Origin of the sequence: Marilutibacter maris, assembly GCF_003233695.1 — a bacterium.
GTDB classification, from domain to species: domain Bacteria; phylum Pseudomonadota; class Gammaproteobacteria; order Xanthomonadales; family Xanthomonadaceae; genus Marilutibacter; species Marilutibacter maris.
The window spans coordinates 565,631-622,953 of sequence record NZ_CP029843.1 but is presented as its reverse complement, the minus strand read 5'-3'; the positions used below and the strand labels follow the sequence as shown (position 1 = coordinate 622,953).

Genomic DNA, 57,323 nt, shown 5'->3' with positions numbered 1-57,323 from the left:
GTGCTTGCGGATGCTCTCGGCCAGGTACTGGTAGCTGTCGCGGTCGTTGGCGAACACCCGGCCCAGCGCCGGCATCACCTTGAACGAGTGGAAGTCGTAAAGCGGCTTGAACCAGTCGGCCTTGACCTCGGAGAACTCCAGCACCCGCGCCTGCCCGCCGACCTTGAGCACGCGCTGCATCTCGCGCAGCGCGGCGTCCTTGTCGGTGACGTTGCGCAGGCCGAAGGCGATCGTGACCAGGTCGAAGCTGGCATCCGGGAACGGCAGCTTCTCGGCGTTCATCTGCACGTACTCGAAGCCGGCGACCTTGCCCATGTCGGTCATCCGGTCGCGCCCCACACGCAGCATCTCACCGTTGATGTCGCCCAGCACGATGCTGCCGGTCTCGCCGACGCGGTCGCGCAGCAGCAGGGCGATGTCGCCGGTGCCGCCGGCCAGGTCGAGCACACGGTCGCCGCGGCGGACCTGGGCGGTGGCGACGAAGTAGCGCTTCCAGACCCGATGGATGCCGAAGCTCATCAGGTCGTTCATCAGGTCGTACTTGCCGGCGACCGAGGAAAACACCTCGCCGACCAGCTTCTGCTTGTCGCCGACCGGCACGTCGCGGAAACCGAAGTGAGTGGTGTCGGAGGTTTCGGGCTTGGAAGGCTGCTCGTTCATGCGCGAATTGTCGCCGATCCGGCGGCAAAAGTCCGTTGCGTCGCGCACCCGCAGGAGCGCCGTAAGCCGCGAGGGCCTTCCCATGAAAGCCCCGTCGCGGCTCACGCCGCTCCTACGAAGAGCGTTTGCCCAGCCCATGAGCCCAGCCCCCTGAGTCAGGGGGCGATTCGCGCGCAGCGCGAATGGGGGTCTGGCAGCGCAACGGCGGGGCCCGAGGTTTGCGAAGCAAACCTTGGGAGATATCCGGGCACAGCCGGATATCGTTCCCCCTGAGTCAGGGGGCGATTCGCGCGCAGCGCGAATGGGGGTCTGGCAGCGCAACGGCGGGGCCCGAGGTTTGCGCAGCAAACTTTGGGAGATATCCGGGCGCAGCCGGATATCGTTCCCCCTGAGTCAGGGGGCGATTCGCGCGCAGCGCGAATGGGGGGCTGGCAGCGCAACGGCGGGGCCCGAGGTTTGCGCAGCAAACCTTGGGAGATATCCGGGCGCAGCCGGATATCGTTCCCCCCTGAGTCAGGGGGCGATTCTCGCGCAGCGCGAATGGGGGTGTGGAAGCGCAACGGCGGGGCCCAGGGTTTGCGAGGCAAACCTTGGGGATTCCCGGGCGCAGCCCGGGGATCGCCGGCTCACGCCGCTCCTATGGAATCCGCGCAGCTGGCATCATGGCGCGATGAGCACCCCCGAACTGAATTGGATCGCCGCCCGCTTCGACGAGCTCACCCCGAGCCGGCTGTACGCGCTGCTGCGCCTGCGCAGCGAGGTGTTCGTGGTCGAGCAGGCCTGCGCCTACCTCGACATCGACGGCAAGGACCACCACCCGCAGACCTGGCACCTGCTCGGCGAGGCGCCCGATGGCCGGTTGGCCGCCTATCTGCGGGTGCTGCCGGGCGGTCTCGGCCACGGCGTCGACACCTTCGCCGAAGTCAGCATCGGCCGCGTGGTGACTTCGCCGGACTGGCGCGGGCGCCGGCTCGGCGACCCGCTGATGCGCGAGGGCGTGGCCCTGATCGAGCGGGTCTGGCCCGGCGCGCCGATCCGGCTCGGCGCCCAGGCCCATCTGCAGCACTTCTACGCCCGTCACGGCTTCCAGGTCGCGTCGCCGGAGTACCTGGAGGACGGCATCCCCCACGTGGAGATGCTCCGCGACGGCGCCGCCTGACCCCACCGACGGCCACCGGAACCGGCCGCCCGGACAGCCCATGGAGACAACGATGATCGAAACCCCCGACTACCGCGCCCTGCTCGACACCGCGATCGCCGAGGCCCAGGCCGGCCTGGCCGAGGGCGGCATCCCGATCGGCGCGGCGCTGTACCGCAACGACGGCGTCCTGCTCGGCTGCGGCCACAACCGCCGTGTGCAGGAGGGCGACCCGTCGGTGCACGGCGAGACCGATGCCTTCCGCAAGGCAGGCCGCCAGCGCAATTACCGCGACACCATCATGGTCACCACCCTCGCCCCCTGCTGGTACTGCAGCGGACTGGTGCGGCAGTTCAACATCGGCACCGTGGTGGTCGGCGAGTCGGTCAACTTCGGCGGCGGCATCGACTGGCTGCGCGAGAACGGCACCGAGGTCATCGATCTCGCCGACGAGCGCTGCATCTCGATGCTCGGCGACTGGATCGCCGCCAACCCCGAGGTCTGGAACGAGGACATCGGCGAGGGTGAGGAAGCGCGCCCGTGAGCCACTGGCTCATGCGTTGACGAACGCCCGGCCAGGGATGGCCGGGCAGGAGCTGGACGGAGCCGGCGACGCTTCGCCATGGATGGCAGCGTCTCTCTTTGCCTGGAAGCAGGCAGCGCCATTCATGCGCTCGCGACGGGCCGGCGCCCGGTGGCTCACGGTCCCAGCATCCGCCGGGTCGAGCGGTACTCGCGCAGGCGGCGGCGGCGCAGGTGGCGACACCAGGCAAAGGTCGCCAGCCACCATCCGACCGCGTAGACCAGCAGGTGGGTCGAGGCGGTACGCCAGTCGCCATCGCCGAACAGCCAGGACCCCGCCAGGGCGACCAGCGCATACGCCAGCAACACGACGGCGGCCCGGCGCGCCAACCACAGGTCGCGCAGGTCGGTGCGCAGTTGCGCCAGCCGCAGTCGCGCATAGACCTGCGGCGGCTCGCTGGCATCGCCGCGGTGCCGGCCGGGCGCGCGCAGGACGACGCTCCAGACCACCGGCAGGAACACCATGAAGAACGGCATCAACAGCCAGTGGTTGGGTCCGGCGGTGCGCGACATCAACGCATGGCCGAACACCGCCACCGCGGCGCAGGTCAGCACCACTTCCAGCCCGCGCAGCAGGCGATGGCGTCGACGGTGGCGGCGGACCTGATCGCTCATCCGGCGCGACGGCGGCTGAGCGATCTCGCCCTGCCATGCGCCTTTCAGTTCGTCATCGAAGTTCATCTGCATCCTCCTGCCGGGACAGGGTCTTGAGTCGTTCACGCGCGCGATGGACGCGGACGCCGACGTTGTCGCTGCTGATGCCGAGCATGTCGGCGATCTCCTGATAGTCGAAGCCTTCCAGCTGCAGCATCAGCGGCTGCCTGAGGTTGACCGGCAGCGTCGCCAGCGCCTCGAACAGCCACTGGGTCCGGGCCCGCTCGGCCTCGCCCGCCGATGTCTGCGACAGCGAGTCGTGGACGTCGGCATCGAAGGCCACCAGCGCCGGCGTGCGCACCGATGAGCGCACGTGGCTGGCGCCGAGGTTGTGCGCGATCCGCAGCACGAACGGCAGCAGGCGATCGGGATCGCGCAGCTTCGGCAGCGCTTCCCATACCGCCAGCAACACCTCCTGCATCAGTTCCTCGCGCAACGCTGGATTGCGCTCATAGCCGCACACCGCGCGCCACAGCTGCGGATGGAAGGCTTCGACACTGGGCCACAGGGAATGCATGCAGGCGGGACGCGATCCGGTACTCATCGCCGTCAGTCGACGGCCGCGGCCAGTTTCTTACACCCTGCGAAAGGAATTCATCGCGCGTAAGAAATCCGCCGGCCCGGGCCACTGAGGGGACATCGACATCCCCAACGGAGCCCTGCCGACCATGCGTATCCCCTTCCTGCCCTGGCCGCGACCGGCCTCCGCGGCCCTCGCCCTCAGCGCGATCCTGGCGCTTGCGGCCACCACCGGCACCGCCCGCGCCGCCACGCTTGCGCTGGACAACGTCCGCATCGTCGATGTCGAGCGCGCGCGCAGCACGCCGCCGCGATGCCTGCGTATCGAGAACGGAAGCATCGTCCGCATCGCCCGGCCGGCAAGCCGCGCCTGCCGGCGCGACGCGCGGACCGTCGACATGCAGGAGCGCTACCTGATGCCGGGCCTGATCGACATGCACGCCCACCTGAGCCTGGGTCCGCTGCAGATGCGACGCGAGCGCGGCCAGCTGACCATGGTCGCCGATCCCGACGATGCCATCGCCGACCACAACGCGCGCCGGCTGGTCGCATTCGGGGTCACCACCATCCGCAACCCGGGCGGCGATCTGGCCGCCGCCGCGCGCTACCGCGAAGCGTTGGATGGCGGCCGGCTGACCGGTCCGGAGAGCTTCGACGCCGGCCCGGTGATCAACAACGCCGCGGTCCGCGGACTGGCCACCGCCGCGTCCGATCCCGACGAGGTCCGGCAGGTGGTCGCCGACCAGGTCGAAGCCGGCGCCGACTGGATCAAGCTCTATACCGGGCTGGACCGCGAACAGCTGCGCGCCGGCATCGAGGCCGCGCACGCGCACGGACGTCCGGCCGTCGCGCACCTGGATGCGATCGCCTGGCCGGACGCGCTGGAGATGGGCCTGGACGCCATCGTCCACCTGATGCCGACCAGCCCCGACCTGCTCGATCCGCAGGCGCGACGCGCCTGGCAGGCCGATGCCCGCGCCGGCACCTTCGCGTTCTTCGAGTGGTGGGAGCACTTCGACCCCGATGGCGCCGAAGCCGATCGCATGGTGGCCGCGTTCGAGCGTCACCGTCCGGTGTTCGACGCCACCCTCGTCGCCTTTCATGCCGCCTTCGTGCAGGACCTGGACAACGACTACAAGGACGACGCCCGCCGGCATTCGCACCCGGCGCTGCAGGCGAGCTGGAACGACTGGTTCACCTTCGCGATCGGCTGGAAACCGGAAGACTTCGTCCGCGCCCGCGCGATCTGGCCGAAGGTCCAGCGCATGGCGGTTCGCCTGTACGCCACCGATGCGCGCCTGACCCTGGGCACGGACATGAGCAATCCATGGATCGCGCCGGGCATCAGCCTGCATCGCGAGATGCAGTTGCTGGCCGAGGCCGGCGTCCCGGCAGCGACGGTCCTGCGCGCCGCCACCGTCAATGCCGCCGACGCCCTGGGCGCGGAACGGCGCCTGGGCCGGATCGCGCCCGGCCACGAGGCCGACCTGCTGGTGCTGGACGCCGATCCGCTCCAGGACATCCGCAACACCCGTGCCATCCATGCCGTCGTGCTCGACGGCCGACTGCTCGACACCGCCGCGCTCGATGCGCTCAAAGGAGAATGACATGTCCCATCCCCACCGCTCTTCTTCCCGCCCGCTCCGTCGCATCGCCGCGGGACTGGCCCTGACCCTGTCGTTGGCATTGCCATCGGTCGCCGCCGCGGAACCCGGCGACTGGGAATCGCCCGAATCCATCGTGCACGCGCTCTACGAGGTGATCTCCGCCGAGGCCGGTGCGCAGCGCGACTGGGACCGCTATCGCGCCCTGTTCCTGGACGGCGCCCGCATGTCGATCGCGGTGAAGTCCGATGCGATGACCGGCATCATGAGCACCGACACCGAGGCCCTGGTCGCCCAGACCGAGAGCGCCTATGCCAACACCGGCTTCCACGAGATCCCGCTGGTGACCCGGGTCGAGCGGCATGACCTGATGGCCTCGGTGACCAGCAGCTTCGAGATCCGCCTGCGCCTGGACGACGACGCCCCGCTGATGCGCGGGATCAACCACTTCCAGTTGCTCAACGACGGCGAGCGCTGGTGGATCGTGTCCAATGTCGGCGTGATTGAGACCGACGCATCGCCGCTGCCACCGGAGCTGCTGCCGGTCACCGGCCAGGGGGCGGTCCGATGAACGCCGCACCGGAACCGCTGTCGACCCCTCCCGCATCGCCCAGCCATCGCCGCACGCGCTGGCTCTACCTGGGCGCCGCGGTCTGCGTCACCGCCTGGCTGGCGCTGGGCACCGGCCTCGCGATCGGCGTCGGGCGGACCGCGTTGATCGTGCTGACGACCGCGGCCGCGCTGACCACCGAGGGCATGATCTGGCTGACCGCCCTGGTCCTCGGGGTCAACGTCTACAGCGCGCGCCGCCAGCTGTGGCAGAAGCTGCGGCAGCGCCTGCGCTGATCCGCGCTTGCCGGCCGGCGGCGGAAACGCAGAAGGCCCGCATCGCTGCGGGCCTTCTGCGTGGCGCGGTGGCGCCGTCGGGCTCAGTAATCGACGCTGGCGTCGGCCGAGCACTCGCTGGTGCCGGCATTGCAGACCCGGTAGCTGAAGCTGCCGGAGCTGTTGCGGCGCACCTTGACCGCGTCGGTGTAGCTGCCGCCGTTGTCGATCGCCGAGGCGATCCGGCTGCCATCGCGGTAGACGTCGACGGTGACGTCGCCGGCGCTCCACTGCAGGCCGATCTGCAGCTTGCCCTTGCTGATGCCGTAGTTGTACGCGCTCAGCGAGGCCGGCGGGTCGGTCGGGTCGGGGCCTGGACCGCCGCCGAGCAGGGCCTCGGTCGCGGCGAAGGTCTGCACCAGGCCGTAACCGTAGTCGTTGTCGCGACCGGCCGGGCCGAGGTCGAGCGCGGTCGAGGTCATCGCGTCGCGGACCTGCTGATTGCTCGCCGACGGGTTGGCGCTCCAGATGATCGCGGCCGAACCGGCCACGTGCGGGGTCGCCATCGAAGTGCCGTCGAGATAGGCATAGCCGCTGGTATTGGCCTCCGACACCGAACTGACCGCCGCGGTCTGGCCGAGCGAGGCGGCGACCAGGGCCTGGCCGTCCTCCTGGCTCATGCTCAGCGCCGGCACCGTCGAGGTCATCGTGCCCAGGGTGCCGGAGAAGCCACCCGGCTCGTTGTTGTAGACCACCGCGGCGACGCCGCCGCCGGCCTGCACCGCGCTGACCTTGTCGGCGAAGCTGATGTCGCCGCGCTCGCACATCACCACCTTGCCCGACCAGCTGCCGGCGCTGGTGCACAGGCCGCCGTCGACCATCGCGCCGTTGGCGGTGGACTGCACGCTGCCCTCCATCGCCGAGACGATGTAGCCGGTGCCGGCGACGGTCATCGAACCGGTCCGGTACGGATAGGTGCTGAGCACGGCGACGCCGGGCGCGGCGATCTCGACCTGGCTGGTGCTCTGCGAGAAATCGGCATGCACGTTGTTGATGTCGACCGCGGCCACCGACATCACGCTGTCGTAGGAAGCCGGGTAGCTGTGGCGGGTATTGCCGTCGTTGCCGGCCGCGGCAACGCTGAGGATGCCCTGGCTGTCGAGGTTGGCGAATGCCGTCTCCTCGGTGTTGCTGGCGAAGTCGCCGCCCAGGCTCATGTTGATGACCCTGGCGCCGGCGCTGGCGCAGCGGTTGGCGGCGTCGACCAGGGTCGAGGCATAGCTCCAGCCGCAGGCCGCGCCATCGAACACCTTGACGATGTGCAGCGACACCGCGCCCGGGCTGACACCGACCACGCCGACGTTGTTGTCGACCGCGGCGATGGTGCCGGCGACATGGGTGCCGTGGCCGCAGCTGTCGTTGTTCCAGCCGCTGGGATAGCCGGTCATCGGGATGCCGGCGAAGTCCTCATGATTGGCGTTGATGCCCGAGTCGATCACGCAGACCTTGATTCCGCTGCCATCGGCGCCGGCCGCCCAGGTCTGCGGGGCCTGCACGCTGTTGATGCCGTAGGGCGTGCTCTGCGCGGCCGGATAGCGCGGCGCATCCTGTTCGACGTACTCGATGTTCGGATTGTTGCGCAGCCCGGCCAGCGCCTGCTGCGGCACCGTGACCGCGATCACGCGCTGCGGCGCCAGTTCCAGGTGGATGCGGCCGCCGGCCGCCCGCAATGCCGATTGCACCTGCGCCGAGGCGCCGGGCTTGAACTTGATCATGACCCGGTTCGGGTCGGGATCGGCAGCCGAGGCGCTGCCGGAAGCGACAAGCATGACTGCCGCGGCCAGCGCCACGGCAAGCGAGTTCTGCGTCATTGGACACCCCCGAAGATGATTGACGGCTTCGCGCACGCCCCCTGTCCGAGCACGAGGCCCCAACCTAGCAGCGGAACGGCCTGAACGCGACTGTGCATCGCAGCATCAGGCTGCGCGGCGACCCCGATCGTCCCGGACACTCGCACGCGACGCCACCAGCGGGAGCGGACGGCCTCACCGGAGGAACAACGCGCCCGCGGCCGGCTCACGGCCACCGCGGCTACAGCCTGCGGAACATCACATGGACATCCACCGGCCCCAGACGCCGGTGCCTGAACGCCCCCGGCAGGGTGCCGACGATGTCGAAGCCCAGCTTGCGGTACAGCGCCACCGCCGGCGCATTGGTGCCGACGACATAGTTGAACTGCATCGCCACGAAGCCCGCCGCGCGCGCCTGGGCCAGGCTGTGCAGCACCAGCGCGCGGCCGATGCCGCGCCCCTGCGCCTGCGGATCCACCGCATAGGTCGCGCTGGCCACGTGCGCGCCCGGTCCCGGGTAGTTGGCGCCCAGCTTGTAGATGCCGACGGTGCCGTCGGCGGTCTCCGCCACGTAGGGCGTCTGGGCGGCGAACCAATGCGCGCGGAAGGTCTCCGGGTCGAAGTCGTCCGGGAACGGCAGCGCATCGCCGCCGGCGATGACCGCGCGGAAGATCGCCCACATCGCATCGAAGTCCGACGCGGTCGCCTTTCGGATATCCATGCGCGAAGTATGGACGTCCGGCGCAACCTTCGTCCCGCGACGCGCATCTCGTGACTGGAGTCCGCCACCCCCGACCTCCGGCACCTCCCGCGAACCGCGCGTCCCGATAGAGTCCAGCGCCTGCTTCGACCGCCCCCCACCCCAGGAGATTCCCGATCGTGCGCCGCATCCTGACCGCCGCCTTGCTGTCCACCGGACTGTTCCATGCCACCGCCGCGATGGCCGACTGCCCCACCGGCGCCTATCGCCCCGCCTCCGGCAACGATGCCGTGGTCGTCTATTCGATCGACAGCCTGCCGCCGCCGGCGCAGCGCTATCTGTTCCTTGACGGCCGCCGCGGCAGCACGGTCGAGGACGACGGCCCGGTGCGCTGCACCGCCGACGGCCTGAGCGTGCGCGGCGCCGACGGTCGCTCCACGCTATGGCCGCGCATGGCCCTGCGCGAGACCGCCACCACTTTCGGCAGCCTGGGTTCGCGGCTGGCCGGCAACCTGATCGAACCCGAGGACGGCGCCGCCGACATGCCGCTGGTGGTGATGGTGCACGGCTCCGAGCGCTATTCCTCCACCCACAGCTCCTACGCCTACATGATGGCCGCGCAGGGCACCCGCACCTTCGCCTACGACAAGCGCGGCACCGGCGAATCGGAAGGCGAGTACACCCAGAACTTCGAGCTGCTGGCCGAGGACGCCGCCGCCGCGCTCGATCACGCCCGCGCAATGGCCGCCGGCCGCTTCGGTCGCGCCGGCTACTTCGGCGGCAGCCAGGGCGGCTGGGTCGCGCCGCTGGCGGCGACGCATTCGGACGCGGACTTCGTCGCGATCGGCTTCGGCCTGGTGGTCTCGCCGATCGACGAGGACCGCGAGCAGATGATTTCCGAAGCGCGTGCGGCCGGCTACGACGCACGCACCATGGCGCAGATCGATCGACTCTCGCAGGCGACCGCGCGGCTGCTGGACTCGCATTTCAGCGACGGCTTCGAGGCACTGGAGGCGTTGCGCCGCGAACTGGCCGACGCGCCGTGGGCGGCGACCATCGAGGGCGAGCACAGCGGCGCGATGCTGCGCACTTCCGACGCCGACCTGCGCCGGCTCGGCCGCGCCCGCTTCGACAATCTCGAACTGATCTGGGACTACGACGCCCAGGCCGTGCTCGAGCGGCTCGATGCGCCGCTGCTGTGGGTGCTGGCCGAACAGGACCGCGAGGCGCCGATCGAGAAGACCCGCGGCGCGTTGCAGGCGCTGGCCGCCGCCGGCAAGCCGGTCGACGTCTACCTGTTCCCGGACACCGACCACGGCATGTTCGAGTTCCGCACCCTGCCCGACGGCGAGCGCCAGGGCACCCGCATCACCGACGGCTACCTGCGCCTGCTCGGCGACTGGATCAAGGGCGACGCCAGCGGACGCTACGGCCGCGGCACCCGCCTGTTCGGCGACGGCCGCTGAGGTTCACCGGGTCGATGCCCGTCCCGGCCGTGGACCTCGCGTCCGCGGCAGGGACGGTCGCTAATCGCTGAGCCAGACCCGCAGCAAGCGCTGCCGCGAATGGCTCCAGAAGTACAGCGACGCGGCGCTGTCGGGCCTGAAGTACAGCAGCGAAGGCTCGGCCAGCTTCAGCTTCGGACGCTCTTCGACCGGTCCGAAGTCGCAATCCTCGATGCCGTCGAAACAGCCGTAGGCGATCACGCCAGGGGCCTGGACTTCGATCGCCATCGCCACGCCGACATCGGGCGCATCCCAGCCGATCTCCATCGGCTTCAACCAGCGGAAGCCGCCCGCGCCGTCGGACAGCCGCACCCACAGGGCCTCGGCGCTGCGGGTCCGGCTCTTGAGCAACAGCGCGGTGTCGTCGATACCGTCGCCATTGAAGTCCGCCGTCGCCTGCGTGTAGCGCGAAGGCGAATCGTCGCGCAGCGGATCCTCCAGCTCCGAGGCCACCGGATGGCGCCAGCCCCCGGGCAGCTCGGCGGGCGTGCTGGCACTGGCGAATCCACCGGCGAACCCACCGGCGAACCCCAGGGAAAGCAGAGCGGAAGCGATCAGGGTCATTCCTCAGCCCTCGTCGGCAAGGCAGCACCGGCTGTAGACGGCTATCAACAATCTTCCGCCATGCCACCCTGGCCGGCAAACCATGGCAACCCGTGGTCGAGGGCGACCCGTACCAGATCGTCGACGCAGCGCTCGAAGGTGCTCCAGGTCAGTGCGTTGAAGCGCAGATGATAGGCGCGGCCATCCGCGCTCCTGAGCCGATCGCTGGAAGGTCCGTTGAGGATCAGCGGCCCACGGGCATCGGCTGGACGGGTCGCAAAGGCGACGCGGATCTCGACACTGGCCCTGGCCGGCGCTCCGTAGCTGCCGCCGGCGCGATGGAAGTGGATCAGCTCGAGGCGCTCACCGATGCGGCGACTCCACAGTCGCGCGCTCATCCGCGTGAAGTCATGCGCCGCGATGCGGCTATCGAACTCGGCGCAGACGCGCTCGACCCCGGCCCTGACCACCTGCGCTGTGGGTTTCGAAGCGTCCATGCCCTGCGCCTCCCGGGTTGGCGATGCCGCGTCCGCTGACCGCGCGACTCTACCGGAGCACGCCTCGAACGCCTATGCGTCCGGCCACACCAGCGAGCGGTGCAGGTGGGCGGCGGCCCAGGCGCCGTCGGCGACCGCCAGCGAGATCGAGTGCATCATCAGCGCGGCGTCGCCGCAGGCATGGACGCCACGCAGGGTGGTCTGCTTCGCGTCGTCGGTGTGGATGCGCACGCCGGTCGGGGTTTCCGACAACGTGCAGCCCATGCGCTCGGCCAGCGGCGTCGACGGTGCCGTGCGCGGCGCGGTAAACAACCCGGCGAACGGCAGCCGGTGGCCATCGGCGAGCACCACGTCCGCGTGTCCGTCGATGCGGGCGATCGGTGTGGGTTCGATCGCGACGCCGCGCCCTGCCAGTTCGTGCGCGGTCGCGTCGTCCAGGGCCAGCGCGTCGTTGAGCAGCAGGGTCACCGTGCCCCACTCCGGCAGCAGTTGCGCCTGGTGGATCGACATCGGTCCGGCCGCGATCACCCCGATCCGACCCTGCTCCAACTCGTAGCCGTGGCAGTACGGACAGGCGAAGGCGCTGACGCCCCAGCGCTCGGCCAGGCCGTCGACCGGCGGCAGGGTGTCGGACACGCCGGTCGCGAACAGCAGGCGGCGGCCGCGATGGCAATGGCCGTCGCGGGTCTCGACATGGAAGTCGTCGTGTTCGCCGCCGGCCGCGACCGCCTCGTCCTCATGCCAGCTCAGGGTCGGGTAGGCCTCCAGTTGGTGCCGCGCGGCGGCCGCGATCGCCGCCGGATCGGCACCGTCCTGGCCCAGGAAGCCGTGCGAATGGGAGGCCGCGCGATTGCGCCGGCGCCCGCCGTCGATCACCAGCACCCGCCGCCGCGCCCGCAGCAGTTGCAGCGCCGCGGCCATGCCGGCGTAGCTGCCGCCGATGACGATCACATCGTGTGTGGTCCCGGTATTGCTCATGCCTTCGCTCCTTTCCTGACGGCCGCGTGCCGGCGCGCGAAATCCGCCGCCAGGTCGGCCAGCGACACCGATTCGAAGCGTCGCATCAGCAGCGCCTCGGCCTCGTCGAAGGCGCCGTCCAGCGCCGCGTTGACCGCCTGTTCGACCAGGCATTGCGGGCGTTGCTGGCGGTGGCCGATCGCGAACAGCGCCGGCTCGCCCAGTGCCTCATGCAACTGGCGCAGGTTCACCTTCGACAGGTCGGCGACGATCCGCCAGCCGCCGGCGTGACCGCGCTCGGAAGCGACCAGGCCCGCATCGCGCAGCAGGCCCATGGTGCGGCGGACCACGACCGGATGCGTTCCCAGGCACTGCGCCAGGGCGTCGGAGGTCATCGGTCCGGGGTGCTCGGCCATGTGCAGCAGCGCATGCAGAACGGCGGAGAGGCGGCTGTCGGCTTTCATGTAACAAATGATGTTACATTTAATCGCGACCGTCAACCGAGGCCGCCGCGTGACCCCGTTTTCAGACCCCGATGCCGTCGCCCGCTATGCCGAAGGCCCGATCCGCCAAGTGCCCGGCTTCCTCGCCCTGCAGACCATGGCGACCCTGCTGCTGGCCGAACGCGTGCCCACGGACGGCCGCGTGCTGGTGCTCGGCGCCGGTGGCGGCCTGGAGCTGAAGGCCTTCGCCCAGGCCCAGCCCGGCTGGCGCCTGCTCGGCGTCGACCCGTCCGCGCCGATGCTGAAGCTCGCCGCCGACACCCTCGGCCCACTGGCCGCGCGCGCCGAACTGCTCGAAGGCCTGATCGACGATGCGCCCGACACCGCCTTCGACGGCGCCAGCTGCCTGCTGACCCTGCACTTCCTGCCGCCCGCACAGCGCCTGCATACCCTGCGGCAACTGCGTCGACGACTCAAACCCGGTGCCCCACTGGTGGCCGCCCACCACAGCGTCCCGGCCGACGACGGCGACGACGCGGGTAGCGACACCACCGACGACGGCAGCCGCCAGCGCTGGCTGCGCCGATACGCGGCCTTCGCCACCGCCTCCGGCGTCCCCGCCGCCGATGCCCGGCGCGCGATCGACGCCATCGCCGCCCGCCTGCCCCTGCTCACCCCGCAGCAGGACCGGGCCCTGATCGAACAGGCCGGCTTCGAGCGGGTCGAGCTGTTCTACGCGGGATTCACGTTCCGCGGCTGGGTGGGGGTGGCGGGCTAGCTGGGCGGCGCAGGTGGATATCGACGGCAGCCCCCTGGCGCGCGCCCCGCCTCTCCATACGGACCGGGAACACGCGCGACGCACTCACTTGATGCGTGCACATTTTGCGCACATAATATGCCCACACCCTGTCCGAACGGTGAGCGCAATGGCGGCTGTCATGCAGCAAGACATTACCGAGCTCTTTCGCGAACCCGGGCAGACCTACCTCTCGCCCGCCAGGTTCGCCACGACCCTGGAGCTGGACCTGTCGGTCCTGGCCAATGCGCTGGGCGTGCACCGCAACACGATGCGCCTGCACCCGGAAAGCCCGCGCACGCAGGAACGCATGCGCGACTACAACCGCGTATTCCTGGCCCTGCTCGGCCTCAAGCCCAATGTGCGCGACGCCGCCTTCCACATGAAGAACACGCCGATACGCGTGCTGGGCCAGCGCACCCTTTTCGATGCAGTCAAGGACGGCGACACCGACAAGGCCCTGCGCTACCTGCAGTCGATCTCCGGAGGCCAGAACGGATGAGGCGCATCCGGCTGGATGCCGGCACTCCGCTCTTCCGTGCCCACAACCCGCTCTGGTCCTTCCAGCCCCTCAGCGGTGCCGGCGCCGCGCGCGCCGGCGGTCGCTTCAATCGGGTCGGCACGCCGGCGCTCTACCTCAGCTTCGAGGAAGCCACCTGCGCCGCCGAATACCGCCAGGACAACGACCTGACCGAGCCCTACCTGCTCGTGGCCTACCTGGCCCGCCTTCCCGAGCTGGTCGACCTGCGGCAACTGGATGACGACGGATGGGACCCGCTCTGGAACGACTGGGGCTGCGACTAGCGACAGTTGTTCGTCGACGGAACCGAGCCCCCGAGCTGGGCCCTCGGAGACATCGTCCTGGATGCCGGTGAGCTCGGCCTGATCTTCCCGAGCCTCGCCAATCCGGGAGTCCTCAACCTCGTGCTGTTCACCGACCGGCTGCAACCCGAATGGCTGGAGCCCCACGACCCCAATGGGCTGCTGCCTCGCGACCAGTCCAACTGGTCTCACCGATAGGCGGGCATTCGAACGAACGGGACCTTCAGCGCGATACTCCGCGCCACGCGTGGCGCAACGCCGGTCGTGGCCTTGCGCCCTACGCCTCCTCACGCCCCGCCCCCTCGCGATCGCGCGCATACCGCTTGGCCAGCGGAAACTCGGGCAGCCACGCTTCGCGGCGGATCGTCCACAGTTCGTAGGTCGGGGTGAACTGGTCGGGCGCGTCCAAGCTGCCCAGGTGCACTTCGATCTCGTCGCCGCTGCGCGAGAACACCGATGAGCCGCAGTGCGGGCAGAAGTGGCGGCCGGCGTAGTCGCCGGTCTCGCCCTCGACCACGACCGCGTCCCCGGGGAACACCGCCGAGGCATGGAACAAGGCGCCGTGGTGCTTGCGGCAGTCCATGCAATGACACAGACCGACCCGGTACGGGCGTCCCGACGCCACGATCCTGACCCTGCCGCACAGGCAACCGCCGTTGAACCGCTCCATGTCCGTCTCCTGTGACCCGGGCCGAGCCGGCAGGATATGGCCGGCATCGGCGTCTGTCATCGCGGTGCCGGCATGGCGGCGACGCTGCCGGAGTCGCTCACGGCCCGGTCCCGGCTTTGCAGTACACTCGGCGCGCATGGCCAGTACGCCCGCCCGCTCGCTGCACGCCTGCCGCCGCCCGCCGGCGGCCGCACCGCGTCGCGGCCGCGCCGGGAGCCTGCGATGAACCTGCTGCGCCGGCTCCGCCGCGACCGTCCGCGCTCGCGCATGGCCTGGCTGGCACTGTGGGTGTTGCTGTTGCAACAACTGGCCCTGGTCGCCTACGCCTGCCCGATCGCCGAGACGCCGGCACCGCCGCAGGCGATGGCCGGGTGCGGCGCGATGGAGATGCCCGACCCGGATACGCCGGCGCTGTGCGACCAGCACTGTCTGCGTGGCCATGTCGCCGCACCCGACCTGAAGGCGCCGCAGGTGCCGGCACTGGCGCTGCCGCCGGTGCAGTTCGCGCTGACCGAGGCGATGCTGCCGCCGGTGCGCGCGCAGTCCTATCTCGACGTGCCGGTCTGCCGGTCCGACCCGCCGCCCGCGCAACGCTTCTGTAGCCTGCAGATCTAGACCCCGACCACGACCTGTTACCGCGCCGCCGGCGGCTTCGGCGGCGTGTCCGTCGTTGCCTGTCCGGAGGTCTCATGACCCGTCTCCTTTCCCCGTCGCGCCGCCACGGCGTCCACCGCTGGCCGGTGTCGATGCTGGTCCTTGCATTCGCCCTCGTCCCGGCCGCGTCCATCGCGTCCGGCATCACCTACGAAGACGCCTTGCGCAACGCGGTCGAACGCGCGCCTTCGATCCAGGCGCGGCAATCGCGCATCCAGGCGCGCCAGGCGCGGGCCGCCCGCGCCGCCGCCCTGCCCGATCCAGAACTGAAGCTCGGCATTTCCAACCTGCCGGTCACCGGTGCCAACGCCTTCGATACCGGCGCCGACATGATGACAATGAAGCAGGTCGGACTGATGCAGGCGTTCCCGGCACGGGCCAAGCGTCGGGCCCGCCAGGCCGTGGCCGAACGCCTGCTCGACCAGGCCCGGGCGCTGTCGCTGGCCGAGCGGCTGGAGGTGCGTCGGGCCACCGCCCAGGCCTGGATCGAGCTATGGGCGGCGCAACACGAGGTGGCCGCCCTGCAGGCGCTGCGCGAACCGGCCGATGTCGCCGTGCGCGCGGCGAAGGCGCGGACCGCCGGCGGTAGCGGCATGGTCTCCGACGCGTTGGCCGCGCAGGCCGGCGCGCTGGATCTGGAGAACCGCATCGACGCCGCGCAGGCGCGCCTGGAAGCGGCCCGCGCCGGCCTGGCACGCTGGCTGGACGAGGCCCCTGAGGCATTGCGGGCCGAGGGCAAGCCACCGTCGGCGGACACCTTGCCGGTCGCGCCGGCCGCCCTGCTGGCCTCGATCGACCGTCATGGCGCACTGCTTCCATGGCGCGCGCGCGAGGCGGTCGCCGCAGCCGAGGTCGATGCCGCGATCGCCGGCAAGCGTCCGGACTGGAGCCTCGGCTTCAGTTACGGACAGCGCGAACGCACGCCTGCGGGGCGGCCGCGCAGCGACATGCTGATGGTCGAATTCGCGATCGACCTGCCGCTGTTCACGGGCAACCGCCAGGAGCGCGACATCGCCGCAAGCCGTGCCGAACTGGACGCGGCCGGCGCCGAACGCGACGACGCCCGGCGCCTGCAGGCCGAACGCCTGCAGCGGCACCTGGCCCTGTGGCAGGGCCTCAAGCGTCGGTTGGCGCGTATCGAGGACGCATCGCTGCCGCTGGCCCGCGACCGCTCGCGCACGGCACTGGCCGCCTATGGCGCCGGCGGCGGTCTGCAACCGTGGCTGGATGCACGCCGCGGCGAAGTCGAACTGCTGATCGAGCACGCCCGGCGCCGTGGCGAGCTGGGCCGCGTCTGGGCCGATCTGGCCTACCTGCTTCCTGAGAACCTGCTTCCTGAGAACCAGCTACCTGAAGACCAGCTGCCCGAAATCCAGAACCCCGACAGCCAGCCGCCCGAACAGGAGCCCCTGCCATGAACCGCTCCAAGACCTGGATCACGACCGCCGCATGGATCGCCGCCGTCGCCGCCGGGGTGGCCGGCGGCTACTGGTGGGCGGGCCGCGAGGGCAGCGCCGACATGACGAACGCCGAGCCGGAGGCGGCAGCGGACGAACGCGAGGTGCTGTACTGGTACGACCCGATGGTGCCCGGCCAGCGCTTCGACAAGCCCGGCAAGTCGCCGTTCATGGACATGCAGCTGGTGCCGAAGTACGCCGACGAAGCCACCGGCGCCGCAGTCGACATCGACCCGGGCCTGCGCCAGAACGTGGGCATCCGCACCGAAACGGTCGCGATCGGCCGGCTGGCTACGACCCTGCGCGTGCCCGGCACGCTGGCCTGGGACCTGAACCGGGAATCGGTGGTCAGCGCCGTCGCCGCATCGCTGGTGAGCCGGGTCGAGGTCAAGGCGCCGTACACCCGGGTCGAACGCGGACAACCGCTGGCGACCCTGCTCGCTCCCGCCTGGAGCACCGCGCTGGCCGAGGCGCACGCGCTGCGCCAGGCCGAGTCGGCAGCCGCACGCGAACTGCAGGCGGCCGCGCAACAGCGCCTGCGCGTGCTCGGCGTTCCCGCCGGCGCCAGCGGCGACGGCAGCGTGACGGTCGCAGCGCCGCATGCCGGCGTGGTCAGCGAGGTGCTGGTCCGCGACGGTCAGGCGGTGATGGCGGGGACACCGCTGTTCCGCATCAACGGCACCGCGACGGTGTGGTTGCAGGCGGCGGTACCGCAGGCCGAGGCGTCGCGACTGCGGGCGGGCACGCCGGTCCGGGCCCGCGTCGACGGATTGCCGGAGCGGCGCTTCGACGGCGAGGTCGAGACCCTGTTGCCGCAGGTCGATCCGGCCACCCGCACGCAACAGGCACGCATCGTGCTGCGCAATCCCGACGGCGTGCTGGCCCCGGGCATGTTCGCCGAGGTCGCGATACGTCCCGAGGCGGGCCCGGCCCGGCCGCTGGTGCCGACCGGCGCGCTGATCGCCACCGGCGCAGACAGCCGGGTGATCGTGCAGGACGCCGACGGCCGCTTCCACCCGCTGCGGGTGCGGGTCGGACGCAGCGGCGACGGCCGCAGCGAGATCCTCGAAGGCCTGAAGGGCGGCGAGCGCGTGGTCGTGTCCGGCCAGTTCCTGATCGATTCCGAAGCCAGCCTGTCGGGCCTGCTGGAACGTCTGGACGGCGCCCGCGACGACGAGGCCGGGAACATGCCGGATGAGAGCGTGCCGGACGAGAGCGTGCCGGACGAAGGCATGCCGGACATGCGCATGCCGGGCGAGAGCGAACCGGATGACGGCATGCCCGACGAGAGCGTGCCCGGCGAAGGCATGCCCGCTGGCGATGCGTCCGCCGCGGACACGCCGGCCCTGCACCAGGCCGACGCCAGTGTGCGCGCCATCGCCGAGGGCAGGATCGAACTCAGCCACGGCCCGTTCCCGACCCTGCACATGCCGGGCATGACGATGCGCTTCCCGCTCGCCGACCCTGCCCTTGCCGAGGGCCTGCGGGTCGGCGACAGCGTGCGGGTGTGGGTACGCTCCGACGCGGACGGGCTCACTGTGGAGCGGCTCGAACCCTTGGCCGATTCCGCGACCGGGCAGCAGGAGACACAGCCATGATCGCGCGCCTCATCCACGCCTCCATCGCCAATCGCGTGCTGGTGCTGATGGCCGCCGCGCTGCTGGCCGGCGCCGGTCTGTGGTCGTTGCGGCACACCCCGCTGGACGCGCTGCCGGACCTGTCCGACACCCAGGTCATCGTGCGCACCCAGTGGCCGGGCCAGACCCCGCGCATTGTCGAGGACCAGGTCACTTATCCGCTGACCACGACGATGCTGTCGGTGCCCGGAGTCACCGCGGTGCGCGGTTTCTCGTTCTTCGGCGATTCCTACGTCTACGTCCTGTTCGACGATGACACCGATCTGTACTGGGCGCGTTCGCGGGTGCTGGAATACCTGAGCCAGGTGCGCGACCGGCTGCCGGCCGACGTCAGCCCCGCGCTCGGCCCCGACGCCACCGGCCTGGGCTGGATCTACGAGTACGCGCTGGTCGACCGCAGCGGCCGCCACGACCTCGGGCAGCTGCGCGCCCTGCAGGACTGGTTCCTGCGCTACGAGCTGAAGACCGTGCCCGACGTGGCCGAGGTCGCCAGCGTGGGCGGGATGGTGCCGGCCTGGCAGATCGTGCCCGACCCGCAGGCGCTGGCGGCGCGCGGCCTGACCGTGCAGCGGCTGGTCGATGCGATCGGCGCCGCCAACGGCGCCACCGGCGGCTCGGTGATCGAACAGGGCGAGGCCGAACTGATGGTGCGCAGCGAGGGCTATCTGCGCGCGCGCGAGGATTTCGAGCAGGTGCCGGTGACCAGCGCCGACGGTATCCCGGTGTTGCTGGGCGAGGTGGCGACGGTCACGCGCGGCCCGGCGTTCCGCCGCGGCATCGCCGAACTCGACGGCGAGGGCGAGGTCGCCGGCGGCGTGATCGTGCTGCGCACCGGCAAGGATGCGCTACGCGCGATCGAAGGCGTCAAGCAGCGGCTGCGGGATCTGCAGGCCGGCCTGCCCGAAGGCGTGGAGATCGTGCCGGTCTACGACCGCTCCGAGCTGATCCACGAGGCGGTGCGCAACCTGGCCGGCAAGCTCGGCGAGGAATTCCTGGTGGTGGCGCTGGTGTGCGTGCTGTTCCTGTGGCACCTGCGCTCGGCGCTGGTGGCGGTGGTGACCCTGCCGCTGGGCGTGCTGGCGGCATTCATCGTGATGCGCTGGCAGGGCATCACCGCCAACCTGCTGTCGCTGGGCGGCATCGCGATCGCCATCGGCGCGATGGTCGATGCGGCGGTGGTGATGATCGAGAACGCCCACAAGCACCTGGAAGCCTGGCGTGCGGCGCATGGCGGACGCGAACCCCGCGGAAACGAACGCTGGGGGCTGATGGCGCAGGCCTCGGCCGAGGTCGGTCCGGCGCTGTTCGCCAGCCTGCTGGTGATCACCCTGTCGTTCGTGCCGGTATTCGCGCTGCAGGCGCAGGAAGGCCGGCTGTTCGCGCCGCTGGCCTACACCAAGACCTATGCGATGGCCGCCGCCGCCGGGCTGTCGGTGACCCTGGTGCCGGTGCTGATGGGCTATTTGATCCGCGGTCGCATCCGTCCCGAGCACGCCAACCCGGTCAACCGTGCGCTGATCGCCGGCTACCGGCCGCTGCTGGAGCGGGCGCTGCGCCATCCGCGACTGACCCTGGGCCTGAGCGCCGCCCTGCTGCTGCTCACCGCGATCCCCTACGCGCGCATCGGCAGCGAGTTCATGCCGCCGCTGGACGAAGGCAGCCTGCTGTACATGCCGACCGCACTGCCGGGACTGTCGGCCGGCAAGTCCGGTCAGCTGCTGCAACTGTCCGATCGCATGATCAAGTCCGTGCCCGAGGTCGAGCACGTGTTCGGCAAGGCCGGTCGCGCCGACACCGCCACCGACCCGGCTCCGATCGAGATGTTCGAGACCACGGTGACGTTCAAGCCGCGCGAGCAGTGGCGTCCGGGCATGACCCCGCAGAAGCTGCGCGAAGAACTGGACGCGGCGGTGAAGGTGCCGGGCCTGACCAACCTGTGGGTGCCGCCGATCCGCAACCGCATCGACATGATCAGCACCGGCATCAAGAGCCCGATCGGGATCAAGGTGTCGGGGCCCGACATCCGGGTCATCGAGCGCCTGGGCGGTGAGATCGAGCGCGTCGCCAGGACCGTCCCCGGGGTGAGCTCGGCGCTGGCCGAGCGGGTCGGCGGCGGGCGCTATGTCGATGTGCGTATCCGCCCCGCCGTCGCGGCGCGCTACGGCCTGGACCAGGCCGGGCTGCAGCGGTTGATCGCGACCGTGGTCGGCGGCGAACCGATCGGCGAGACCGTCGACGGACGCGAACGCTATCCGATCGTGCTGCGCTACCCGCGCGGACAGCGCGATTCGCTGGCGGCGCTGGCGCAACTGCCGCTGGTCGCACCGGACGGCGTGCAGCTGACCCTGGGCCAGGTTGCCGAGCTGTCGCTGAGCGCCGGTCCGCCGATGCTAAAGAGCGACAACGGCCGCCTGGTCGGCTACGTCTACGTCGATGTCGACGGCCACGACCTGGGCTCGGTGGTGGAGGCGCTGCAGCGGCGCATCGCCGACACGGTCGCGCTGCCGCCGGGCTATGCCGTCGCCTGGTCCGGCCAGTACGAATACCTGCAGCGCGCGATCGCGCGGCTGCAATGGGTGGTGCCGGCGGCGCTGGCGATCATCTTCGTGCTGATCTGGACGGTGTTCCGGCGCTTCGGCGAGGTCGCGATCATCCTGCTCAGCCTGCCGCTGGCCCTGGTCGGCGGACTGTGGCTGATCTGGCTGCTCGGCCATGCGATGTCGGTGGCGACGATGGTCGGCTTCATCGCCCTGGGCGGGGTCGCCGCCGAGTTCGGCGTGATCATGCTGCTGTACCTGCGCCAGGCCTGGGAGCGACGGCTGGCGGCCGGCGAGCCGGCGACCGTGGCCACCCTGGAGGCGGCGATCCGCGAGGGCGCGGTGCTGCGGGTGCGGCCGAAGGCGATGACCGTCGCGGTGATCCTGGCCGGCCTGTTGCCGCTGTTCGTCGGCAGCGGTGCCGGCTCGGAGGTGATGCAGCGGATCGCCGCGCCGATGATCGGCGGCATGCTGACCGCGCCGCTGCTGTCGATGCTGGTGATCCCGGCCGCCTACCGGCTGCTGCGCGGGCGCGCGCTTGTATCGGAGGCGCCCGCCTCCCCGGACCCGGCTCGGGCGCGGTAAAGCCTGGCGCACGAAGCCCGACCGCCGGGAGTCCGGCCGCGCACCTGCGGTCGGCCCCGGCGTCACCGGTTCGTGACGCCTCCTTCACCTCGCTGTCGGCCCGCCAACGAAGGCGACGCAACCTGTCCTGTCCAACAGGAACGCGCCGTTGGCGATGAATGGCCCCAGCCACCGCCTTCAACCGCCATCGGACGCATGTGTCCGTTCCGTTAACCGGGGCCACTGACAACGCCGGTCATGTTCGTGCCAGGGAGAAGGCAGCTGTTCACACCATTCAAGGAGAGAAATCATGGCCACCAAGGCAGCGCGAACGCGCAAACAGGACAGACCCGCCGCACCGGTGCGGGTTTCGGTACACGACAGCAACGGCTCGCCCTGGAACAAGAAGGCCGAGGTCGAGCTGACCAGCGGCAAGACCCGGATCGCACTCGAGCGGGTCAAGGACACCGCCACCTTCGAGGGCCAGGTCGCGCCCGGCAGCTACCGGTTGCAGGTCAAGGCGACCGGCATGGTCGCGCCCGAGCGCACCATCGCCGTTGCGCCGACCGGCAAGACCGCGAGCGTCTACCTGGGCAAGCGCGGCTGGCCGTTCTACCGCTATGGCGAGAACGTGGTGCCGTTCGAGCCGCGCGAGGATCTGATCGCGGTCGGCTTCGACTCGCGCACCCCCGACCCGAAACGCGGCAGTGAACTGTTCAACGAGGTCGTCAAGAAGCTGGGCCTCAAGCCGGTCGAGCTGAAGACCGAGGAAGAGACCCATCCGTCGATGGCCGCCGGCGGCGCGATCTGGCTGTTCCAGCTGGGCGCGCGCGGCGACCGCGCCAGGACCGAGGCCGGCCTGCGCCGCATGCTCGGCGAGGACGCGCGCATCGGCATGCCGATCGACCTCACCCGGCGCCAGGTCAAGGTGCTGGACCGGCGCTTCGTCGTCCGCTTCCGCGACCACCTGCGCCCGCAGGACATCGAGGCGCTGGTGGAGAAGGCCAAGGCGCGCATCCTGCGCGGCTTCCTGCAGGCCGGCAACGCACGTCTGATCGAGTTCGGCGGCGGCACCTACCAGGAGCACCTCAAGATCATCGAGGCATGGCATGAGCAGGGCCTGCTGGTCTACGGCGAACCCGACCTGATCGCCGAGATCGTCGACGACGCCTTCCCGGCCGACCCGCCGGACGACCCGACCTACGCCAGCCAGGCCAACCTGACCCTGCAGAACGTCGACGACGCCTGGCAGTTTCTCAACGGCATCTCGGCCAACCTCACCCTTGGCAGTCCGGCGGTGTATGTCGCCACGCTCGACCGCGGCATCGACACCGACCATCCCGACATCGGCGGCAACCTGACCGACGGTACCGCGCAGCTGGCGCAGTGCTACGACTTCGAAGGCCTGCGGCCGTGCACCACGCCCGGCTACACCCCCGACACCTCGCACGGCATGGGCGTCTACGGCATCGTCGCGGCGCGGACCGACAACGCCAACGACATCGCCGGCATCGCCCCGAACACGCACCAGATCGGCCTGGAGCGTCCGCTCGCGCTGGGCGGCGTCAACTATGCCGACGCGCTGCTGTGGGCGGCCGGCTTCACCACCGGCAACACCTCGACCGGCTGGCCGGCCGAGCCGATCAACCCGGCGGCCGACATCATCAGTTGCTCGCACGGCGTCAACGGCCTGGCGCTGTCGGGGCTGATGGACGACACCCTGACCTTCCTGTCGGTCTACGGTCGCGGCGGCAAGGGCACGCTGATGATCTACTCCGCCGGCAACAACGCCACCCCGCAGCAGATCACCGGTTACCGGGTATGGGCCGCGCATCCGCGCACCCTGGCGATCAGCAATTCCAACCAGCCCGACGGCATGGGCGTGGAGCGGCTCAACAACACCTCCAACTTCGGTCCCGAGATCGACATCTGCGCCCAGGGCAACGGCGCGCCTTCGCTCAACCACACCGGCGGCGAGCAGACCTTCGGCGGCACCTCGGCGGCGGCGCCCACGGTCGCCGCGGCCGCGGCGCTGATGCTGTCGGTCGAGCCCGACCTGACCTGGGTCGACCTGCGCGACCTGTTGCGCAACACCGCGGTGGTCATCGACGGCGCCAATGCCGACCCGGTCGGACAATGGTCCGGGGGCTTCAGCTGGTGGTACGGCTTCGGCCGCCTGGACGTCAATGCCGCCGTGCAGGGCGCCAACGCCTTCGACCCGGGCACCGTCAACCTGGTCGTCCGCGACAATCTCGCCGACGACGGCAGCCTGGTCCCGACCGGCGGCACCTTCTGGCACAGCCCCGACCTGTGGGTGCGCCAGGACAACCCGGCGACCGATCCGATCGGCGATCCGGCCTACGGCGCCAATCCGCCCAATCAGCCGGCCGATGCAGGCACCGACAACTGGGTGCGCGTGCGCGTGCGCAATGCCGGCAGCGCCAACTCGGCCAACGCCTTCGTCCGCGTCTACCTGACCCACTTCGCCGGCACCCAGTTCGTCTACCCCGGCGACTACATTCCCTCGATCAACTCCGGCGATCCGATTCCCAGCCCGCTGGTGCAGGGCACCTACCTGCTCGGCGAGCAGGCGATCGCCTCGCTGGCGGCCGGCGCCACCACCATCCTCGACTTCCCGTGGCCGGCCGCGCTGGTGCCGCCGGAGTTCGTCGGCGGCACCCGCTGGCACCCCTGCCTACTGGCCGAGGTCTCGCCGCATACCGGGCCGACGCCGTCCGGGAACCTGGTCGTCGACAACACCAACCTGGCCCAGCGCAACGTCACCGTCGACTACTCCGACGACGACGGCGCCGAGCACGAGATGACCGGCATGATCGGCGCCGAGTCCGACGACAGCCGCATCCGCCGCATCGTGGTCGCGCGCGGCAACCTGCCCAAGCGGGCCAGGGTCTGGGTGCGCTTCCTCGACCCCAAGGTCGAGCGCGCGGTGATCCGGGCGCTGGGCGACGCCGCGACGCCGCAGGACGGCCACGAGTCGTGCTGCTGCGCGCCCGCGGACCGGCGACCGCCCGCGTCCGACGTGCGGGTGGAAACCGTCGACGGCCGCAAGCGCTTCCTGCTGGGCTCCGGATCGAGGTTGATCCTCGACGTGCCGATGGTCGGCGGCACGCTCACGCCGGTGGTGCTGGGCGCGCAGTTGCCGAAGGGCACGCTGTCCGGCGCCCGCGAGGTGGCCCTGATCGAGCAGGACACCGGCGGCCGGTCGCTGGGCGCGTTCTCGCTGGAATTGCGCAAGCGCCAGTAAAGCTCTGAACACCTCCCTCTCCCCCGGCCTCGTCGGGGGAGAGCGGAGCGATCGGAGGTTCCATCGTCGCGTCGCCGCCGCGGTCGCCACGCGTGGCCGGAGCGGATCGGCGCCACCCCACAAGGAGCGTGTCATGGGCTACTTCGCCTGCAGGATCGCGGCCACCGCCGCCAACAGGGCGCTGCTGGAAGCGCTCGACCATCAGGGCCGGATCGTATTCGACCACTACCACGAGGCCGACGGCTGGCTGATGCTGGCGCTGAACTCGCGTGAGCTGGAAGTCGCCAAGCAGTACGACCTCGACCCGGAGATCACCGAGGACCTGGAACAGACCGCCGCGCTGCGTCGTGAAGAGCGCGCCAGCGTGCACGACGATAGCGACGACGCGCCAGTCACCGGCTTCGTCGACAGCTATCTGGACGCCGGCGCCGTCGCCGCGCGGATCGCCGCGCTGGCGGCGGAATTCCCGGCCCTGTGCCAGCTCATCACCCTGCCCGAGAGCACCGAGGGCTACGACGGCTCGGTCGCCGCGCTGGCCGGCCCGTCCGCGGTGCAGCTGCTGCGGCTCAGCAACGATCCCTCGGACCGCTCGCGGCCGGCCTTGCTGCTGATCTGCGGCACCCATGCGCGGGAGTGGATCAATCCACTGATCGCGATCGAATTCGCCGAGCAGCTGCTGCGCAACCACGATCCCGCCAGCGTCGATCCGCAGGTGCGGGAGATCACCCGCATCCTGCAGCAGGGCGAAGTGCTGATCGTGCCGGTGATGAATCCCGACGGCCTCAACTTCTCCTTCCACGACGACGCCGGCTGGCGCAAGAACCGGCGCACGAATCCGGGCGCGCCCGCCTGCCCGGGGGTCGACAACAACCGCAACTACGAGGTGTTCTTCGGCGAGGCCGGCGCTTCGTCCTCGGCCTGCTCCAACGCCCACCACGGCGCGTTCGCGTTCTCCGAACCGGAGAACCGCAACCTGAAGTTCATCGCCGAGAACTTCCCCAACATCCTGGTCGCTGTCGACTCGCATTCGCAGGGCGAGAAGATCTTCCGCCCGATCGCCAGCGGCGGCAGCTTCACCGGCAGCCTGCCGGTCGCGCCCGAGGACGAGCTGATCTACCAGCAGCTCGAAACCGCCGCCAACGCGGCGATCCAGGCCGTCAGCGGCAAGACCTACGCGACCGGCACCACCAGCAACCACGCCGGCACCTCGGACGAGTACTTCTTCTTCGCCCATCGCGCCTTCGCCTTCGACTTCGAGTGCGCGCTGGCGTTCCAGCCGCCGATCGACTCGGCCCTGGTCTCGGTCCAGGAAGTGGTGGCGGCGCTGCGGGCGCTGGCGATCAAAGCGGTGGATCTCGACGTGGCGGCGACGATGCCGGCGCGCATCGTCCAGGCCATCGACCGCACCGGCAGCATGGCCGCGTCCGGCTACGACGACGATGCCCGCGCCAACGCCAAGCGCTTCATCGATCTGATGTCGATCGGCGACAGCGTCGGTGTGGTCAGCTTCGCCGATCCTTCGCCGGACCCGAACGCCACGCCCCTGGCCGACCGCGCCCGCGTCGACCTCGCGCTGACACCGCTGTCCACCGCCAGCCTGATCCAGGCGCACGACGAGATCGACGCGCTCGCCTTCGCCGGCTGGACCTCGCTCGGCGCCGGGCTGCAGGCCGCGGCCGACCAGTTGGCCGCCGGCGCGACCGCCCGCGACGCCATCGTGCTGCTGTCGGACGGCTACGAGAACCGCGCGCCCTGGAGCGGCGATGTGCTCGCCACCCTGCGCGACGGCCTGCCGGTCCACACCATCGCCCTGGGCAGCCAGTCGGATATCCCGCTGCTGCAACACATCGCCAGCGAGACCGGCGGCAGCTTCCATCTCAGCCCCGACTCGCTGGAGCTGTACGAGATCTACAACCAGATCCGCGCCGACGCCTCGGACGATGATCTGGTGTTCAACGCCGCGGTATCGACACCGCAGGAAGACGATGACGATGACGGCGACGGCATGAGCCGGGTCCATGCGAGCCTGTCGCACGCCGCCCCTTCCCATCTGAACCTGGCCGGCCAGAACCGGGCCGGCGCCGGCTTCCGGGTCGAACCCGGGGTCAGTCGCCTGCTGCTCAGCCTCGCCAGTCCGACCGGCGCGCGCATCGGCAAGTTCACCCTGATCGACCCGTTCGGTCGGCGCCTGCGTCGCGGCGACTGGGGATACGAGGCCGCATCGCGGCCCGGCCACCTGACCCTGCGGGTGCTGCGGCCGGCGCCCGGACGCTGGCGTGTCGATGTCGGCGGATCGGAGCACTGCGTGCTGGGCGCCTTCGTGCGTTCGCCGTTGCAGGTGAGCTGCGTGCCGCGACTGGTGTGGGAGCGCAAGCGCCGCCTGGCGGTGCTGGACATATCGCTGGAGTCGCGCTTCGCCGGCGACGTGGAACTCGACGGCAGCGCGGTACTGACGCCGATCGCGCCATGGCGCCCGGCCGCGGACCCGGCGTCGCTGGAGTGGCTCGACGTCGCCGGCTCGCGGTTGCGCTCGCATTGCGCACCGCCCGCGCCCCGGCGTTCGCCCTGCCGCTGCGGCGGCGGGATCAGCGGCCACCTGGAGCGGTCGTCGACCTGCGTGAGCCGCGGCGGCTTCCTGGACGGCAAGCCTTCGCGCGCCACCTACACATTGGCTTTCGCGCAACCGCTGGCGGCGGGCAGCTACGTCGCCGAACTCCGCCTCGAGGGCCGTTTCGCCCGCCATGGGCGCTTCGAGCGGGTGCTGCGCACCAGCGTGGTGGTGCCGCCGTACTGATGCGCGCCCGCGCTCCTGGGCATCGCCATACGCAGAACCCGCCTCGCGGCGGGTTCTCCATGACGGCACGCGCTGCGCCGCGCGCTCAGAGGATGTAGCGGCTCAGGTCCGGGTCCTGGACCAGCTCGCCCAGGTGCTGGTCGACGTAGGCGCGGTCGATGGTGACCGCCTGGCCGTCGCGGTCCGGGGCCTCGTAGCTGAGCACGTCGAGCAGGCGCTCGAGCACGGTGTGCAGGCGACGCGCACCGATGTTCTCCTGGCGCTCGTTGACGGTCGCGGCGATGTCGGCGAGACGGTCGACGGCGTCGTCGGTGAAACGCAGCTCGACGCCCTCGGTCTTCATCAGCTCGACGTACTGGATCGTCAGCGCCGCCCTGGGCTCGGTCAGGATGCGGACGAAATCGTCCTTGCTCAGCGCGCCCAGCTCGACCCGGATCGGGAAGCGGCCCTGCAACTCGGGAATCAGGTCGCTGGGCTTGGCCAGGTGGAACGCGCCGGAAGCGATGAACAGGATGTGGTCGGTCTTGACCGGACCGTACTTGGTGCTGACGGTCGAGCCCTCGACCAGCGGCAGCAGGTCGCGCTGCACGCCCTCGCGGCTGACGTCGCCGCCGCTCATGCCGGCCTCGCTGCGCTTGGCGACCTTGTCGATCTCGTCGATGAAGACGATGCCGTGCTGCTCGCAGGCCTCGATCGCCGCCTCGCGCACCTCCTCCTCGTTGACCAGGCGGGCGGCCTCGTCCTCGACCAGCAGCTTGCGCGCGGCCTTGATCGGCAGGGTCTTCTTCTGGGTCCTGGTGCCGGCCATCTGCGAGAACATCTGCCGCAGCTGCTGGCCCATCTCCTCCATGCCCGGCGGCGCCATGATGTCGACGCCGCCGAGATTGACCGAAGCGTCGATCTCGATCTCACGCTCGTCGAGCTCGCCGGCACGCAGCTGTTTGCGCAACTTGGTCCGGGTCGCGTCGTCGGGCGCATTGCCCTGCGCGGACGGCTCGTCCTTCGCGGCATCGGCGATGTTGAAGCCGAACGAGGTCGCGTTGCCGCTTCGGCGCGGCAGCAGCGCATCGAGGATACGGTCCTCGGCGCGGTCCTCGGCCTGGGTACGCACGCGGTGCTTGGCCTGCTCGCGATACAGCTTGACCGCGGTGTCGGCCAGATCGCGGACGATCTGCTCGACGTCCTTGCCGACATAGCCGACCTCGGTGAAGCGGGTCGCCTCGACCTTGACGAAGGGCGCGTTGGCGAGCGTCGCCAGGCGCCGCGCGATCTCGGTCTTGCCGACACCGGTCGGGCCGATCATCAGGATGTTCTTGGGCATGACCTCGTTGCGCAGCGCGTCGTCGAGCTGGGCGCGGCGCCAGCGGTTGCGCAGGGCGATCGCGACGGCGCGCTTGGCCTGGTGCTGGCCGACGATGTGGCGGTCCAGTTCCTGGACGATCTCCCTGGGAGTCATGATGCTGTTCACGCTGGCCTCCCTGCCGCAACGCGTGCGGCTGTCGGAGAGTCCGGCCCGCACATCCTTGTGCGGGCGTTCGCCGGGGCGAGATGCGCTTCAACGCATCTCGCCTGATCCGGCTCACCCTGGACGATCTCGCGCGGAGTCATGGTGGCGTTGTTGTTATCGGTCATATGAACGCTTGAACGCTGTCGTGGGAGCGGCGTGAGCCGCGATGTGACGAAAGGGGAGCAAGGTCGCGCCTCGCGGACCGCCTACAGTTCTTCCACCACCACGTTGCGGTTGGTGTAGATGCAGACGTCGCCGGCGATGTTGATCGCCTCGGTGGCGATGGTGCGGGCGTCGAGCTGGGTGTGCGCGATCAGCGCGCGCGCGGCGGACAACGCGTACATGCCGCCGGAACCGATCGCGATGATGCCGTCCTCCGGCTCGATCACGTCGCCGGTGCCGCTGATGACCAGCGAGGTCTCGCGGTCGGCGACCGCGAGCAGCGCCTCCAACTTGCCGAGGCGGCGCTCGGTGCGCCAGTCCTTGGCCATCTCGACCGCGGCCCGGGTCAGCTGGCCATGCTTCTCCAGCTTGGCCTCGAACAGCTCGAACAGGGTGAACGCGTCGGCGGCGGCACCGGCGAAACCGGCCAGTACCTGGCCGTCGCGGCCGAGCCGGCGCACCTTGCGCGCGTTGGCCTTCATCACCGTATGGCCGAGCGTGACCTGGCCGTCGCCGGCCACCGCGACGCGACCGTCGCGCCGCACCGACACGATGGTGGTGGCGTGGAAGACATTGGGGTTCTGGCTGGGATCCATGGAGCCTCCGGAAGCGATGACTCATGGGTGGGGGCGCGGCCGGCGGGTTCAAGTTCGAGCCGGCGCCGGCCGCTGCCGTGGGCGCGCCGGTTCAGCCCGCGGCCACCTGCGCGTCCGCATCGCCGGGACGCGGCTGCGCGAGCCGTTCGCCGAGGTAATCGATCACCGCGCGCACCCGCGGCGCGCGATCGGCGCCGGCGACCCAGACCATCTGCACGGTCGGCTGCGGCACCCGCCACTGCGGCAACACTTCGACCAGGTCGCCGGCGTCCAGCTCGGCGCCGATGACGAAGTCGGCCAGCAGCGCGATGCCGGCGCCGCCGATCACCGCCTCGCGCAGCGCGTCGGCATTGTTGGTCGCCAGCACCGGCTGCACCCGCACCGGGCGCTTGAGCCGGCCGCGCTGCAGCGTCCACAACGCACCGGACTGCAACGGCGCGAAACTCAGGCAGCGATGGCCGGCGAGGTCCTCAGGCCGTTGCAGCGGCGGCGCCCGGTCGAGATAGCGCGGCGACGCGCACAGCAGGCGGCGGATCGGCGGCAGCCCGCGCGCGACCAGCCGCGAGTCGCTCAGCCGTCCGATCCGTACCGCGACATCGACGCGTTCGGCGACCAGATCGGCGTAGCCGTCGTCGAACACCACGTCGAGCTGGATTCGCGGATGCCGCTCCAGCAGTCCCGCCAGCAGCGGCGCGACCCGGCGCCGCCCATAGGTCGCCGGCAGGTGCAGGCGCACCCGTCCGGCCGGCTCGGCATGCTGCGACGCCAACCCGGCATTGAGCCCGCCCAGGGCGCTCTCGACCGCGCCGTAGTCGGCCAGCAGGGCCTCGCCCAGCGCGGTCAACGACACCTGCCGGGTCGAGCGCAGGAATACCGGCCCACCGACGGTCCGCTCCAGGCTGGCGATGCGCCGGCTCAGCACCGATGGCGTGCAACCGACCTCGGCCGCGGCGCGGGCGAAGCTCAGGTGGCGGGCGACTGCGGCGAAGCCGACGAGTTCGCGCAGCCGGGCGGGCGTCAACATCGGAAATTCGTTCATATTCCGAATGAAACTAATTCACGATGATTCGATTATCGCGCCGACTGCAATCGATGACACTGCCCCCTCTCCCCCATCCGAGACGAGGTGCCTGATGACCGCAATCACCCGACGCGAGCTGCTTGGCGCGAGCCTGGCGGCGGCCGCCACCACCGCCACGCTCGCCACCGGCCTGGGCACCGCGCAGGCGGCATCGCCTCGGCACGCGGGCCGCGGACGGCTGGCCGGCAAGGTCGCGATCATCACCGGCGCGACCTCCGGGATAGGTCGTTCCGCCGCGTTCGCGTTCGCCCGCGAGGGCGCCAGCGTCGGCTTCTGCGGCCGTCGCGAAGCGCTCGGCCGCGAAGTCGAGGCGGCGATACGCGCCGAGGGTGGCAAGGCGATGTTCGTGCGCGCCGATGTCACCGTGCCCGAACAGGTGCGCGACTTCGTCGATGCGGTCGCCGACCACTACGGCGGCCTGCACGTCGCGTTCAACAACGCCGGCATCACCGGCCGCTTCCAGCCATTGCACGAGCTGGACCTGGACACCTGGGACCGGATCAACGCGACCAACACCCGCGGCGTGTTCGTATCGATGAAGCATCAGATCCCGCACATGCTGCGCAGCGGCGGCGGCAGCATCATCCTGACCTCGTCGCTGCACGAGCGCAGCACCCGTCCCGGCGCCGGCGCCTACGCGACCAGCAAGCGCGCACTGATGGGCCTGGCCCAGGCGGCGGCGCTGGACTACGGCGCCCGCGGCATCCGCGCCAACGTGATCGCGCCGGGCATCATCGACACGCCGCTGTTCCGCGGCGCCACCGGTGCGTCGCCTGAGATGGTCGAGCAGTCGCGGCAGAAGGTCGACGCGTTCAAGCGGATCGGCACGCCGGAGGAGATCGCCGACGTGGCGCTGTGGCTGGCCAGCGACGAGAGCCGCTACATGACCGGTTCCTCGGTGCTCGCCGACGGCGGCGTACTGGCCGGACTGTAGCCGCGCTCAGCCCTTGCGCTTGGCCCGCGGATGGGCGCCGTCGTAGACCCGGGCCAGGTGCTGGTAGTCGAGGTGGGTGTAGATCTGGGTGGTGGCGATATCGGCGTGTCCGAGCAGTTCCTGCACTCCGCGCAGATCGCCGGACGACTCCAGGATGTGGCTGGCGAAGGAGTGCCGCAGCAGGTGCGGGTGGACGCGCTTGAACAGCCCCTGCCGCTGGGCCAGTTTTTGCAGGCGCAGCTGCACCGCGCGCGGGGTGATCGGGCCGTTGCGACCGGGGAACACCGGCGCGTCGTTGCCGGCGCCGGTCGAGGCGCGCCACTCGGCCAGGGCCGCGCGTGCATGCGAGCCCAGCGGCACGCTGCGCTGCTTGTTGCCCTTGCCGGTCACGTGCACCAGCGCATCGGCCAGATCGAGGTCGCGCCAACGCAGCGCGCACAGTTCCGACAGGCGCAGGCCCGAGGAGTAGAACAGTTCCAGCAGGGCGCGGTCGCGCAGACCCAGCGGCACGTCGGTCGGCACCTCGACCAGGGCCTTGGCCTCGTCCGGATCGAGCACCTGCGGCAGCTTGCGCGGCGCCTTCGGTGCGCGGATCGCGGCGGCGGGACTGGCGGCGATGCGGCCCTGCTTGAGCAGCCAGGCATAGAAGCTGCGGCAGGCCGACAGCCGCCGCTGCAGGCTCTTGGGCGACAGCCCGCGACGGTGCTCGGAGGCAACGAAACCGCGCAGTTGCTCGGCATGCAGATCGAGGACCTGCAACGACTGGGCGTCGGCCCAGTTGCGCAGCGCGTCGAGATCGCGGCGGTAGGCATCCAGCGTGTGCGCGGACATCTGCCGTTCCACCTGCAAGTGGGCCAGGAATTCTTCGATCATGCGCGTTCCCATCCACGTCCAGCGTAGCGCGGAAGCCGACACCGCGCACGGGTCCGGCGGGCGTGGCGTGAGCCGCGATCCCCGCGCCTTCCCAGGAACACCCCATCGCGGCTCACGCCGCTCCTACAGGATGAAGGCATGTGGCCAGCCCCCTGAGTCAGGGGGCGATTCGCGCGTAGCGCGAATGGGGGTATGGAAGCGCAACGGCGGGGCCCGAGGTTTGCGAAGCAAACCTTGGGAGATATCCGGGCGCTGCCGGATATCGTTCCCCCCTGAGTCAGGGGGCGATTCGCGCGCAGCGCGAATGGGGGTGTGGAAGCGCAACGGCGGGGCCCAAGGTTTGCGCAGCAAACTTTGGGGATTCCCGGGCGCAGCCCGGGGATCACAGCTTACGCAGCTCCTACGGGGATACAGGCCTTGCCGATGCTGCGTAGGAGCGGCGTGAGCCGCGACCGGCAGCCGATCGACGGGATCGGCGGTCCACTAGCGATCGAAGCGCTGCAGGGCGGTGGTCAGCGCCTCGCCCATCATCCGCAGGAACAGGGTGCCCATGCCGGGATAGAAACGGTTGGGGTCGCGGCTGCCGACCGCGACCAGGCCGACGCCCGGCAGCGGCAGCAAGGCGCTGGACTGCACTTCGTCGACCCGCGCGCCGTACAGCAATGCGCTCTTTTCCGGTTGCAGGCGCCCGCAGATCGGCTCGCCATCGGCCAGGCAGTCGCGGAACGGGGCCAGCGCCTCGTCGTCGGCGGCGATCACCTGCAGCCAGTCGGCCGCGTCCAGGCCGGCCACCGGTTCGAGCATGACCAGGCGCACGATGTCGCCGTTGAACTCCTCGGCCAGGGTCGCGGTCATCGCCTGCAGGGTGCCGGCGGCGTTGTCCTGGCGCATCAGTGCCAGCGCCAGCTGATGGGTGCGCACGGCCAGGCGCTCGTTCTCCTGCGCATTGGCGAACAGGTCCTGCAGGCGCCGCGACAGTTCGCGGTTCTTGTCGCGCAGCACTTCCAGCTGGTAGCTGGCCAGCGACGCCGCCGAGCCCTCGTCGCGCGGCACCACCAGGCTCAGCGCGAGGTCGGGAAACTGCTGCAGGAAGCGCGGATGCCGGCGCAACCAGGCCGCGACTTCGTGCGCGCCGAGCTTTTCCTGGAGGTCATTCATTTCGCCACTCTCCTTCGTAAACGAATGCGGTCGGGCCGGTCATGGCCATGGGCGCGTCGTCGTCCGGCCACTCGATCAGCAGTTCGCCGCCCCGCAGCACGATCGTCGCACGCCGGCCGATCGCGCCGCGCTTCATCAACACCGCCGCCGCCGCGCAGGCGCCGCTGCCGCAGGCCAGGGTCTCGCCGACGCCGCGTTCGTACACGCGCAGGCGCACCCGGTCGCGCGCCACGACCTGGGCGAAACCGACATTGACCGACTCGGGGAACACACCGTCGCGCTGCAGGGCCGGGCCGATGCGCTCGACCGGCACGCTGTCCAGATCGTCGACTTCGATCAGCGCATGCGGATTGCCCATCGAAACCGCACCGAACCGCGGCAACGATGCGTCGCCAGCGGCATAGGGGTCCTGCGGCCGCTCGAACCCGTGCATCGGGATCCGCAGCGGGTCGAAATCGGGCACGCCCATCGCGATGCGGTAGCGGTCCTCGCCGACCCGCTCGACCGCGTGGCGGCCGGCCGGGCTGTCGAGCCGGAAGCGGTCGCCGCCGGCGGCGCCATCGCGCACCAGCCAGGCGGCGATGCAACGCGCGCCGTTGCCGCACTGCTGCGAACGCGAACCGTCGGCATTCCAGATACCGTAGGCGGCGACCGCGCCTTCCGACAGCGGGTCCTCGACGGTCAGGATCTGGTCGCAGCCGACACCGAGATGACGGTCGGCCAGCCGGCGGCACAGCTCGGGCCCGGGCGGGGCCAGGCCACCGCGCAGGTCGAGCACGACGAAGTCGTTGCCGGCCCCGTGCATCTTGCTGAAATGCACGACGCCGGCGGGCGCCGCGTGCGCGGGCGCGCTCATTCCGCGCCCGGCCCCTCGTCGTCGCCAGTGTCCTCGACGTCGGGATCGGACGGCGGCGCCGCCTCGCCGGCATCCCCGACACCCGGATCGGGCTCGGACGCGGCGTCGACGGGCACCTCGATCGGCATGTCGGCCGGTGCCTGGACCAGCGGCCCCTTGTTGCCGCAGGCGGTCATCGCCAGCGACAGCAGGAGCAGGGAAAGTGCGGTGCGTGCGTTCATGGCGGCAGTGTAGCCCGCGTGCCACGGAGTGCGAAGCTCAGCGGTCGGACAGCGGTTCAGCCGGGGGTTCGGGCCGCCGCCACAGCCAGGTGGCGACCACGGCCATGATGGCGGTGCCGGTCGCGGCCATCCAGACCTTCGGCGCGGTCAGGAACATGATCACCGCGCAGGCCGACATCATCACCGTCGCCAGCCACTTGGCGCGGCGGCCGACCGCGCCATGCGCCTGCCAGTCGCGGATCATCGGTCCGAACTGTCGGTGGGCGAGCAGCCAGCGGTGCAGGCGCTCGGAGCCGCGCGCGGCGGCGAACGCCGACAGCAGCACGAACGGTACCGTGGGCAGCCCGGGCACGACGATGCCGATCACGCCCAGGCCGAGCGCGGCATAGGCCAGCAACCACCAGGCCCAGCGGAAGCGTGTCGGCCGCGGCACGGAGTCCATCGTCAGTCGAGCGGAGGCGGCGCGAAGGCCTTGCGCAGCGCCGCCAGTGCCGCGGGGTGATAGATGGTGTGGTGGTGCTCGTCCGGCATCGGCGCGTACTCCACCCCGATTCCGGCGACGTCGGACAGCGCCCCGGCCAGCGCCGCGGTCGGGGTGGCGATGCCGGTCTCGTCACTGCTGGCCAGGAACAGCCGCTCGGTCGCCACCGGCTCGCGCTCGCGCAGGCGCGCGGGCACGGCCTCGACCAGATGCCCGCCGTTCCACCACAGGCTGGGATCGATCGCGATCCAGATGTCGAACAGTTCCGGCGCCTCGGCCAGACTCTCGACCACGAACAGGCCCGCCAGCGACTCGCCGATGATCGCGGTCTCCCCGTTCACCGCATAGCGGTCGCCGATCCGCGGCATCAGCTCGTCGGCGATGAACTCGCGGAACGCCGCCGAGCCGCCGAGCCGCGGCGCGATCTCGCGGTCGGCCGGGATCCGCGACGGCCCGGTCATGTCGCGACGGCGATCGGTGTTCTCGATGCCGACCAGCATCACCGGATGCATGGTGCCGTTCATCGAACCGATCTGGACCAGGCCGGCGATGTGCAGGAAGTCCTCGCCGATGCCGCCGTCGGGCATGTACAGCACCGGCAACGGCTTGTCGCCGTCGACATCGGGACGGTAGACATTGATCCGGCGCGCCTCGCCCAGGACCTCGCTGTCGATGACGAAGGTCTCGCCGATCGCCAGCGGCTGCGCCGGCGCCGGCGCCGGCTCGCCTGCGCGGGCGGACGGCGCGGTGGCCAGCAGGGCCGGCGTCATCGCCAGCCCCAGCAGTGCCGTCAGCGCCGACGCCCGCAACCGCATCAGCGTGCCGCCTCGGCCTTCACGCCGAGCTGGTCGAGCATGAAGGCGTACATCTCCGCGCGCTCGCGGTAGCGGCGGAAGCGGCCGGACTTGCCGCCGTGGCCGGCTTCCATGTTGGTGCGGAAGACGACGGTGTTGTCCGAGGTATCCAGGTCGCGCAGCCGCGCCACGTACTTGGCCGGCTCCCAGTACTGCACCTGCGAGTCCCACAGGCCGGTGCCGACGAACATCGCCGGGTAGGCCTGGGCCTTGAGGTTGTCGTAGGGCGAGTACGACAGCATGTAGTCGTAGTAGTCCTTCTGCTCTGGGTTGCCCCACTCGTCGTACTCGTTGGTGGTCAGCGGGATGCTGGGGTCCAGCATCGTGGTGACCACGTCGACGAACGGCACCTGCGACAGGATCACGTGGTAGGTGTCCGGTGCCATGTTGGCGATCGCGCCCATCAGCAGGCCGCCGGCGCTGCCGCCATAGGCGGCGACGCGGTCGGGCGCGGCGTACTTGTGCTCGACCAGGAAGCGGGTGACGTCGATGAAGTCGGTGAAGGTGTTCTTCTTGTTGAACAGCTTGCCGTCGTCGTACCAGGCGCGGCCCATCTCCTGGCCGCCGCGGATGTGGGCGATCGCATAGACCATGCCGCGGTCGAGCAGGCTGACCACGGTGCTGTTGAAGCCCGGGTCGGTCGAGGAGCCATAGCTGCCGTAGGCGTACTGCAGCAGCGCCGCGCTGCCGTCGCGCTGGAAGCCCTTGCGGTAGACCAGCGACACCGGCACCCGGGTGCCGTCGCGGGCGGTCGCCCACAGGCGCTCGGTCACGTACTGGTCGGGGTCGTAGCCGATCACCGGATCGCGCTTGAGCAGGCGGCGCTCGCCGGTGCGCACGTTGAGCTCGTAGACGGTGCCCGGGGTGGTCATCGAGGTGTACTCGTAGCGCACCAGCGCGGTGTCCGGCTCGGCATTGGCGGCCAGGCCCATCGAGTAGGCCGGCTCGTCGGCCTTCACGTACTCCTCCTCGCCGGCCTGGCCGGGGGCGCCGCGGACGATCCGCAGCCGCTCCAGGCCCTCGGAGCGCTCGCCGATCACGGTGAAGCCGTCGAACAGCTCGATACCGTCGATGAACACGTCGTCGCGGTGCGCGATCCAGTCCTTCCAGTCCTTGCGCGAGGTGCTGCCGGTGGGCGCGGTGACCACCTTGAAGTTCTTCGCGCCGTCGGCATTGGTCACGATCACCCAGCGGCCGTCGTGGTGATCGGCTTCGTACTCGACGTCGCGCTCGCGCGGCGCCAGCACGGCGAACTCGCCCGGCGCCGCGGCCGGGGTGCAGCGCAACTCGCTCGACACCGTGCTCTGCACGCCGATGCAGATGAACTGCTCGTCGCGGGTCTTGCCGATGCCCATGTAGAAGCTGTCGTCGTGCTCCTCGTAGACCAGCACGTCGTCGGCGACCGGGGTGCCGAGCACGTGCTTCTTGACCCGCACGGTGAGCAGGGTCTCGGGATCGTTCTCGACATAGAACAGGGTGCGGTTGTCGTCGGCCCAGACCAGGTTCGCCGACACGCCCTTGATCTCGTCCGGGTACAGCTCGCCGGTCTCCAGGTTGCGGAAGCGCACGGTGTACTGACGGCGGCCGTTGAGGTCCTCGGCATAGGCGAGCACCTTGTCGTCGCGGGTCACTTCCCAGTCGCCGACGTTGTAGTAGTCCTTGCCGGCGGCCAGCGCGTTGACGTCGAGCAGGACCTGCTCGCCGGCAAAAACGCCGCCATCGTTGGCCTTCTGGATAGACAGCGCATCGATGCCGCCGGCGTCGCGGCGACGGCCGTAGACCGGGTAGTCCTGGCCGGTCGCGAAACGGGTGTAATACCACCAGCCGTGCTTGCGGTACGGGACCGAGCTGTCGTCCTGCTTGATGCGGCCGACGATCTCCTCGTACAGCGTGTCCTCCAGCGGCTTGAGCGGCGCCATCACCTTGTCGGCGTAGGCGTTCTCGGCCTGCAGGTAGGCCAGCATCGCCTTGTCCTCGCGCTCATCGTCGCGCAGCCAGTAGTACTCGTCCTGGCGCTCGGCCCCGTGCGGCGCCTTGACCACGTGCGGGCGCTGGTCGACATCGGGCGGAGCCGCCGGATCGGCGGAGGCGACGTTGGGAGCGGCGGTGGAAAGACTCATCAGCAGGGCGGCCAGCAGCAGGGAGGGTTTCATGGATGGGGTCCGGATACGGATTTCGCAACAGACCGCGAAGGTAACCGGTCACGGCCCGGACCACATATGTCCATAGGCATGGCCCGGAGGGTAGCCGGGGCGGTCCACGGCGGGGCCGACCCGGACGCCCGGGGGTGGGTGGGAGCGAATCGAAAGGGGGATCGAAAGCGGAATCGCCCTGACGGCTATCGATAATGGCTATCGGGGACGATGCGCCAGCCGGGCGTTCAGCCGTCGCGGCCGCGGTCAGGACCAGGCATCCACGCAGATATCGGCCCCGAACGACGCCAGCCATGCGACCAGGGCGTCAGGCAGGACGAAGCTGTAATTGCTGTCCTCGCCCGAGGCGAATACCCACAACCGGAATTCGAAGCCTGCCCTGGCCAGCGCCACCAGCGCATCGGAGGTCTCGGAAAAGGTTCGCAGCAGTAATGCGGCATGGGCGGAGACATCGTCATCGGCACACGCGTCCAGGGTCGAGAAGCGCCACGTGTAGATGCCGTTGCGCTCACTGCAGTCGGTCGGCTCGACGCCGAGGCGCCCGGAAATGGCATCGAACTCGTTTCGCTGCGAGTAGATCGCCAGCGTGAGGTAGAAGCGGTTGGCTGCGGTGTCAGTGCCCATGGGATAGTTCATATCTACTGTTCAGCGCCGATGACAGCGAGCCCCAAAACTCCATTACCCGCTACCACGACAACAGCCCCACCCTGACCCAGGCTCACAGGCTCACAGGCTCAGGAAAGACTCTTGGGCCCGGACTCCTATCAGCAACGAAATCAGCCAGCCGGTAGAGAGCCTCAAACCGTCCATCGCCAATGCTCGCCCATTCTGCCCAAGCTCCCGGGCCACTTCGGAATACCCGAAGAACCCACTGAACCTGCCTGCCATGGCGGCGCGCAGGTACAGCTTCTTGGCCTCGACAAGATCCCGCTCGGGCCCAACCCTGAGGTAATGTGCCCGCCCGAGCAGGTACAGGCAGGCAGCCTTCTCTCTCGCCTCATCCAGATACTTCAAGGCCATCCTGAACTTGTCGGGGCCGCCGATCTTCATACAGACCCGGGCCATCAGCACAAACGGAAGCGGTCCCGGAGCCAACAGCGACAGCTTTCTGAAGCAATTGAGCGCCTCGTCCAGATCAAGCGCTGAGGTCCTGCCGCCATTTTCATGGGCATACCCCATGCACAGGTATCCGGACACATGATCCCTCTCGTCAGCCGACAAGAGCAGATCACGAGCAATGTTCAAGGCAGTCGTAGCGTCCCCGCCATCCAAGGCCTGCATGGCTGCTTTGAATTCTTGATCGCCATTCACAAGTGACACTCGCCATGCTGGCCAGAAGTACCGACCTTCGCTCAACGGAGCGCGCTGTCGGCACCGAATAGAAACGGCATCCCACCCCGTGTTTTGCCGCATCTCATGCATTGGACGATCATCCGGCTTGCGAGGCCATGGAGCGGCATCACACCTTCATTGCGATCGCCACCCTCACTAACTTATTGAAATATAAATTTCATTATCATGCGTATCAAAAACAACGCAATCAGAGTTCAAGTCAGACACGAAATATTCACATAGCGGGATGTCAGAAATAAAATCAATGACATCCGCTTTTTTAATCTCATAAACACTCCACGGGTACGGATCATCATCCGTAATCACTAAGTAAACCCAATCGCCACTCATTGCACCAACAGAGGCAGCAACACAACTCAACCCAGAAACTGAATCACCGTAACATAAAGATTCATAATTCGTCTTTATGCTCGACCACCAATATACCTTACTCGCGTCCGAAACGTGTCGAGAGGAGACCCTAAACAAAACACTATCAGCCTCATCTTGAGAAAGCACATGCACACCGTACTTCTCAAGCACACCACCAGGTAGATTTCTCATATATAGAAAATTCCCACTATTGATCTTTCCTGTCCGGCCTTGATGGATGGCGATCGCCGGAATAAGGCTCATTACCTCGCTGCGCACCACCACTCCCTCTTTTTCCAGCTGACTGCCAGCTTATGTGTTGCGTACCATGATGGGGGCCGGGGCTTTGATGTGGTCCATCGTAGCCAACTTTTGCTCCTCCAGGCCCCTTGAACTCAACCACCGTCCCTGTTACTTCATCAACCTTTGAGAACTGCACGACGGAAGGATCTGTCATTCCAGCGTTTTCAAAAGATGTACGCCTTGCTGCGTCAAAGTCAGGAATCGACCTAGAAGCACTCGCAACGCCTTGCACTGCATTTGAAACTCCCTTTACCAATCCTTTCGCAGCATCGCCAACAATCGGAACTGCACCAATTGCCGCGCTAGCAATATTAACTGCGCTAGGGTCCTGAATTGCGCCTACAACACCCTTAACATCCCCGACAACTGGTATTTGATCTACTGCAGTAGTGCTGGAGGCACTGACCGCAGCCATCTCTGCGCGTCTAACCTCAGAAATACTCCGACCGGCACGCTCAGCCATTGCTGCAGTAGCTCGGAGGTCGGCCGCCTGTCGCCCATCAGGATCGGTGAACGCATAGGGGTTGTTGTTCCCATACCGATACCGATTGAACTGCCCGACCGGGCTGTCATAAGGCGTCACCGGGTCCGCTGACAGGAACCTTCCGACATCGTCGTCATAGTAGCGCTGCTGGGCGTAGACCAGGCCGGTGGCGGCGTCGAACACGTGGCCGGTGTAGCCGGGGCCGTCCTGCGGGGTCGGGGTCAGCTGCTTGCCGTAGGGTTCGTACTCGCGGCGTTCCAGCTCGGTGCGGTTGGCGTCGGTGATCACCACCGGGCTGCCCAGCGCGTCGGTGTGCTGGTACTTGACCGACACCGCCCCGGTGGCGGTGACCTTGTCGCGCACCGCCACCAGACTGCCGCCCAGATGGACGTACACGTGCTGCGTGCCCTTGCGCAGGTCGCTGGCGTAAGCCAACTGCCCCGACTGGCTGTACAGGCTGTACTTGCTGCCGCTGGTGACGTCGCGCACGCGCCGGCCCAGGCCGTCGTAGACATAGCCGCTGGCGGTCACGCCATTGCCGCCGGCGCTGCGCAGGCGGTTGCCGTAGTCGAAGTCGAAGATGGCGCCGTTCTTGTTCTCCAGATTCCCCTGCTCGTCGTACTCCAGGCCGACCACGGTCGTGCCGCTGCAGCTGCCGGTCTTGATATTGGTCAACTGCCAGTCGCTGTCGTAGCAGTAGTGATGGTTACGCGCGCCCGCGCCGCCACTGATGTCGACCCGGGTCAGGTTGTCCAGCACGTCATAGGCATAAGTCGCGGTGCCGAACATCGGCGAGGTCGTGCCGGTCAGGCGGTCCAGCCCGTCGTAGACCATGTCGCGGTTGCCGCGCTGGCCGGTGCCGGTCGCGCCGTCGGTGATCGCGGCGACATTGCCGTTGGCGTCGTAGTCGTAGCTGTCGGCCAGGAACGCGGTGCCGCCATAGGCATCGGTACTGGTGTCCGGCAGGCCCCGCGCGTTCTGGGTCAGGGTGTGAACGATGCCGTTGCCGTAGGTGAACTGCTTGATCGCGCCGTTCGGGAAGTAGCTGACGTTGCTGGCATAGCTGCCGGCCTGCGTCGGCTGGCCCAGCGCATTGGGTGCGTAGTCGACGCTGGTGCCGTCCGGGTACACCTGGCTGGCCAGATGGCCGTTGGCGTTGTAGTTGTAGCCCAGGGTCCAATCGACGCTGCCCCACTGCATCCGCTCCTGCACCGGCAGGCGACGCTTGTTGTAGGCGTAGCTGGTGGTGACGATCTTGCCGGTGCCGCCGTCGTTGTTGACGGTGATGGTCTCCGGCAGGCCGTCCGCGGTGTAGGTGTGGGTGGTGTTGCCGCGGCCGTCGGGGAAGCTCAGCGACACGATCCGGTTGCGCAGGTCGTAGCCGCGATCGGCCCGGCGCGCCGCCACGTCCGCGGCGGTCAGGCAACCTGTTGCGGACGAGTTGTACCCCGCCGCCGACCAGGCCAGGTTGCCGGCCGCGTCGTAGCCCATGAAGGTGTCGCCGGTTTCCGGCTCCCGGACCCGACACAACTGTTGCTCGGCGTTGTAGAAGTACTCGCGGTCGATCGCGACGGTGCCGCCGGTCAGGCTGACGCTGTTGCTGCGGCGGATCCGGGTCGGCTTGCCGAAGTCGTCGCGCACGATATGGGTATTGGCGCTCTCCGGATGCCGGATCGCCACCGGAGTGTCCATGCCGGGCTGATCGAAGTTCTGATGCCAGGTCCGGGTGATCTGGCCACGCGGGTTGACGACCTTGCTGTAATCGCCATCGGTGTTGTTGCCGTACCAGGTGGTGGTGACCAGCGGCGCGCCCAGCTCCGAGTCCTGTTCGACCCGCACCGGGCGCCCCAGCACGTCGTATTCGGTGTAGGTGCCGACCGCCGTGTTGTAGAGCGCGCTGGGATACGAAGCGAACACGGTTCGACCGTCATGGTCGTAGGCGAAGCGGGTGAAGCGCTTGGTCGCATCGTAATTGCCCAGATGATGCTCCAGCACCAGCAACGGCCGCCACAGGCCGTCGTAGTACGTGGTCTTCTGGCCGCTTCCCGTCTTGACGATCTGGCGCCAGTGGCCGGCGGGGATTCCGACCTCGCTCACATCGATCTGCTCGAAGGCCTGGGTCGTCGGTGCCCATGCCGACGTATCGCAGACGCCCGCCGCGCTCTCCGACGGATAGGTCACCCTGATCAGGCGACCCATCACATCGAACAAGTAGCAGGTCTTGTTGCCGTTGGCGTCGGTGACCGAGGCGAGGGTGCCATCGTTGTTGACCACCGCGCTCTGGCTCGTGCCGTCGGCATAGTTGATGCTCTGCGGAATGCCGCGCTTCCAGCCGCCGACGGTCGTGGTGTGGCCAGCCCCGTCTTTTACGTAAGCAACGGTGCCGTCGGCGGTGTTGTAGCCGATCTCCTGCACCAGCCGCCCGAAGCTGTGCTGCTTCACCGGCAGGTTGTTCCAGCCGTACTCGGTCTCCGATATCACCCGGCCGGTCTCGACATCGGTCACCGTTTCGACCTGGCCCATCACCCAGGCGCTGGCGTCGTCGTGATAGACGATCACCTCGGTCTTGTCGTAGTCCTCGGCCAATGCCGAGCCGGGGAGCAGGACCGCCCCCATCGCCAGCAGTGCCGAGAGGATCGCCGGCCGCAGCCCGTCCATGCGCGCGCTCATTGGCCTTCTCCTTCGCTGGACGACTGTTCGAACTGCGGCGACACCGGGTCGACGCTCAGCGGCTCGCCGCCGCCCCCACCACCGCCGATGTCGACGACCCGTACCTTGCGGGTCGCCGAGAACGGTCCGCAGCCGCCGACGTTGCAGGCACGCACCCGGTAGGTGTGCTCGCTGTCGAAGCGATGGCTCTCGGTCTTGTAGGTGGCCGAGCCGTTGTAGATGGTTTCCCAGGTCGTACCGGCGCTGTTGCCGCGCTGCAACTCATAGCTCGTCGCGGTGCCGACCGTGGTCCAGCTGACGGTGAACTGCTCGTTGGTGTCGACGCTGACCGGTGCCGACAGGGTCGGCGCCGAAGCCGGCGGATGGGTCACCACCGTGGTATCGATCGCCGAATAGCCGCTACAACCGCTGGCGTTGCAGGCGCGCGCGCGGTATCCGTAGCTGCCGTTGGTCAGGCCCGAGACCGCCTTGCTGGTGCCGGTGCCGGCATGGATCTGGCTCCAGCTGCCGCTGTCCTTGCGCTGCTCCAGGCGATACTCGCTGGCGGTGCTCACACCGGTCCAGGTCACGGTGTAGGCGCCGTTGTTGTCGCTGGACGGCGCGGTCACCGTCGGCGCGGAGGCCGGCGGCAGCAGCACGACCGTCGAATCGGTCGAGGAATAGCTGCCGCAGCCGCCGCTGTTGCAAGCGCGCACCCGGTAGTCGTAAGTCCCGTTGCCCAGCCCGGACACCGCCTTGCTGGTCGCGGTGCCGCTGTAGATCTGGGACCAGCTGCCGCTGTCCTTGCGCTGCTCCAGACGATAGTCGGCAGCGGTGCTCACGCTGGTCCAGCTGACGGTAAAGGCGCCGTCGTTGTCGCTGCTCGGCGCGGTCACCGTCGGCGTGCCGGCCGGCGGCAACAGCACCACGGTGGTGTCGATCGCCGAATACGCGCTGCAGCCACCGACGTTGCAGGCGCGGACGCGGTAGTCGTAGCTGCCGTTGGTCAGCCCCGATACCGCCTTGCTGGTCGCGGGACCGAGGTGGACCTGGCTCCAGCTGCCGCCGTCCTTGCGCTGGTCCAGACGGTACTCGGTGGTCGAGGTCACGCTGGTCCAGGTCACGGTGTAGGCGCCATTGCCGTCGCTCGCCGGTGCGGTCACCACCGGCGCGCTGGCCGGCGGATGGGTCACCACCGTGGTATCGGTCGCCGAGTAGCCGGTGCAGCCGGCCGTGTTGCAGGCGCGGACACGATAGTCGTAGCTACCGTCGCCGAGGCCGGACACGGCCTTGCTGGTCGCGGGGCCTAGATGGACCTGGCTCCAGCTGCCGCCGTCCTTGCGCTGGTCCAGACGGTACTCGGTGGTCTCGGCCACGCTGGTCCAGCTCACCGTGTAGGCGCCGTTGTTGTCGCTGGCCGGCGCGGTCACCACCGGCGGCGAAGCCGGCGGCAGGGTGACCTGGGTGGTCTTCGTCGCGCTGTAGGCGCTGCAGCCGGCCTCGTTGCAGGCGCGGACGCGGTAGGCATAGCTCCCGCTGCCCTGGCCGGAGGCCGACCAAGTCGTGGCCGAGCTGTCCTGCACCGTGCTCCAGCTGCCGGCGCCCACCCGCATTTCCAGCGGATAGCGGGTCGCCTCGCCAACGCTGGTCCAGCTCAGTCCGTAGGTGCCGGTGGTGCTGCTCGCCGGCGCGGTCAGGGCCGGTGCCGCGGCCGGCGGATCGACGTGGAAGCCGCCGGTCGCGAAGCTGCGCCTGCGCACCCGCAACGGGCGCGCGAACTGATCGAACTGCTCGACCTCGTTGATGTAGCGCGACCCCTCGCGGACGGTCTCGCGGCGCTTCTGCGGGCGCAGGTACTCGCTGGTGAAACCGTTGCCGCGCAACTGCGGGCTGGTCCCGATCGGGGTCGGGTACGGCTGCCCCGACTGCGCCAGTTCGTATTCGATGCGCTCGGTATGGCGCGGGGTCGATCCCGAACCCTTCTGCAACCGCAGCATCTTGCCTTCGTTGTAGCGGTAGCTGTTGCCGAAGGTGTAGCGGGTCCAGCTGCCGTCCGGCGCGGTCACCGTCGTCACCTTGGTGCCGGCGCAACTGTCGTCGGTGCATACCGGCGCTTCGCAGCCGTCCTGGTCCTGGCAGATCGGATACCCACCGCCGCTGGGCGGATTGAACCAGGAGATGCTGCTTCCGTACTCGTAGGCCCAGGCCATGGTCGCCAGACCCGGGCCGCTGACCTGCTTGGCGGTCAGCGAATAGGCATCCCAGTTGATCGGATAGAAGGCGACATCGTCATTCGGACTGTTGATCGGGAGGGTGAAGTTCTCGCACTGCGCCGGCACATTGGAGCGGCCGTGCCGGTGCGGTGTCACCGTGAACTCGCCACGCGCGCCCGAAGGATGCTCGATGGCGCCAAGGACGGACGACTTGTAGAGAATATCGCCAGGATTGAAGCAGCTCCTGTAGATGTCCTCGGCCTGCTGGCTGACGTTGTACCCAAAGCCGGCCGCAGTGAAATCGGCGAAATCGATCGACCAGCGGCTGCCGTCGGGCAGTACGACACCGGTCAGCGTGCTCTTCCCGGTGCCGACCGAGGCGTACTCGTACTGCCAACTGCGGGTGCCGTCATTGACGGTACTGACATGGCCGTCGCCGTTGTAGCCCAGGGTGATCGTGCGACCGTCGCTGGAGCTGATCGTGGTCAGCCGGCCGCGCGCATTGTAGGCATTGGTGTAGGTATAGCTGACCGAGTTGCCGAAGCGGTCCTCGACCCGGGTCGCGTACAGCACGTTCCGGCGCCGCGGCAGCCCTCCTTCAAGCTGCGCCTCATGGTACTGGGCCATCCAGTCGAACCAGTAGCGGGTGCCGTCGGCGGTCATCGCCAGGAAGCCCTCGCCGCTGCCGTTCTTGATCGTTGTCAGGCAGCTGAACCAGGTCTGGCCATCGGTGGTCCAGCGCCAGGGCCCGCCGGTCGCCGGCCCCGGCGTGGCGGCACTGGCCAGCAGCATCTCGCCACCGCCGGGCAGACTGGCCTGGTTGCCCTGCCAGTAGTCCTTGGCATAGAAGTACTTGCCACTGACCTGCACCGTCGGCGGCTGCGCCGAGCCGCTGCAGCGCGCATCGTGCCAGGCGGTCGCGAACACGCCGCTGATCTTCGGCACGTCCAGGTCCCAGTCGGCGAACGGCAGGTCGTAGCCGTCGACATCGATCCGGCTGGGGACATGGTTCTCGACGCTGTAGCGGCGCCCCACCGCGACCGCCAGGCCGTTGTTGCCGGGCAGGCCGACATCGGTGGCCGAGAACGACAGGCTGCCGGTGTAGAGATCGACGTTGTCGCCGAACAGGTCAGGGCCCAGCGAGGTGATCGCCGAACTCTTGTCGATCAGCTTGTCGTACTCCTCCCAGGGCGCCTTGGCTTGATCCTGCGCAGAAACCCCTCCAACGACCGCCAACAGCATGGCGGCCAACGTCCACTGCCCGATCTTCATTCAGCTTTTCCTTCCGTTGCAGCCGCGACCGGCCGCACTCCCTAGAATCCCGACCCGCTCCAGTTCAAGCGGAAAATGTGATGCACGTCATACCATCCTGCCCGCCAGTCATACAAGCCGTGATTTCCCCCACATCGCGAAAATCGAAGCGACACAGTCGGAAAACACGCAGGTGAATCACGGACACGAGGCGCCCAAAGGACGCGAATGCGACAGGTCAACGATGCCGCACATGTCTCTCAGGGGTTGAGATCAGAGGGCGCCCACTGTCCTTTTCGCGTCGCCGCGACGGAGGCGGACAGCCACAGTTGGTATCGCGTCCAACATCATCGCTGCCGCTCCCCAAAACAAAAACGGCGGAGCTTTCGCCCCGCCGTTCGCGGCCGCCCGGAGGCGGGTGATCGGTGCCGTGCAGGCCCCGTCGCCGATCGCGCCTACTCGGCCAGTTGCTCCCACAGGAAGGTGTAGGCCAGCGCCGACATGTGCGCGGCCTGGGCGTTGTTGGCCGCGCCGCCGTGGCCACCCTCGATGTTTTCGTAGTAGCGCACGTCCTTGTCGGCGTCGCGCATCTGCGCCGCCATCTTGCGGGCATGGCCCGGGTGCACGCGGTCGTCGCGGGTCGAGGTCATGAAGATCGTCGGCGGATACTCGCGCCCCGGGTCGAACAAGTGGTACGGCGAGAAGGTCTGGATGAAGGCCCACTCCTCGGGCTTGTCCGGGTCGCCGTATTCGGCCATCCACGAGGCGCCGGCGAGCAGCTTGTGGTAGCGCTGCATGTCCAGCAGCGGGACCTGCACCACGATCGCGCCGAACAGCTCCGGATACTGGGTCAGCATGTTGCCGGTCAGCAGGCCGCCGTTGCTGCCGCCCTGGGCGCCGAGGTGCGCGGGCGAGGTGATCCTGCGCGCGACCAGGTCCTTGGCGACCGCGGCGAAGTCCTCGTAGGCCTTGTGGCGGTTGGCCTTGAGCGCGGCCTGGTGCCAGCGCGGACCGTACTCGCCGCCGCCGCGGATATTGGCGACCGCGTACACGCCGCCCTTCTCCAGCCAGCCCTTGCCGACCGCGGCCGAATAGCCCGGGGTCAGCGAGATCTCGAAGCCGCCGTAGCCGTACAGCAGGGTCGGCGCCTTGCCGTCGTAGGCCAGGCCTTCCGGACGGACCAGGAAGTACGGCACCCGGGTGCCGTCCTCGCTGGTCGCGAAGTGCTGCTCGATCACCTTGCCGGAGGCGTCGAAGAACGCCGGCATCGACTTCAGCGCCTCCGGCTGCTCGCCGATGTCGGCCATGTACAGGGTGGTCGGGGTCAGATAGTCGGCGACCGTCATCCACACCGCGTCGCTGTCGTCCGGATCGACCGCGCCGACGCTGATCGTGCCGAAGTCCGGCGCACCGGTGAACTCGCTGCGCTTCCACTCGCCCTCGCCCGGGGTCAGCACGCTGAGCCGGCTCTTGACGTCGTCGAGCACGTTCAGGACCAGGTGATCGCGGGTCCAGGTATAGCTGGCCAGCGAGGTGCTCTCGCTGGGGGTGAACAGCGCGGTGAACTCGCGCTTGCCGGCCATGAAGTCGTCGAAGTTGGCGGCGATCAGGCTGCCGGCCGGGTATTCGTGGCCGCCGGCGCTGTAGGGCTCGCGCAGCTCCAGCATCAGCCACTGCTTGTGCACGTTCTTGTTGACCGAGTTCGGCACGTCGATCTTGCTCAGCGCACCGTCGTCGCCGCGGACGTACAGCTCGTCGTTGTAGAAGGCCAGGGTGCGGCTGACGAAGTCGCGCTCGAAGCCCGGGGTGTCGTCGTGGATGGCGGCGATGTACATGTCGTCGGCGCGGCCTTCATAGACCACCTCGGCCTCGGACATCTCGGTGCCGCGCTTCCAGCGCTTGACGATGCGCGGGTAACCGGACTCGGTCATGCTGCCGTCGCCGAAGTCGGTGTAGACGTAGACGGTGTCGCGGTCGATCCAGTCCAGCCCGCCCTTGGCCTCGGGACGGAAGAAGCCGTCCTCGACGAAGGCCTTGCGGGTCATGTCGAATTCGCGGGTGACGTCGGCATCGGCGCCGCCGCGCGACAGCGCGATCAGGCAGCGCTGGTAGTCCGGACGCAGGCACTGCGCGCCGTGCCAGACCCAGTTTTCGCCCTCGGCCTCGTTGAGCGCGTCCAGGTCGAGCACGGTCTCCCACTGCGGCTTGTCCTTGCGGTACTCGGCCAGGCTGGTGCGACGCCACAGGCCGCGCTCGTGCTGCTTGTCCTTCCAGAAGTTGTAGTAGTGGTCGCCGATCTTCTGCACGCCGGGAATCTTGGCGTCGGAATCGAGAATGGTGCGGACATCCGACTCCAGCGACTTGAAACCGGGCGTGGCGGCCAGCTCGGCCTCGGTCCTGGCGTTCTCGCTGCGGACCCAGTCCAGCGGCTTGTCGCCGGTCACGTCCTCGAGCCACTGGTAACGATCGTTCAATGCAGCCTCCTCGGCATGGGCAACGCCCGCGGTCGCGGCAAGACTGGTCGCGACGAGACCGACGGTGGCTAGGCTGACGGCGGCGAAACTGGTGGACACCAGAACGGCCTGGCAGGCCCGGCTCAGGGTCGACAGCGTGCGCCGGGGCATGGACAGCTGGGGCATGGGCGTTCCCGTTGGATGATGTGGATACAAACCCGGAACGCTATCACAGGCCCGCACCCGACCCGCCCTGCCCCAAGTCACGCCGGTGGAGCCAGAGTCGGCACAGCCCGGGGCGGCCCGTGCTCGTATTCAGGCCGCCGTGCGTAGACCGCCGACCGGCGCCCGCGGGCGGACCCGCCGACGCGCCTGCGGCAGGCGCCGCCGCAGCGGCCGCGACGGCCGCCGCTCGGCATCATCGACGGCCCGCCCCGGCAATCTGAACCGATGCGCGGCCCACCAGGCGATCAAGGGCATGCCCAGCAGCCACAGCGGCAGCCAACCCAACTGCGGATGCACGCCGCGCGCCTCGGGGACAAGGATCAACAACACCGCGCCGATCGCGACGACGGCGCGCAGCACCTCGTCGAGCACAGGGTGCGGTGGCGGGCGCTCGCCCGCGGACGTGGACAGGACGGGGGAACGGTGGGCATGGACGGTGTTCATGACGGGCTCCTTTGCTGTGGAGCCACTGTCGCCGCTCGCCATCTCAGCGGCTAAGACAGGGCGAGGACGCCGCTCACGCACGACGAAACAGTTCCTACGGCAGGAAAGCATGGCCCAGCCCCCTGAGTCAGGGGGCGATTCGCATCGCAGATGCGAATGGGGGTATGGAAGCGCAACGGCGGGGCCCAAGGTTTGCGCAGCAAACTTTGGGAGATATCCGCGCGTAGCCGGATATCGTTCCCCCCTGAGTGAGGGGGGCGATTCGCGCGCAGCGCGAATGGGGGTGTGGCGGCGCAACGGCGGGGCCCAAGGTTTGCGAAGCAAACTTTGGGGGTTCCCGGGCGCAGCCCGGGGATCGCGGCTCACGCCGCTCCTACGGGGTCTCCAGGGAGGCAGTTGCGATGGCGGCGATCAATAGCCGGCCAGGTCGAGCGCCTTGTCGGCCTCGCGGTGGCCCAGTTCGATCAGCTCGGCGGCGCGCCAGAACTCGTAGAACTGACAGGCATCGCGCGGTATCCGGATCACCAGCTCGGGCGGGTCCAGCGCCAGCTGCACGCGCGCGATCTGCGCCTGCATGGTGTCCAGCGAGCGCGCCATCAGCTCGCTGAAGCCCATGCCCGGCAAACCTTCCACGGCCAGCGCCGGATCGGCCTCGCCATCGCGGTCGCGGTGCAGCCAGCGATCGATGCGACGGCGCCAGGCCGAGCGCGGTTCCGCTGCGGCCACGTCGGCCAGGTCCGGGGCCCCGTCGTCCGCCTCCGCCGGCGTCCCCGGCGGGCGCTCGGGCCAGCCGTGCATGTCGACCGCGATCAGGCGCTGCGCATCGGACAACCGGCTGGCGGCGATCGGCAGCGGCGCCAGCAGGCCACCGTCGACCAGGTCGCGGCCGTGCAGGCGATGCGGAGTAAACACGCCGGGGATCGCGATCGAGGCGCGCACCGCGTCCCACAGGTCGCCCTCGCGCAGCCATACCTCGCGCTGACGCACCAGGTCGACCGCGACCGCGGTGTAGTCGATCGGCAGGTCCTCGATCCGCGGCGAACCGGTCAACTCGCGCAGCGCCGCCATCAACCGGTCGCCCTCGAACAGCGCCGCACGTCCCAGCGCCGGATCCAGCAGGCGCAGCATCTGCGCGCGGCTCAGGCCCAGCAGCCAGTCGCGATAGGTATCCAGTTGCCCGGCGGCGAACAGCCCGCCGACCAGGGCGCCGGCCGAGGAACCGGCCACCGCCACGATCTTCAGGCCACGCGCCTGCAGGGCCTGGATCACCCCGATCTGGGCCAGCCCGCGCGCACCGCCGGCGCCGAGCACCAGGGCGACGCGCTCGTGGCGGCGGATCCGGGGCGGGTCGGAGGTCATCATGATGGGAACCGTGCGATCGCCTCAGTCGTACTGGCTCAGCGCCAGCGACAGCAGCGCGCGCGCCTGCTCGCGCAGCACCGGCGGCTCCACGATCTGGGCGTCGCTGCCGTAGTGCAGCACGTCCATCAGCAGCTCGCGGCCGTTGCTGTAGGGCAGCTTCAGCTCGTAGCGGCCATCCGGCAGGAACCGGCCCTGCTGCTGCGAGTGCCAGTGTTCGTCGGCGACCCAGCGCGCGGCCTTGGCGTTGAACACGATCGTCGCCCAGCCGCGCGGGGTGCCGGAGAAAATGCCGTAGCTCGATGCCAGCTGACGGTCCAGCTCCTCCTCGGGCACGTCGGTCGCATCGGCCTCGCCCAGCCTGGCCGCGGTGATGCGGTCGACCGCGAAACTGCGCAGCGCGTCGCGTGCATGGTCCCAGGCGTCGAGATACCAGTTGTCGCGGTAGTGGGTCAGCCGCTGCGGCGAGACCGTGCGACGGGTGCTCTCGTCGGTGGAGCGCGCCCGGTACTCGAAATCCAGCCGCTTGCGGTCGAGCACGGCGGTGGCGACGGTGCGGAACGCGTGTTCGTCGAGCTTGCGGATGCGATGCGGCACCACCCGCACCCGCTCCATCGGCACCCGGCGGCCGCCGGCGTGCTCGTCGAGCAGCTTCTCGATGCGCTGCTGCAGCGGCGCCAGCGCGTTCGACAGCACACCGCCGCCGCTGCGCATCAGCAACTGCTGCGCGGCCAGCAGCGAATGCAGCTCCTGCGAACTCAGCCACAGGCCCGGCAGCTCGAAGCGGTCCTTCTCGTCGGCGTCGTAGCTGAAGCCGGCCTCGCCGTTGCCGACCACCGGCGCCATCAGGAAGTCGCGCAGGTAGGCCAGGTCGCGGTAGGCGGTGGCGCGCGAGCACTCCAGTTCCTCCATCAACCGCTGCACCGTGACCGGGTAGCGGGCGCTGGAGAGGATGCGGTGCAGGGCGTGGATGCGTTCGATGCGTTCCATGGCGGGCCGGCCGGGATCGGAGGGACGGGGTGCCTAGCATGGCATCGTCGCGCGGTCGTATGCCATCGCCCATGTCTCGCCAAGCCGGAATCGCGGGCGCACAATACCGCCATGCCCGGTTCCAGCCCGCTCGGCCCGTCCGAGCCCGCCATCGACCTGTCGCCGACGCCCGGCGAGGAGGTCAAGACCACGACCTGCTACATGTGCGCCTGCCGCTGCGGCATCAAGGTGTGGCTGCAGGACGGGCGCATCCGCTACATCCAGGGCAATCCCGACCACCCGGTCAACCAGGGCGTGCTGTGCGCCAAGGGCTCGGCCGGGATCATGCAGCACTACTCGCCGGCGCGGCTGGACAAGCCGTTGCTGCGGGTGGGCGAGCGCGGCAGCGGCGAGTTCCGCGAGATCGAGTGGGACGAGGCGCTGGAGATCGCGACCGCCTGGCTGGCGCCGATCCGCGAACGCAACCCCGATGAGCTGGCCTTCTTCACCGGCCGCGACCAGAGCCAGGCCCTGACCGGCTGGTGGGCGCAGCAGTTCGGCACGGTCAACTACGCCGCCCATGGCGGTTTCTGCTCGGTCAACATGGCCGCCGGCGGGCTGTACACGCTCGGCGGCAGTTTCTGGGAGTTCGGCGAGCCGGACTGGGAACACACCCGCTACCTGATGCTGTGGGGCGTGGCCGAGGACCACGACTCCAATCCGATCAAGCTCGGCCTGGCCAGGGTCAAGGCCAACGGCGCCAAGATCGTCGCGGTGAACCCGGTGCGCAGCGGCTATGGCGCGATCGCCGACGAGTGGATCGGCATCCGCCCCGGCACCGACGGCCTGTTCGCGTTCGCCCTGATCCACGAACTGCTCAAGGCCGACCGCATCGACCTCGACTACCTGGTCCGCTACGCCAATGCGCACTGGCTGGTGATCCGCAATCCCGGCGGCGCCGACGACGGGCTGTTCGCGCGCGATGCCGAGGGCCGACCGCTGTGCTGGGACCGCGACGCCGGACAGGCGGTCGATGCCGGCGCCACCGGCATCTCGCCGGCGGTGGTCGGCGAGTACGCGCTGGACGACGGCCGCCGCACGGTGCCGGTCTTCCACCTGGTCGCCGAGCGCTACCTCGACCCGCAGTACGCGCCCGACGCGGTCGCCGAGCGCTGCGGCGTGCCGGCGGCGACGATCCACCGGATCGCCCGCGAACTGGCCGACGCCGCCTTCGAGCAGACGATCCGATTGCCGATCGCCTGGACCGACGCCTGGGGCCGCGAGCACGCGGAGATGGTCGGGCGCCCGGTGGCCATGCATGCGATGCGCGGGATCAGCGCGCACAGCAACGGCTTCCATACCTGTCGCGCCCTGCACCTGCTGCAGATGCTGCTGGGCGCGGTCGACAGCCCCGGCTCGTTCCGCTACCAGCCGCCGTTCCCGAAACCGATCGCGCCGCCGAACCGCCCCGGCAAGGCGCGCAACGACGACGGCGTGCTCGACGCCGCGCCGCTGGGCTTCGTGCACGGCCCGGAGGACCTGGTGGTCGATGCCGACGGCCAACCGCGCCGCATCGACCACGCCTATTCCTGGGCCTACCCGCTGTCCGCGCACGGGATGATGCACACCGTCATCCGCAATGCCTGGGCCGGCGACCCGTACCGGATCGACACCCTGCTGATGTTCATGGCCAACATGGGCTGGAACTCGGCGATGAACACCGCCGAGACGATCGGCTGGCTGACCGACAAGGACGATGACGGCGACTACCGCATCCCGCGGATCATCTACAGCGATGCCTACGCCTCGGAGATGGTCGCCTACGCCGACCTGGTGCTGCCGGATACGACCTACCTGGAGCGCTTCGACGCGATCAGCCTGCTCGACCGGCCGATCTCCGACGCCGACGGCGCCAGCGACGCGATCCGCCACCCGGTGCTGGACCCGGCCCGGCAGGGCATGCGTGCCGATGGAAAGCCGCGCGACGTGCGCGGCTTCCAGTCGGTGCTGATCGAACTGGGCGCACGCCTGGGCCTGCCCGGCCTGGTCAACGAGGACGGCTCGCCGCGTTATCGCGACTACGCCGACTACATCGTCCGTCATGAGCGCGCGCCCGGGGTCGGTCTGCTCGCCGGCTGGCGCGGCGGCGACGGCGAACTGGAGGCCAAGGGCCCACCGAATCCGCGGCAATTGCAGCGCTACATCGACAACGGCGGCTTCTGGCGCAGCGAGGTTCCCGAGCATGCGCGCTACTTCAAGATGGCCAACCGCGGCTACCTGGACTGGGCGCAGCGGATGGGTTTCATCGGCCACGCCGAACCGATCGTATTGCAGCTGTATTCGGAGACCCTGCAGAAGTTCCGCCTCGCCGCGCAGGGCCACGGCGCGCAGCAGCCGCCGGCCGCGCATCGCGAACGGGTCGCGACCTATTTCGATCCGCTGCCGATCTGGTACGAACCCTTCGAGGGCGAGCAGATCGCCGATGCCGCGCAACGCTATCCGCTCAGCGCGGTGACCCAGCGGCCGATGTTCATGTACCACGCCTGGGGTTCGCAGAACGCCTGGCTGCGCCAGATCACCGCGCGCAACTACCTGTACCTGCATCCGGACACCGGCGCGCGCCACGGCATCGCCGACGAGGACTGGATCACCGTCGCCTCGCATCACGGCGAGATCACCGTGCAGGCGAAGTTCGCCGCCAACGTGCAGCCGGACACGGTCTGGACCTGGAACGCGATCGGCAAGCGCCGTGGCGCCTGGCGCCTGGACAAGGAGGCGCCGGAGGGCCGCAAGGGCTTCCTGCTCAACCACCTGATCTCCGACATCACCCCGAAGGGCGATTACGCCAACGCCGACCCGGTCACCGGCCAAGCGGCCTGGTTCGACCTGCGGGTGCGGATCGCGCCGGCGGCCACCGGCGGCGAGAGTGCGCCGCAGTTCGAGCCGCTGTCACTGGGCGCGGCCGACGACGCACCGCTGCGCTATGGCGCCGACTTCCGCCACGCGCGCCGCGGCGGACACGAAGAGGAAAACGCATGACCGCACCCGCGTCTCCCCGCCGCCTCGCCGGCCTGCTGTGCCTGGTCCTGGGCTTCGCCCTGGTGGTGCTGCTCGGCCTGGGCCTGATCGGGCCCGGCAGCGACGGCGCGCCGCCGGCGTCGCTGGGCGCCGCCTTTGCCGGCCTGGTGCCGTTCCTGCTGGCCGCGCTGGGCGCCTTCGTGATCGGCCTGGTGTTGCTGCGCGGTGGCGCCTCGCGAGGACGGGACAAGTGACCGCGCTGCCGCCGCCGTCGAAGAAGAAGCTCGGCCTGGTCATCGACCTGGACACCTGCGTCGGCTGTCACGCCTGCGCGGTCAGTTGCAAGGAATGGAACGCCGGCGGCTTCGCCGCGCCGCTGACCGACGAGCAGCCCTACGGCAAGGAGCCGTCGGGGGTGTGGTTCAACCGCGTGCACAGCTACGAGGTCGCCGCCACCGACGCACAGCCGGCGATGACCCTGCACTTCCCGCGCTCGTGCCTGCACTGCGAGCAGCCGGCCTGCGTGACGGTGTGCCCGACCGGCGCCAGCTACAAGCGCGCCGAGGACGGCATCGTCCTGGTCGACGAGGACAAGTGCATCGGTTGCAAGCTGTGCTCCTGGGCCTGCCCGTACGGCGCCCGCGAGTACAGCGAGGTCGAGGGGGTGATGAAGAAGTGCACGCTGTGCATCGACCGCATCTACAACCAGAACCTCGACGAGCGCGAGCGCCAGCCCGCCTGCGTGCAGGCCTGCCCGAGCCGCGCCCGCCACTTCGGCGACCTCGCCGATCCCGACTCCGCGGTCTCGAAGCTGGTCGCCGAACGCGGCGGTGTCGACCTGATGCCCGAGCTGGGCTACAAGCCGACCAACAAATACCTGCCGCCACGTCCGCGCCGCGCCGGCCAGGACGCCGCCGCGGCCGATGAGCCCCTCGACACCGCCGCGTTGCCACCGGTGCTGCGCTGGCTGGACCGGATGCTGTCGCGGTGAATGGCATGGCCCCCTTCGTCTCGTTCGTCCACCGCCATTCCTGGCGCAACTGCGCCGGCTCCGGAGTGCCCGGGGCTGGCGTCCTGCCTGCCCGTCCGTGCGGCCCGCGCGGCAATGCCGCGCAAGCGAGGGCCGCATGAACCCCGCCCTCTCGGTCATCTTCTTCACCACCCTGTCCGGCGCCGGCTACGGTCTGCTGGCCTGGACCGGGATGGCGGTGCTGCTGGGACGGCTGCCGAACGCGGCGGCGGCGATCGCCATCGCGATCGGCCTGGCCCTGGCCAGCGTCGGCCTGCTCAGCTCAACCTTCCACCTCGGCAAACCGCTGCGGGCCTGGCGCGCGTTCTCGCAGTGGCGGACCTCGTGGCTGTCGCGCGAGGGCGTGATGGCGGTGCTGACCTACCTGCCCGGCGTCGCGATGATCGCGCTGGCGCTTTCCGGCAACGGCGGCACCGCGGCGGCGTGGCCGGCGGCGGCGCTGGTGCTGTTGGCGCTGCTGACGGTGGCCTGCACGGCGATGATCTACGCCTCGCTGAAGCCGATCCCGGCCTGGGGGCACCGGCTGGTGATGCCGGTCTATCTGCTGTTCGCCGCACAATCGGGGCTGGCGCTCGCGCTGGCGATGGGCGGAACGATGGGCGGGAGCGGCAGCGCAACCAGCGACCCGCGCGCGATCGTCGCGGTGGCCGCACTCGGGCTGCTGCTGGCGGC

General features: G+C 69.4%; 48 protein-coding genes and 1 pseudogene (2 of these 49 running past the window's edge). 20 read left to right on the top strand and 29 right to left on the bottom strand.

The features are described from left to right. A protein-coding gene (ubiE, locus tag C9I47_RS02745; protein ID WP_111265378.1) for a bifunctional demethylmenaquinone methyltransferase/2-methoxy-6-polyprenyl-1,4-benzoquinol methylase UbiE crosses the window boundary here: on the bottom strand, positions 1-660 show its 5' portion. 111 nt of this gene lie to the left of the window's left edge; only the first 660 of its 771 coding nucleotides appear in the window; its start codon is at positions 658-660; the stop codon falls past the left edge of the window. A 670-nt stretch (positions 661-1,330) separates the two neighbouring features. On the opposite strand from ubiE, the gene C9I47_RS02740 reads away from it, so the two are divergent. Next, a complete protein-coding gene (locus C9I47_RS02740) occupies positions 1,331-1,819 on the top strand; it encodes a GNAT family N-acetyltransferase (protein ID WP_111265377.1) in 489 nt (162 codons plus the stop codon). A 52-nt stretch (positions 1,820-1,871) separates the two neighbouring features. Next, positions 1,872-2,342, top strand: coding sequence for a nucleoside deaminase (locus C9I47_RS02735; RefSeq protein ID WP_111265376.1), 471 nt, complete (start codon positions 1,872-1,874; stop codon positions 2,340-2,342). A 155-nt stretch (positions 2,343-2,497) separates the two neighbouring features. On the opposite strand, the gene C9I47_RS02730 is transcribed toward C9I47_RS02735, so the two are convergent. Both C9I47_RS02730 and C9I47_RS02725 read right to left on the bottom strand, forming a co-directional pair. After that, on the bottom strand, positions 2,498-3,061 hold the full coding sequence (locus C9I47_RS02730; protein ID WP_111265375.1) for a hypothetical protein: 564 nt from the start codon (positions 3,059-3,061) through the stop codon (positions 2,498-2,500). After that, positions 3,048-3,551, bottom strand: a complete 504-nt coding sequence (locus C9I47_RS02725) for an RNA polymerase sigma factor (RefSeq protein WP_170288181.1) — start codon at positions 3,549-3,551, stop codon at positions 3,048-3,050. The genes C9I47_RS02730 and C9I47_RS02725 overlap by 14 nt, the downstream gene beginning before the upstream one ends. Positions 3,552-3,702: 151 nt before the next feature. On the opposite strand from C9I47_RS02725, the gene C9I47_RS02720 reads away from it, so the two are divergent. The 3 genes from C9I47_RS02720 to C9I47_RS02710 are packed head-to-tail and all read left to right on the top strand — an operon-like array spanning position 3,703 to position 6,003. Further along, the gene (locus C9I47_RS02720) at positions 3,703-5,160 is read left to right on the top strand and encodes an amidohydrolase family protein (RefSeq protein ID WP_111265373.1); all 1,458 of its coding nucleotides are present in this window, start codon (positions 3,703-3,705) and stop codon (positions 5,158-5,160) included. 1 nt (position 5,161) lies between these two features. Further along, on the top strand, positions 5,162-5,728 hold the full coding sequence (locus C9I47_RS02715) for a hypothetical protein (protein WP_111265372.1): 567 nt from the start codon (positions 5,162-5,164) through the stop codon (positions 5,726-5,728). Further along, on the top strand, positions 5,725-6,003 hold the full coding sequence (locus C9I47_RS02710; protein ID WP_111265371.1) for a hypothetical protein: 279 nt from the start codon (positions 5,725-5,727) through the stop codon (positions 6,001-6,003). Before C9I47_RS02715 ends, C9I47_RS02710 begins: the two co-directional genes overlap by 4 nt. A gap of 83 nt (positions 6,004-6,086) precedes the next feature. On the opposite strand, the gene C9I47_RS02705 is transcribed toward C9I47_RS02710, so the two are convergent. Continuing rightward, on the bottom strand, positions 6,087-7,811 hold the full coding sequence (locus C9I47_RS02705; RefSeq protein ID WP_223250252.1) for a S8 family serine peptidase: 1,725 nt from the start codon (positions 7,809-7,811) through the stop codon (positions 6,087-6,089). A gap of 262 nt (positions 7,812-8,073) precedes the next feature. Then, positions 8,074-8,553 carry a GNAT family N-acetyltransferase gene (locus C9I47_RS02700; protein ID WP_111265369.1) on the bottom strand — a complete coding sequence of 160 codons (480 nt, stop codon included), beginning with the start codon at positions 8,551-8,553 and terminating at the stop codon, positions 8,074-8,076. 158 nt (positions 8,554-8,711) lie between these two features. Here C9I47_RS02700 and C9I47_RS02695 point away from each other — a divergent pair, with 158 nt between their 5' ends. Then, positions 8,712-9,998: an alpha/beta hydrolase family protein gene (locus C9I47_RS02695; protein ID WP_223250251.1), complete on the top strand. Its 1,287-nt coding sequence runs from the start codon at positions 8,712-8,714 to the stop codon at positions 9,996-9,998. Positions 9,999-10,058: 60 nt separating this feature from the next. On the opposite strand, the gene C9I47_RS02690 is transcribed toward C9I47_RS02695, so the two are convergent. From C9I47_RS02690 to C9I47_RS02675, 4 genes are all read right to left on the bottom strand, one after another. Beyond that, positions 10,059-10,601 carry a hypothetical protein gene (locus tag C9I47_RS02690; protein WP_111265368.1) on the bottom strand — a complete coding sequence of 181 codons (543 nt, stop codon included), beginning with the start codon at positions 10,599-10,601 and terminating at the stop codon, positions 10,059-10,061. A gap of 44 nt (positions 10,602-10,645) precedes the next feature. Further along, positions 10,646-11,077, bottom strand: coding sequence for a hypothetical protein (locus C9I47_RS02685; protein ID WP_111265367.1), 432 nt, complete (start codon positions 11,075-11,077; stop codon positions 10,646-10,648). A gap of 72 nt (positions 11,078-11,149) precedes the next feature. Next, positions 11,150-12,055, bottom strand: a complete 906-nt coding sequence (locus C9I47_RS02680) for an NAD(P)/FAD-dependent oxidoreductase (protein WP_111265366.1) — start codon at positions 12,053-12,055, stop codon at positions 11,150-11,152. Then, positions 12,052-12,498: an Rrf2 family transcriptional regulator gene (locus C9I47_RS02675; protein ID WP_111265365.1), complete on the bottom strand. Its 447-nt coding sequence runs from the start codon at positions 12,496-12,498 to the stop codon at positions 12,052-12,054. The genes C9I47_RS02680 and C9I47_RS02675 overlap by 4 nt, the downstream gene beginning before the upstream one ends. 49 nt (positions 12,499-12,547) lie before the next feature. Between C9I47_RS02675 and C9I47_RS02670 the strand changes: the two genes are divergently transcribed. From C9I47_RS02670 to C9I47_RS02660, 3 genes and pseudogenes are all read left to right on the top strand, one after another. After that, on the top strand, positions 12,548-13,255 hold the full coding sequence (locus C9I47_RS02670) for a class I SAM-dependent methyltransferase (protein ID WP_111265364.1): 708 nt from the start codon (positions 12,548-12,550) through the stop codon (positions 13,253-13,255). 160 nt (positions 13,256-13,415) lie between these two features. Further along, entirely contained in the window at positions 13,416-13,775 is a 360-nt protein-coding gene (locus tag C9I47_RS02665) for a DNA-binding protein (RefSeq protein WP_111265363.1), read from the top strand. Beyond that, positions 13,772-14,293: pseudogene (locus tag C9I47_RS02660) on the top strand (RES family NAD+ phosphorylase). Before C9I47_RS02665 ends, C9I47_RS02660 begins: the two are co-directional and overlap by 4 nt. 79 nt (positions 14,294-14,372) lie before the next feature. On the opposite strand, the gene C9I47_RS02655 reads toward C9I47_RS02660, so the two are convergent. Continuing rightward, the gene (locus C9I47_RS02655; protein ID WP_111265362.1) at positions 14,373-14,765 is read right to left on the bottom strand and encodes a GFA family protein; all 393 of its coding nucleotides are present in this window, start codon (positions 14,763-14,765) and stop codon (positions 14,373-14,375) included. 222 nt (positions 14,766-14,987) lie between these two features. Here C9I47_RS02655 and C9I47_RS02650 point away from each other — a divergent pair, with 222 nt between their 5' ends. From C9I47_RS02650 to C9I47_RS02620, 6 genes are all read left to right on the top strand, one after another. Beyond that, the gene (locus C9I47_RS02650; protein WP_111267921.1) at positions 14,988-15,380 is read left to right on the top strand and encodes a hypothetical protein; all 393 of its coding nucleotides are present in this window, start codon (positions 14,988-14,990) and stop codon (positions 15,378-15,380) included. A gap of 74 nt (positions 15,381-15,454) precedes the next feature. Then, a complete protein-coding gene (locus C9I47_RS02645; RefSeq protein ID WP_223250250.1) occupies positions 15,455-16,837 on the top strand; it encodes a TolC family protein in 1,383 nt (460 codons plus the stop codon). After that, positions 16,834-18,474, top strand: a complete 1,641-nt coding sequence (locus tag C9I47_RS02640) for an efflux RND transporter periplasmic adaptor subunit (RefSeq protein WP_223250249.1) — start codon at positions 16,834-16,836, stop codon at positions 18,472-18,474. The genes C9I47_RS02645 and C9I47_RS02640 overlap by 4 nt, the downstream gene beginning before the upstream one ends. Then, positions 18,471-21,635: an efflux RND transporter permease subunit gene (locus C9I47_RS02630; RefSeq protein ID WP_111265361.1), complete on the top strand. Its 3,165-nt coding sequence runs from the start codon at positions 18,471-18,473 to the stop codon at positions 21,633-21,635. The genes C9I47_RS02640 and C9I47_RS02630 overlap by 4 nt, the downstream gene beginning before the upstream one ends. 289 nt (positions 21,636-21,924) lie before the next feature. Beyond that, positions 21,925-24,879 carry a S8 family serine peptidase gene (locus tag C9I47_RS18140; RefSeq protein WP_111265360.1) on the top strand — a complete coding sequence of 985 codons (2,955 nt, stop codon included), beginning with the start codon at positions 21,925-21,927 and terminating at the stop codon, positions 24,877-24,879. A 133-nt stretch (positions 24,880-25,012) separates the two neighbouring features. Next, on the top strand, positions 25,013-27,673 hold the full coding sequence (locus tag C9I47_RS02620; RefSeq protein ID WP_111265359.1) for a M14 family zinc carboxypeptidase: 2,661 nt from the start codon (positions 25,013-25,015) through the stop codon (positions 27,671-27,673). A gap of 85 nt (positions 27,674-27,758) precedes the next feature. On the opposite strand, the gene hslU is transcribed toward C9I47_RS02620, so the two are convergent. From hslU to C9I47_RS02605, 3 genes are all read right to left on the bottom strand, one after another. Then, positions 27,759-29,129: an ATP-dependent protease ATPase subunit HslU gene (gene hslU, locus C9I47_RS02615; RefSeq protein ID WP_111267918.1), complete on the bottom strand. Its 1,371-nt coding sequence runs from the start codon at positions 29,127-29,129 to the stop codon at positions 27,759-27,761. Positions 29,130-29,386: 257 nt separating this feature from the next. Beyond that, entirely contained in the window at positions 29,387-29,938 is a 552-nt protein-coding gene (gene hslV, locus C9I47_RS02610) for an ATP-dependent protease subunit HslV (RefSeq protein WP_111265358.1), read from the bottom strand. Between the two features lie 91 nt (positions 29,939-30,029). Further along, a complete protein-coding gene (locus C9I47_RS02605; RefSeq protein ID WP_223250248.1) occupies positions 30,030-30,962 on the bottom strand; it encodes a LysR family transcriptional regulator in 933 nt (310 codons plus the stop codon). Between the two features lie 109 nt (positions 30,963-31,071). Between C9I47_RS02605 and C9I47_RS02600 the strand changes: the two genes are divergently transcribed. Further along, the gene (locus C9I47_RS02600; protein WP_190238585.1) at positions 31,072-31,953 is read left to right on the top strand and encodes an SDR family NAD(P)-dependent oxidoreductase; all 882 of its coding nucleotides are present in this window, start codon (positions 31,072-31,074) and stop codon (positions 31,951-31,953) included. A gap of 6 nt (positions 31,954-31,959) precedes the next feature. On the opposite strand, the gene xerC is transcribed toward C9I47_RS02600, so the two are convergent. The 16 genes from xerC to C9I47_RS02525 all read right to left on the bottom strand — a co-directional run bounded on the left by xerC (position 31,960) and on the right by C9I47_RS02525 (position 52,624). Then, positions 31,960-32,826, bottom strand: a complete 867-nt coding sequence (xerC, locus tag C9I47_RS02595; RefSeq protein ID WP_283016223.1) for a tyrosine recombinase XerC — start codon at positions 32,824-32,826, stop codon at positions 31,960-31,962. Positions 32,827-33,309: 483 nt separating this feature from the next. After that, entirely contained in the window at positions 33,310-33,984 is a 675-nt protein-coding gene (locus tag C9I47_RS02590; RefSeq protein WP_111265355.1) for a DUF484 family protein, read from the bottom strand. Further along, positions 33,977-34,840, bottom strand: coding sequence for a diaminopimelate epimerase (dapF, locus tag C9I47_RS02585; RefSeq protein ID WP_111265354.1), 864 nt, complete (start codon positions 34,838-34,840; stop codon positions 33,977-33,979). The genes C9I47_RS02590 and dapF overlap by 8 nt, the downstream gene beginning before the upstream one ends. Beyond that, positions 34,837-35,061, bottom strand: a complete 225-nt coding sequence (lptM, locus tag C9I47_RS02580; RefSeq protein WP_111265353.1) for an LPS translocon maturation chaperone LptM — start codon at positions 35,059-35,061, stop codon at positions 34,837-34,839. Before lptM ends, dapF begins: the two co-directional genes overlap by 4 nt. Positions 35,062-35,098: 37 nt before the next feature. Continuing rightward, positions 35,099-35,494 carry a YbaN family protein gene (locus C9I47_RS02575; protein WP_111267916.1) on the bottom strand — a complete coding sequence of 132 codons (396 nt, stop codon included), beginning with the start codon at positions 35,492-35,494 and terminating at the stop codon, positions 35,099-35,101. A gap of 11 nt (positions 35,495-35,505) precedes the next feature. After that, complete coding sequence (locus C9I47_RS02570; protein ID WP_111265352.1) at positions 35,506-36,357, bottom strand: alpha/beta hydrolase; 852 nt, start codon at positions 36,355-36,357, stop codon at positions 35,506-35,508. Then, a complete protein-coding gene (locus tag C9I47_RS02565) occupies positions 36,357-38,549 on the bottom strand; it encodes a S9 family peptidase (RefSeq protein WP_111265351.1) in 2,193 nt (730 codons plus the stop codon). Before C9I47_RS02565 ends, C9I47_RS02570 begins: the two co-directional genes overlap by 1 nt. Positions 38,550-38,795: 246 nt before the next feature. Next, positions 38,796-39,173 carry a DUF4279 domain-containing protein gene (locus tag C9I47_RS02560; protein WP_190238583.1) on the bottom strand — a complete coding sequence of 126 codons (378 nt, stop codon included), beginning with the start codon at positions 39,171-39,173 and terminating at the stop codon, positions 38,796-38,798. A gap of 102 nt (positions 39,174-39,275) precedes the next feature. Next, positions 39,276-39,869, bottom strand: coding sequence for a hypothetical protein (locus C9I47_RS02555; protein ID WP_223250247.1), 594 nt, complete (start codon positions 39,867-39,869; stop codon positions 39,276-39,278). Positions 39,870-40,037: 168 nt separating this feature from the next. Then, positions 40,038-40,517: a hypothetical protein gene (locus C9I47_RS17415; protein WP_145985405.1), complete on the bottom strand. Its 480-nt coding sequence runs from the start codon at positions 40,515-40,517 to the stop codon at positions 40,038-40,040. Continuing rightward, on the bottom strand, positions 40,462-43,710 hold the full coding sequence (locus tag C9I47_RS02550) for a polymorphic toxin type 47 domain-containing protein (protein WP_111265348.1): 3,249 nt from the start codon (positions 43,708-43,710) through the stop codon (positions 40,462-40,464). Before C9I47_RS02550 ends, C9I47_RS17415 begins: the two co-directional genes overlap by 56 nt. Continuing rightward, a complete protein-coding gene (locus C9I47_RS02545) occupies positions 43,707-47,174 on the bottom strand; it encodes a fibronectin type III domain-containing protein (protein ID WP_111265347.1) in 3,468 nt (1,155 codons plus the stop codon). The genes C9I47_RS02550 and C9I47_RS02545 overlap by 4 nt, the downstream gene beginning before the upstream one ends. 434 nt (positions 47,175-47,608) lie before the next feature. After that, positions 47,609-49,792: a prolyl oligopeptidase family serine peptidase gene (locus C9I47_RS02540; RefSeq protein ID WP_223250246.1), complete on the bottom strand. Its 2,184-nt coding sequence runs from the start codon at positions 49,790-49,792 to the stop codon at positions 47,609-47,611. A gap of 129 nt (positions 49,793-49,921) precedes the next feature. Next, complete coding sequence (locus C9I47_RS02535; RefSeq protein ID WP_223250245.1) at positions 49,922-50,275, bottom strand: hypothetical protein; 354 nt, start codon at positions 50,273-50,275, stop codon at positions 49,922-49,924. Between the two features lie 411 nt (positions 50,276-50,686). After that, entirely contained in the window at positions 50,687-51,637 is a 951-nt protein-coding gene (locus C9I47_RS02530; protein WP_111265346.1) for a patatin-like phospholipase family protein, read from the bottom strand. A 21-nt stretch (positions 51,638-51,658) separates the two neighbouring features. Then, entirely contained in the window at positions 51,659-52,624 is a 966-nt protein-coding gene (locus C9I47_RS02525) for a helix-turn-helix transcriptional regulator (RefSeq protein ID WP_111265345.1), read from the bottom strand. A gap of 111 nt (positions 52,625-52,735) precedes the next feature. Here C9I47_RS02525 and C9I47_RS02520 point away from each other — a divergent pair, with 111 nt between their 5' ends. The 4 genes from C9I47_RS02520 to C9I47_RS02505 all read left to right on the top strand — a co-directional run. After that, the gene (locus C9I47_RS02520) at positions 52,736-55,642 is read left to right on the top strand and encodes a molybdopterin oxidoreductase family protein (RefSeq protein WP_111265344.1); all 2,907 of its coding nucleotides are present in this window, start codon (positions 52,736-52,738) and stop codon (positions 55,640-55,642) included. Continuing rightward, the gene (locus tag C9I47_RS17810) at positions 55,639-55,875 is read left to right on the top strand and encodes a hypothetical protein (RefSeq protein ID WP_111265343.1); all 237 of its coding nucleotides are present in this window, start codon (positions 55,639-55,641) and stop codon (positions 55,873-55,875) included. The genes C9I47_RS02520 and C9I47_RS17810 overlap by 4 nt, the downstream gene beginning before the upstream one ends. Continuing rightward, a complete protein-coding gene (locus tag C9I47_RS17805; RefSeq protein ID WP_111265342.1) occupies positions 55,872-56,612 on the top strand; it encodes a 4Fe-4S dicluster domain-containing protein in 741 nt (246 codons plus the stop codon). Before C9I47_RS17810 ends, C9I47_RS17805 begins: the two co-directional genes overlap by 4 nt. Before the next feature lie 136 nt (positions 56,613-56,748). Then, positions 56,749-57,323 carry the 5' portion of a dimethyl sulfoxide reductase anchor subunit family protein gene (locus C9I47_RS02505; protein WP_111265341.1) on the top strand. The gene runs 358 nt beyond the window's last position, so the window shows 575 of its 933 coding nt (coding positions 1-575); its start codon is at positions 56,749-56,751; its stop codon lies beyond the right edge, outside the window.

Bases quoted from the DNA above. Each gene is read 5' to 3' on its own strand.
- C9I47_RS02740 (WP_111265377.1), top strand. From the start codon at position 1,331: ATGAGCACCCCCGAACTGAATTGGATCGCCGCCCGCTTCGACGAGCTC.
- C9I47_RS02735 (WP_111265376.1), top strand. From the start codon at position 1,872: ATGATCGAAACCCCCGACTACCGCGCCCTGCTCGACACCGCGATCGCC.
- C9I47_RS02730 (WP_111265375.1), bottom strand. From the start codon at position 3,061: ATGAACTTCGATGACGAACTGAAAGGCGCATGGCAGGGCGAGATCGCT.
- C9I47_RS02725 (WP_170288181.1), bottom strand. From the start codon at position 3,551: ATGCATTCCCTGTGGCCCAGTGTCGAAGCCTTCCATCCGCAGCTGTGG.
- C9I47_RS02720 (WP_111265373.1), top strand. From the start codon at position 3,703: ATGCGTATCCCCTTCCTGCCCTGGCCGCGACCGGCCTCCGCGGCCCTC.
- C9I47_RS02715 (WP_111265372.1), top strand. From the start codon at position 5,162: ATGTCCCATCCCCACCGCTCTTCTTCCCGCCCGCTCCGTCGCATCGCC.
- C9I47_RS02710 (WP_111265371.1), top strand. From the start codon at position 5,725: ATGAACGCCGCACCGGAACCGCTGTCGACCCCTCCCGCATCGCCCAGC.
- C9I47_RS02705 (WP_223250252.1), bottom strand. From the start codon at position 7,811: ATGCTTGTCGCTTCCGGCAGCGCCTCGGCTGCCGATCCCGACCCGAAC.
- C9I47_RS02700 (WP_111265369.1), bottom strand. From the start codon at position 8,553: ATGGATATCCGAAAGGCGACCGCGTCGGACTTCGATGCGATGTGGGCG.
- C9I47_RS02690 (WP_111265368.1), bottom strand. From the start codon at position 10,601: ATGACCCTGATCGCTTCCGCTCTGCTTTCCCTGGGGTTCGCCGGTGGG.
- C9I47_RS02685 (WP_111265367.1), bottom strand. From the start codon at position 11,077: ATGGACGCTTCGAAACCCACAGCGCAGGTGGTCAGGGCCGGGGTCGAG.
- C9I47_RS02680 (WP_111265366.1), bottom strand. From the start codon at position 12,055: ATGAGCAATACCGGGACCACACACGATGTGATCGTCATCGGCGGCAGC.
- C9I47_RS02675 (WP_111265365.1), bottom strand. From the start codon at position 12,498: ATGAAAGCCGACAGCCGCCTCTCCGCCGTTCTGCATGCGCTGCTGCAC.
- C9I47_RS02665 (WP_111265363.1), top strand. From the start codon at position 13,416: ATGCAGCAAGACATTACCGAGCTCTTTCGCGAACCCGGGCAGACCTAC.
- C9I47_RS02655 (WP_111265362.1), bottom strand. From the start codon at position 14,765: ATGGAGCGGTTCAACGGCGGTTGCCTGTGCGGCAGGGTCAGGATCGTG.
- C9I47_RS02650 (WP_111267921.1), top strand. From the start codon at position 14,988: ATGAACCTGCTGCGCCGGCTCCGCCGCGACCGTCCGCGCTCGCGCATG.
- C9I47_RS02645 (WP_223250250.1), top strand. From the start codon at position 15,455: ATGACCCGTCTCCTTTCCCCGTCGCGCCGCCACGGCGTCCACCGCTGG.
- C9I47_RS02640 (WP_223250249.1), top strand. From the start codon at position 16,834: ATGAACCGCTCCAAGACCTGGATCACGACCGCCGCATGGATCGCCGCC.
- C9I47_RS02630 (WP_111265361.1), top strand. From the start codon at position 18,471: ATGATCGCGCGCCTCATCCACGCCTCCATCGCCAATCGCGTGCTGGTG.
- C9I47_RS18140 (WP_111265360.1), top strand. From the start codon at position 21,925: ATGGCCACCAAGGCAGCGCGAACGCGCAAACAGGACAGACCCGCCGCA.
- C9I47_RS02620 (WP_111265359.1), top strand. From the start codon at position 25,013: ATGGGCTACTTCGCCTGCAGGATCGCGGCCACCGCCGCCAACAGGGCG.
- hslU (WP_111267918.1), bottom strand. From the start codon at position 29,129: ATGACTCCCAGGGAGATCGTCCAGGAACTGGACCGCCACATCGTCGGC.
- hslV (WP_111265358.1), bottom strand. From the start codon at position 29,938: ATGGATCCCAGCCAGAACCCCAATGTCTTCCACGCCACCACCATCGTG.
- C9I47_RS02605 (WP_223250248.1), bottom strand. From the start codon at position 30,962: ATGTTGACGCCCGCCCGGCTGCGCGAACTCGTCGGCTTCGCCGCAGTC.
- C9I47_RS02600 (WP_190238585.1), top strand. From the start codon at position 31,072: ATGACCGCAATCACCCGACGCGAGCTGCTTGGCGCGAGCCTGGCGGCG.
- xerC (WP_283016223.1), bottom strand. From the start codon at position 32,826: ATGATCGAAGAATTCCTGGCCCACTTGCAGGTGGAACGGCAGATGTCC.
- C9I47_RS02590 (WP_111265355.1), bottom strand. From the start codon at position 33,984: ATGAATGACCTCCAGGAAAAGCTCGGCGCGCACGAAGTCGCGGCCTGG.
- dapF (WP_111265354.1), bottom strand. From the start codon at position 34,840: ATGAGCGCGCCCGCGCACGCGGCGCCCGCCGGCGTCGTGCATTTCAGC.
- lptM (WP_111265353.1), bottom strand. From the start codon at position 35,061: ATGAACGCACGCACCGCACTTTCCCTGCTCCTGCTGTCGCTGGCGATG.
- C9I47_RS02570 (WP_111265352.1), bottom strand. From the start codon at position 36,357: ATGCGGTTGCGGGCGTCGGCGCTGACGGCACTGCTGGGGCTGGCGATG.
- C9I47_RS02565 (WP_111265351.1), bottom strand. From the start codon at position 38,549: ATGAAACCCTCCCTGCTGCTGGCCGCCCTGCTGATGAGTCTTTCCACC.
- C9I47_RS02560 (WP_190238583.1), bottom strand. From the start codon at position 39,173: ATGGGCACTGACACCGCAGCCAACCGCTTCTACCTCACGCTGGCGATC.
- C9I47_RS17415 (WP_145985405.1), bottom strand. From the start codon at position 40,517: ATGAGCCTTATTCCGGCGATCGCCATCCATCAAGGCCGGACAGGAAAG.
- C9I47_RS02550 (WP_111265348.1), bottom strand. From the start codon at position 43,710: ATGAGCGCGCGCATGGACGGGCTGCGGCCGGCGATCCTCTCGGCACTG.
- C9I47_RS02545 (WP_111265347.1), bottom strand. From the start codon at position 47,174: ATGAAGATCGGGCAGTGGACGTTGGCCGCCATGCTGTTGGCGGTCGTT.
- C9I47_RS02540 (WP_223250246.1), bottom strand. From the start codon at position 49,792: ATGCCCCAGCTGTCCATGCCCCGGCGCACGCTGTCGACCCTGAGCCGG.
- C9I47_RS02535 (WP_223250245.1), bottom strand. From the start codon at position 50,275: ATGAACACCGTCCATGCCCACCGTTCCCCCGTCCTGTCCACGTCCGCG.
- C9I47_RS02530 (WP_111265346.1), bottom strand. From the start codon at position 51,637: ATGATGACCTCCGACCCGCCCCGGATCCGCCGCCACGAGCGCGTCGCC.
- C9I47_RS02525 (WP_111265345.1), bottom strand. From the start codon at position 52,624: ATGGAACGCATCGAACGCATCCACGCCCTGCACCGCATCCTCTCCAGC.
- C9I47_RS02520 (WP_111265344.1), top strand. From the start codon at position 52,736: ATGCCCGGTTCCAGCCCGCTCGGCCCGTCCGAGCCCGCCATCGACCTG.
- C9I47_RS17810 (WP_111265343.1), top strand. From the start codon at position 55,639: ATGACCGCACCCGCGTCTCCCCGCCGCCTCGCCGGCCTGCTGTGCCTG.